Source organism: Stenotrophomonas maltophilia (genome assembly GCF_013464915.1).
In the GTDB taxonomy this organism is placed as follows: domain Bacteria; phylum Pseudomonadota; class Gammaproteobacteria; order Xanthomonadales; family Xanthomonadaceae; genus Stenotrophomonas; species Stenotrophomonas maltophilia_AT.
In genome coordinates, this window is the sequence record NZ_RAVT01000023.1 from 1 (window position 1) to 54649 (window position 54649).

At 66.4% G+C, this 54649-nt stretch carries 58 protein-coding genes and 1 other RNA gene (1 of these 59 cut by a window edge); 36 read left to right on the forward strand and 23 right to left on the reverse strand.

Annotation, left to right across the window (positions count from 1 at the left end; all coding sequences use genetic code 11):
* The first annotated feature begins 247 nt into the window (after positions 1-247).
* The 6 genes from rsmD to D7T59_RS07980 all read left to right on the forward strand — a co-directional run bounded on the left by rsmD (position 248) and on the right by D7T59_RS07980 (position 5059).
* Positions 248-826, forward strand: coding sequence for a 16S rRNA (guanine(966)-N(2))-methyltransferase RsmD (gene rsmD / locus D7T59_RS07955; protein ID WP_180852044.1), 579 nt, complete (start codon positions 248-250; stop codon positions 824-826).
* Positions 827-852: 26 nt separating this feature from the next.
* Positions 853-1362 (forward strand): pantetheine-phosphate adenylyltransferase, encoded by a 510-nt coding sequence (gene coaD, locus D7T59_RS07960; RefSeq protein WP_010484372.1) that lies wholly within the window; start codon positions 853-855, stop codon positions 1360-1362.
* Between the two features lie 60 nt (positions 1363-1422).
* Positions 1423-1914, forward strand: coding sequence for a hypothetical protein (locus tag D7T59_RS07965; protein WP_008267340.1), 492 nt, complete (start codon positions 1423-1425; stop codon positions 1912-1914).
* 132 nt (positions 1915-2046) lie between these two features.
* Positions 2047-2328 (forward strand): YfhL family 4Fe-4S dicluster ferredoxin, encoded by a 282-nt coding sequence (locus tag D7T59_RS07970; protein ID WP_004153175.1) that lies wholly within the window; start codon positions 2047-2049, stop codon positions 2326-2328.
* Positions 2325-4055, forward strand: a complete 1731-nt coding sequence (gene ggt, locus D7T59_RS07975) for a gamma-glutamyltransferase (RefSeq protein ID WP_180852042.1) — start codon at positions 2325-2327, stop codon at positions 4053-4055. The genes D7T59_RS07970 and ggt overlap by 4 nt, the downstream gene beginning before the upstream one ends.
* Positions 4056-4171: 116 nt before the next feature.
* Positions 4172-5059 (forward strand): MBL fold metallo-hydrolase, encoded by an 888-nt coding sequence (locus tag D7T59_RS07980; protein WP_005412984.1) that lies wholly within the window; start codon positions 4172-4174, stop codon positions 5057-5059.
* A gap of 85 nt (positions 5060-5144) precedes the next feature.
* Here the strand turns inward: D7T59_RS07980 and D7T59_RS07985 are convergent, their stop codons facing one another.
* A complete protein-coding gene (locus D7T59_RS07985; protein ID WP_180852040.1) occupies positions 5145-5438 on the reverse strand; it encodes a PsiF family protein in 294 nt (97 codons plus the stop codon).
* A 60-nt stretch (positions 5439-5498) separates the two neighbouring features.
* Here D7T59_RS07985 and D7T59_RS07990 point away from each other — a divergent pair, with 60 nt between their 5' ends.
* Together D7T59_RS07990 and D7T59_RS07995 are read left to right on the forward strand one after the other, a co-directional pair.
* Entirely contained in the window at positions 5499-5924 is a 426-nt protein-coding gene (locus D7T59_RS07990) for an ArsR/SmtB family transcription factor (protein WP_407070876.1), read from the forward strand.
* Complete coding sequence (locus D7T59_RS07995; RefSeq protein WP_180852038.1) at positions 5905-6384, forward strand: SRPBCC family protein; 480 nt, start codon at positions 5905-5907, stop codon at positions 6382-6384. The genes D7T59_RS07990 and D7T59_RS07995 overlap by 20 nt, the downstream gene beginning before the upstream one ends.
* Before the next feature lie 110 nt (positions 6385-6494).
* Here D7T59_RS07995 and upp read toward each other — a convergent pair whose 3' ends face one another.
* Complete coding sequence (gene upp, locus D7T59_RS08000) at positions 6495-7127, reverse strand: uracil phosphoribosyltransferase (protein WP_049457648.1); 633 nt, start codon at positions 7125-7127, stop codon at positions 6495-6497.
* A gap of 215 nt (positions 7128-7342) precedes the next feature.
* On the opposite strand from upp, the gene D7T59_RS08005 reads away from it, so the two are divergent.
* From D7T59_RS08005 to D7T59_RS08025, 5 genes are all read left to right on the forward strand, one after another.
* Positions 7343-9856: a TonB-dependent receptor gene (locus D7T59_RS08005; protein WP_219629855.1), complete on the forward strand. Its 2514-nt coding sequence runs from the start codon at positions 7343-7345 to the stop codon at positions 9854-9856.
* On the forward strand, positions 9856-10971 hold the full coding sequence (locus D7T59_RS08010; RefSeq protein ID WP_180852035.1) for an NHL repeat-containing protein: 1116 nt from the start codon (positions 9856-9858) through the stop codon (positions 10969-10971). Before D7T59_RS08005 ends, D7T59_RS08010 begins: the two co-directional genes overlap by 1 nt.
* Positions 10968-12335, forward strand: a complete 1368-nt coding sequence (locus tag D7T59_RS08015) for a purple acid phosphatase family protein (RefSeq protein WP_180852033.1) — start codon at positions 10968-10970, stop codon at positions 12333-12335. The genes D7T59_RS08010 and D7T59_RS08015 overlap by 4 nt, the downstream gene beginning before the upstream one ends.
* Before the next feature lie 10 nt (positions 12336-12345).
* Positions 12346-12972 carry an inorganic diphosphatase gene (locus D7T59_RS08020; protein ID WP_180852031.1) on the forward strand — a complete coding sequence of 209 codons (627 nt, stop codon included), beginning with the start codon at positions 12346-12348 and terminating at the stop codon, positions 12970-12972.
* A gap of 144 nt (positions 12973-13116) precedes the next feature.
* Complete coding sequence (locus tag D7T59_RS08025) at positions 13117-13485, forward strand: DUF6547 family protein (protein ID WP_180852029.1); 369 nt, start codon at positions 13117-13119, stop codon at positions 13483-13485.
* A gap of 19 nt (positions 13486-13504) precedes the next feature.
* Here D7T59_RS08025 and D7T59_RS08030 read toward each other — a convergent pair whose 3' ends face one another.
* On the reverse strand, positions 13505-14089 hold the full coding sequence (locus D7T59_RS08030; protein WP_180852027.1) for a hypothetical protein: 585 nt from the start codon (positions 14087-14089) through the stop codon (positions 13505-13507).
* 109 nt (positions 14090-14198) lie between these two features.
* Between D7T59_RS08030 and D7T59_RS08035 the strand changes: the two genes are divergently transcribed.
* Both D7T59_RS08035 and D7T59_RS08040 read left to right on the forward strand, forming a co-directional pair.
* Positions 14199-15614 carry an FAD-binding domain-containing protein gene (locus D7T59_RS08035; RefSeq protein WP_180852049.1) on the forward strand — a complete coding sequence of 472 codons (1416 nt, stop codon included), beginning with the start codon at positions 14199-14201 and terminating at the stop codon, positions 15612-15614.
* Positions 15615-15753: 139 nt separating this feature from the next.
* Positions 15754-16449, forward strand: coding sequence for a YiaD family glycine zipper/OmpA-like lipoprotein (locus tag D7T59_RS08040; RefSeq protein WP_164136552.1), 696 nt, complete (start codon positions 15754-15756; stop codon positions 16447-16449).
* A gap of 180 nt (positions 16450-16629) precedes the next feature.
* Here D7T59_RS08040 and D7T59_RS08045 read toward each other — a convergent pair whose 3' ends face one another.
* Entirely contained in the window at positions 16630-17661 is a 1032-nt protein-coding gene (locus D7T59_RS08045; RefSeq protein ID WP_005416157.1) for a LysR family transcriptional regulator, read from the reverse strand.
* A gap of 147 nt (positions 17662-17808) precedes the next feature.
* Between D7T59_RS08045 and D7T59_RS08050 the strand changes: the two genes are divergently transcribed.
* From D7T59_RS08050 to D7T59_RS08075, 6 genes are all read left to right on the forward strand, one after another.
* A complete protein-coding gene (locus D7T59_RS08050) occupies positions 17809-18036 on the forward strand; it encodes a hypothetical protein (protein ID WP_049414419.1) in 228 nt (75 codons plus the stop codon).
* Entirely contained in the window at positions 18033-18803 is a 771-nt protein-coding gene (locus D7T59_RS08055; RefSeq protein ID WP_164136551.1) for an SDR family NAD(P)-dependent oxidoreductase, read from the forward strand. Before D7T59_RS08050 ends, D7T59_RS08055 begins: the two co-directional genes overlap by 4 nt.
* Before the next feature lie 91 nt (positions 18804-18894).
* Positions 18895-20121 (forward strand): efflux RND transporter periplasmic adaptor subunit, encoded by a 1227-nt coding sequence (locus D7T59_RS08060; RefSeq protein ID WP_164136550.1) that lies wholly within the window; start codon positions 18895-18897, stop codon positions 20119-20121.
* 126 nt (positions 20122-20247) lie between these two features.
* Complete coding sequence (locus D7T59_RS08065; RefSeq protein WP_180852025.1) at positions 20248-23418, forward strand: efflux RND transporter permease subunit; 3171 nt, start codon at positions 20248-20250, stop codon at positions 23416-23418.
* A 64-nt stretch (positions 23419-23482) separates the two neighbouring features.
* Positions 23483-24220, forward strand: a complete 738-nt coding sequence (locus D7T59_RS08070) for an SDR family oxidoreductase (protein WP_106549383.1) — start codon at positions 23483-23485, stop codon at positions 24218-24220.
* Positions 24214-25635, forward strand: a complete 1422-nt coding sequence (locus D7T59_RS08075) for an efflux transporter outer membrane subunit (RefSeq protein WP_180852023.1) — start codon at positions 24214-24216, stop codon at positions 25633-25635. Before D7T59_RS08070 ends, D7T59_RS08075 begins: the two co-directional genes overlap by 7 nt.
* Positions 25636-25677: 42 nt before the next feature.
* On the opposite strand, the gene D7T59_RS08080 is transcribed toward D7T59_RS08075, so the two are convergent.
* Entirely contained in the window at positions 25678-26055 is a 378-nt protein-coding gene (locus D7T59_RS08080) for a VOC family protein (protein WP_180852021.1), read from the reverse strand.
* A gap of 139 nt (positions 26056-26194) precedes the next feature.
* Here D7T59_RS08080 and D7T59_RS08085 point away from each other — a divergent pair, with 139 nt between their 5' ends.
* Positions 26195-26458, forward strand: coding sequence for a hypothetical protein (locus tag D7T59_RS08085; RefSeq protein ID WP_180852019.1), 264 nt, complete (start codon positions 26195-26197; stop codon positions 26456-26458).
* Between the two features lie 50 nt (positions 26459-26508).
* Here D7T59_RS08085 and D7T59_RS08090 read toward each other — a convergent pair whose 3' ends face one another.
* The 8 genes from D7T59_RS08090 to D7T59_RS08125 form a co-directional block, all read right to left on the reverse strand.
* Positions 26509-27465 (reverse strand): toll/interleukin-1 receptor domain-containing protein, encoded by a 957-nt coding sequence (locus D7T59_RS08090; RefSeq protein ID WP_180852017.1) that lies wholly within the window; start codon positions 27463-27465, stop codon positions 26509-26511.
* Positions 27466-27500: 35 nt separating this feature from the next.
* Positions 27501-28352, reverse strand: a complete 852-nt coding sequence (locus D7T59_RS08095) for an endonuclease/exonuclease/phosphatase family protein (protein WP_180852015.1) — start codon at positions 28350-28352, stop codon at positions 27501-27503.
* Between the two features lie 138 nt (positions 28353-28490).
* Positions 28491-28736, reverse strand: coding sequence for a hypothetical protein (locus D7T59_RS08100; protein WP_164136543.1), 246 nt, complete (start codon positions 28734-28736; stop codon positions 28491-28493).
* A gap of 25 nt (positions 28737-28761) precedes the next feature.
* Positions 28762-29001, reverse strand: a complete 240-nt coding sequence (locus D7T59_RS08105) for a hypothetical protein (RefSeq protein WP_258013042.1) — start codon at positions 28999-29001, stop codon at positions 28762-28764.
* A gap of 132 nt (positions 29002-29133) precedes the next feature.
* Positions 29134-29367 (reverse strand): hypothetical protein, encoded by a 234-nt coding sequence (locus D7T59_RS08110; RefSeq protein ID WP_180863265.1) that lies wholly within the window; start codon positions 29365-29367, stop codon positions 29134-29136.
* Positions 29368-29454: 87 nt separating this feature from the next.
* A complete protein-coding gene (locus D7T59_RS08115) occupies positions 29455-30159 on the reverse strand; it encodes a PA1136 family autoinducer-binding transcriptional regulator (RefSeq protein WP_180852010.1) in 705 nt (234 codons plus the stop codon).
* Positions 30160-30164: 5 nt separating this feature from the next.
* Positions 30165-31037, reverse strand: coding sequence for a glyoxalase III HchA (gene hchA / locus D7T59_RS08120; protein ID WP_180852008.1), 873 nt, complete (start codon positions 31035-31037; stop codon positions 30165-30167).
* An 84-nt stretch (positions 31038-31121) separates the two neighbouring features.
* Positions 31122-33143, reverse strand: coding sequence for an esterase/lipase family protein (locus D7T59_RS08125; protein ID WP_180852006.1), 2022 nt, complete (start codon positions 33141-33143; stop codon positions 31122-31124).
* 153 nt (positions 33144-33296) lie between these two features.
* Between D7T59_RS08125 and D7T59_RS08130 the strand changes: the two genes are divergently transcribed.
* Positions 33297-33758 carry a methyltransferase family protein gene (locus D7T59_RS08130; protein ID WP_180852005.1) on the forward strand — a complete coding sequence of 154 codons (462 nt, stop codon included), beginning with the start codon at positions 33297-33299 and terminating at the stop codon, positions 33756-33758.
* A gap of 14 nt (positions 33759-33772) precedes the next feature.
* Here D7T59_RS08130 and D7T59_RS08135 read toward each other — a convergent pair whose 3' ends face one another.
* From D7T59_RS08135 to ssrA, 3 genes are all read right to left on the reverse strand, one after another.
* Complete coding sequence (locus tag D7T59_RS08135; protein ID WP_180852003.1) at positions 33773-34255, reverse strand: hypothetical protein; 483 nt, start codon at positions 34253-34255, stop codon at positions 33773-33775.
* Positions 34256-34282: 27 nt separating this feature from the next.
* Positions 34283-34729 (reverse strand): lipoprotein, encoded by a 447-nt coding sequence (locus D7T59_RS08140; protein ID WP_075076051.1) that lies wholly within the window; start codon positions 34727-34729, stop codon positions 34283-34285.
* A 153-nt stretch (positions 34730-34882) separates the two neighbouring features.
* Positions 34883-35236, reverse strand: a transfer-messenger RNA (tmRNA) gene (gene ssrA / locus D7T59_RS08145).
* A 206-nt stretch (positions 35237-35442) separates the two neighbouring features.
* Here ssrA and D7T59_RS08150 point away from each other — a divergent pair.
* On the forward strand, positions 35443-36573 hold the full coding sequence (locus tag D7T59_RS08150; RefSeq protein ID WP_343203086.1) for a hypothetical protein: 1131 nt from the start codon (positions 35443-35445) through the stop codon (positions 36571-36573).
* 168 nt (positions 36574-36741) lie between these two features.
* Positions 36742-37314, forward strand: a complete 573-nt coding sequence (locus D7T59_RS08155; RefSeq protein ID WP_180852001.1) for a hypothetical protein — start codon at positions 36742-36744, stop codon at positions 37312-37314.
* Positions 37315-37437: 123 nt separating this feature from the next.
* Here the strand turns inward: D7T59_RS08155 and smpB are convergent, their stop codons facing one another.
* Entirely contained in the window at positions 37438-37941 is a 504-nt protein-coding gene (smpB, locus tag D7T59_RS08160; RefSeq protein WP_005409231.1) for an SsrA-binding protein SmpB, read from the reverse strand.
* 57 nt (positions 37942-37998) lie between these two features.
* On the opposite strand from smpB, the gene D7T59_RS08165 reads away from it, so the two are divergent.
* A complete protein-coding gene (locus D7T59_RS08165; protein ID WP_005409232.1) occupies positions 37999-38424 on the forward strand; it encodes a type II toxin-antitoxin system RatA family toxin in 426 nt (141 codons plus the stop codon).
* A gap of 3 nt (positions 38425-38427) precedes the next feature.
* Entirely contained in the window at positions 38428-38685 is a 258-nt protein-coding gene (locus D7T59_RS08170) for an RnfH family protein (RefSeq protein ID WP_180851999.1), read from the forward strand.
* A gap of 36 nt (positions 38686-38721) precedes the next feature.
* On the opposite strand, the gene D7T59_RS08175 is transcribed toward D7T59_RS08170, so the two are convergent.
* Entirely contained in the window at positions 38722-39114 is a 393-nt protein-coding gene (locus D7T59_RS08175; protein ID WP_006434042.1) for an outer membrane protein assembly factor BamE, read from the reverse strand.
* A gap of 103 nt (positions 39115-39217) precedes the next feature.
* On the opposite strand from D7T59_RS08175, the gene fur reads away from it, so the two are divergent.
* Complete coding sequence (gene fur, locus D7T59_RS08180) at positions 39218-39625, forward strand: ferric iron uptake transcriptional regulator (RefSeq protein WP_005409235.1); 408 nt, start codon at positions 39218-39220, stop codon at positions 39623-39625.
* A 64-nt stretch (positions 39626-39689) separates the two neighbouring features.
* On the opposite strand, the gene D7T59_RS08185 is transcribed toward fur, so the two are convergent.
* Complete coding sequence (locus tag D7T59_RS08185; protein ID WP_180880453.1) at positions 39690-40955, reverse strand: SGNH/GDSL hydrolase family protein; 1266 nt, start codon at positions 40953-40955, stop codon at positions 39690-39692.
* A gap of 97 nt (positions 40956-41052) precedes the next feature.
* On the opposite strand from D7T59_RS08185, the gene D7T59_RS08190 reads away from it, so the two are divergent.
* The gene (locus tag D7T59_RS08190; RefSeq protein WP_164136523.1) at positions 41053-41970 is read left to right on the forward strand and encodes a LysR family transcriptional regulator; all 918 of its coding nucleotides are present in this window, start codon (positions 41053-41055) and stop codon (positions 41968-41970) included.
* A 110-nt stretch (positions 41971-42080) separates the two neighbouring features.
* Here the strand turns inward: D7T59_RS08190 and recN are convergent, their stop codons facing one another.
* Complete coding sequence (recN, locus tag D7T59_RS08195) at positions 42081-43742, reverse strand: DNA repair protein RecN (RefSeq protein ID WP_180851995.1); 1662 nt, start codon at positions 43740-43742, stop codon at positions 42081-42083.
* Positions 43743-43857: 115 nt separating this feature from the next.
* On the opposite strand from recN, the gene hrcA reads away from it, so the two are divergent.
* The 4 genes from hrcA (at position 43858) to dnaJ (ending at position 48912) form a co-directional block, all read left to right on the forward strand.
* Positions 43858-44922: a heat-inducible transcriptional repressor HrcA gene (hrcA, locus tag D7T59_RS08200; RefSeq protein ID WP_010484463.1), complete on the forward strand. Its 1065-nt coding sequence runs from the start codon at positions 43858-43860 to the stop codon at positions 44920-44922.
* 63 nt (positions 44923-44985) lie between these two features.
* Positions 44986-45501 carry a nucleotide exchange factor GrpE gene (gene grpE / locus D7T59_RS08205; RefSeq protein ID WP_049429553.1) on the forward strand — a complete coding sequence of 172 codons (516 nt, stop codon included), beginning with the start codon at positions 44986-44988 and terminating at the stop codon, positions 45499-45501.
* A 209-nt stretch (positions 45502-45710) separates the two neighbouring features.
* Positions 45711-47633 (forward strand): molecular chaperone DnaK, encoded by a 1923-nt coding sequence (gene dnaK / locus D7T59_RS08210; RefSeq protein WP_180851993.1) that lies wholly within the window; start codon positions 45711-45713, stop codon positions 47631-47633.
* A gap of 154 nt (positions 47634-47787) precedes the next feature.
* On the forward strand, positions 47788-48912 hold the full coding sequence (gene dnaJ, locus D7T59_RS08215) for a molecular chaperone DnaJ (RefSeq protein ID WP_164136520.1): 1125 nt from the start codon (positions 47788-47790) through the stop codon (positions 48910-48912).
* Between the two features lie 107 nt (positions 48913-49019).
* On the opposite strand, the gene D7T59_RS08220 is transcribed toward dnaJ, so the two are convergent.
* Positions 49020-49817 carry an AraC family transcriptional regulator gene (locus tag D7T59_RS08220; RefSeq protein WP_180851991.1) on the reverse strand — a complete coding sequence of 266 codons (798 nt, stop codon included), beginning with the start codon at positions 49815-49817 and terminating at the stop codon, positions 49020-49022.
* Positions 49818-49889: 72 nt separating this feature from the next.
* Between D7T59_RS08220 and D7T59_RS08225 the strand changes: the two genes are divergently transcribed.
* From D7T59_RS08225 to D7T59_RS08235, 3 genes are all read left to right on the forward strand, one after another.
* Positions 49890-51089 (forward strand): MFS transporter, encoded by a 1200-nt coding sequence (locus tag D7T59_RS08225; protein WP_164136518.1) that lies wholly within the window; start codon positions 49890-49892, stop codon positions 51087-51089.
* A 556-nt stretch (positions 51090-51645) separates the two neighbouring features.
* Positions 51646-52554 carry a pyridoxal kinase gene (gene pdxY / locus D7T59_RS08230; protein WP_164138987.1) on the forward strand — a complete coding sequence of 303 codons (909 nt, stop codon included), beginning with the start codon at positions 51646-51648 and terminating at the stop codon, positions 52552-52554.
* Positions 52551-53675, forward strand: coding sequence for a prephenate dehydrogenase (locus tag D7T59_RS08235; RefSeq protein ID WP_180851989.1), 1125 nt, complete (start codon positions 52551-52553; stop codon positions 53673-53675). Before pdxY ends, D7T59_RS08235 begins: the two co-directional genes overlap by 4 nt.
* Before the next feature lie 230 nt (positions 53676-53905).
* Here D7T59_RS08235 and D7T59_RS08240 read toward each other — a convergent pair whose 3' ends face one another.
* Positions 53906-54100, reverse strand: coding sequence for a hypothetical protein (locus D7T59_RS08240; protein ID WP_049428506.1), 195 nt, complete (start codon positions 54098-54100; stop codon positions 53906-53908).
* A gap of 70 nt (positions 54101-54170) precedes the next feature.
* Positions 54171-54649 carry the 3' portion of an ABC transporter transmembrane domain-containing protein gene (locus D7T59_RS08245; RefSeq protein ID WP_180851987.1) on the reverse strand. It continues 1294 nt past the right edge of the window, so only the last 479 of its 1773 coding nucleotides appear in the window; the start codon falls outside the window, past its right edge; it ends in the stop codon at positions 54171-54173.

Genomic DNA, 54649 nt, shown 5'->3' on the forward strand with positions numbered 1-54649 from the left:
AGGAAACTGTCGAAGGCGGGGTGGGTCCGGTTGAGGGGGTGTGAGCGGCATGGATGCCGCGACCAAGCCCCCATGGACGGGTTTACGGCGTCCCCCTCAACCGGACCCACCCCGCCAACCCACGGATAGCCGGCTTTTGCCTTTGCTTCGGCTGTTGCTCCGGCCTCTGCGGGTGCCGGGCGCCGCCCGGCCGAACTACAATCCCGCTCATGCTGAAATTCTCGAACAACCCCCACCGGGAGCGCCGGTGAGCGGCCGCGGTGGCAATGACGGCCAGGTCCGCATCATCGGTGGGCGCTGGCGCAATACCCGCCTGCCGGTGCCGACCCTGCCGGGGCTTCGCCCCAGCAGCGACCGCGTGCGCGAAACACTGTTCAACTGGCTGATGCCCAAGCTGGGCGGGGCGCGGGTGCTGGACCTGTTCGCCGGCAGTGGCGCATTGGGCCTGGAGGCAGTCTCGCGCGGCGCCGCCCACGCTACCCTGGTCGAGCGCGATGCCCAGCTGGGGCGCAATCTGACCGCAGCCGTAGCCAGGCTGCAGGCCAGCGACCAGATCACCGTCGTCCAGGCCGATGCCCTGCGCTGGCTGCAGGGCGCTCCGGCGCAGCAGGCCGATCTGGTCTTCATCGACCCGCCGTTCGCCGATGGTCTGTGGCAGGACGTGCTGTCCCAGCTGCCGCGGCACCTGGCCGCCGATGCCTGGCTGTACCTGGAATCGCCGGCCGGCCACGTGCCGGCGTTGCCGCCGGACTGGCTGCTGCACCGCGAGGGCGGCACCCGCGAGGTGCGCTTTGCCCTGTACCGCCGCGCCACTGCTACACTTTGACCTCATCTGAACATCTGCATCCGCCCATGACCGTGGCCAACCGCCGCATCGCCGTCTACCCCGGCACGTTCGACCCGATCACCAATGGTCATATCGACCTGGTCAGCCGGGCTGCGCCGCTGTTTGAAAAGGTCGTGGTGGGCGTGGCGCAGAGCCCGTCCAAGGGCCCGGCGCTGCCGCTGGAGCAACGGGTGCAGCTGGCGCGTGGCGCCCTGGGCCACCACAGCAACGTCGAGGTCATCGGCTTCGATACCCTGCTGGCCCATTTCGTACGTTCGGTCCAGGGCGGGGTGCTGCTGCGCGGCCTGCGCGCGGTGTCCGACTTCGAGTACGAGTTCCAGATGGCCAGCATGAACCGTCACCTGATCCCCGAGGTCGAGACCCTGTTCCTGACCCCGGCCGAGCAGCACAGCTTCATTTCGTCCTCGCTGGTCCGCGAGATCGCGCGCCTGGGCGGCGACGTGTCCGGCTTCGTGCCGGCCGCGGTGCTCGAAGCCCTGCGCAAGGTCCGCGAAGCGAAGGCGGCACAGTCGTAAGCCCTGCTGTACCCGCACCCCATTACGTACAACACCACGCACCATTCCGGGAGGAAACCCATGAACACCACCATGCGCGCGATGCTGATCGCTTCGTTGGCCCTGGCCTTCACCGCCTGCAAGAAGGAAGAGGCCGCTCCGGTCGACGAGGCCAAGCAGGCCCTGGTCGCCCCGGCCAAGGATGACGATGCAGGCTGGAAGAAGTACCTGCAGGAAGTGGCCATCCAGAACATGGGCAACATCACCAACAGCCCGTTCCTGTACTACCTCTCGCCGGAATCGGACCCGGACTTCCAGGCCAAGTACGAGCGCCAGACCGAGAGCGCGACCCAGGCCGTGGCCCGTGGCGTGCAGCCGGGCAACATGCTGGCCTTCGGTTCGTCGGCCTCGGGCAAGATGGCTGACATGATCCAGGCCGTGTTCAAGGACGTGGGGCCGGATTCGATGAAGGGCGTGCGCGTCGTCTTCATCGGCCAGTCGGCCGACAACGCCCGCGTGCAGGCTGCGATCCAGCCGACCGGTGCCGAGTACATTTTCGTCGAAGCCAAGTAAGACCGAGCCATGGCGGCCATGCTCCGGCATGGCCCGGGCGGCGTCCTGCAAGGGCGCCGCTGATGACCTGACCGGCCCGCGCGCCCGCGTTGGCCGGTCCTTTGTCCCAGGGCGCGGGCGAGGAGTATCGCCGTGTCGCTGAAAATCAACGAGCTCTGCGTCAACTGCGACGTATGCGAGCCGGCCTGCCCGAACCAGGCCATTGCGATGGGTGAAACCATCTACGTGATCGACCCTGCGCGCTGCACCGAATGCGTGGGCCATTTCGACGAGCCACAGTGCGTGGTCGTCTGCCCGGTCGAGTGCATCGATCCGGACCCGGAGATCGTGGAAACGGAAGACCAGCTGCTGGCCAAGCTGCGCCAGCTGCAGCACGATCACCCCGAACTCTACGCGGAGCCCCCATCCGAATGAAGACGCTGATCGCCCGCCCCCTGCTGCTGCTCGGCCTGCTGCTGAGCCCGATGGCCTGGGCCGACAGCCCAGCCCGTGCCGAGCGCCCCGAGGGCGCCGCCATTGCCAGTGGACATGCGCTGGCCACGCAGGCCGGCATCGACATCCTGGCGCAGGGCGGCAACGCCTTCGACGCGGCGGTGGCGGTGTCGTCCACGCTGGCGGTGGTCGAGCCGATCAGCTCCGGCCTGGGCGGCGGCGGCTTCTTCCTGCTGCATGACGCGGCTACCGGCAAGGACGTGATGCTGGACGCGCGCGAGACCGCTCCGGCGGCGGCCACGCCGCAGGCTTTCCTCGACAAGCAGGGCAACCTGGACCGTGATCGCTCGGTCAACGGTGCTTGGTCGGCCGGTATTCCGGGCCTGCCTGCGGCGCTGGTCGAACTGTCCGCCAAGCACGGCAGGCTGCCGCTGTCTGCATCGCTGCAGCCGGCGATCCGCATCGCGCGCGAAGGCTTCCCGGTCTACGACCGCATGGCCAAGGGCTATGCCTCGCGCCGCGAAGTGATGGAGCGCTACCCCGGCACCCGTGAGGTCTACCTGCGCAACGGCAAGCCGATCGCCAGCGGTGACCTGTTCAAGCAGCCGGAACTGGCGCAGACGCTGGAGCGCCTGGCGGCCGGTGGCTTCGACGGCTTCTACAAGGGCCAGACCGGAAAGCTGTTGCTGGCCGGCGTGAAGCAGGCCGGCGGCAAGTGGACCGCTGAAGAGCTGGCCGGCTACCGCGTGAAGCAGCGCGAGCCGATCGTGTTCAACTACAACGGCTGGAAGATCACCACCGCGCCGCCGCCGTCGTCCGGTGGCATCGCGCTGGCCAGCATGCTGCAGATCCTGGAAGGCTGGGACATCAGCAAGATGGACCCGGCGCACCGCACCCACCTGGTGGTTGAGTCGATGCGCCGTGCCTACCGCGACCGCACTTTCTTCCTTGGCGATCCGGACTTCGTGCAGATCCCGCAGAAGGTGCTGACCAGCAAGGATTACGCACAGGGCCTGCGCGCCACCATCCATCCGGAGAAGGCCACGCCCAGCGACCTGCTGTCGGGCAACCCGACCCCGCTGGAAGACGACGAGACCACGCACTTCTCGATCATCGACCGTGACGGCAACCGTGTCGGCGCCACCCAGACCGTCAACCTGCTGTACGGCTCGGGGCTGATTCCGAAGGGCACCGGCGTGCTGCTGAACAACGAGATGGACGACTTCGCGCTGAAGCCGGGTACGCCCAACGCGTTCGGCGTGATGGGCTATGAAGCCAATGCGCCAAAGGCGGGCAAGCGCATGCTCAGCTCGATGACGCCGACCTTCATGGAGAACGCCGACAAGGTGGTGGTGCTGGGTACCCCGGGTGGCAGCCGCATCATCACCATGGTGCTGCTGGGCATCCTCGGCTACGACGCTGGCCTGGATGCGCAGCAGGTTGCCGCGCTGCCGCGCTACCACCACCAATGGCTGCCTGACCTGATCGAAGCCGAGGACGATGCGTTCGACGCGGCGACGGTGAAGCAGCTGCAGGCGATGGGCCACAAGATCGATCTGCCGGGCAATGTTGCCGCGGGCGGCCGCGGTTCCAGCCACGTGTGGGGCAACCTGCAGACCGTGGAATGGGACCGTAAGGCGAACAAGCTGTTCGGCGGCAGCGACCCACGCAATCCGGTCGGCAGCGCCCAGGTCGTGCCGGCACGTTGACCCGGTAGTGCCGGCCGCTGGCCGGCAATCTGGCTCAATACCGAAACCCCGCCACGGCGGGGTTTTCTGTTTTCTTCCTAGCGATTATTTAACGGGCCGGCGCCGATAATCGGAGAATGAAACTCTGGTCTATTCGTGGAAACTCGCAACGCCTCGATGGCGGTGCGATGTTCGGCAACGCGCCGCGTGCGTTGTGGGAAAAATGGGCGGCACCGGACGAGCTCAATCGCATCGAGCTGGCCTGCCGTGCGCTGCTTGCCAGCCCGCTGGAAGGCAAGACAGTGCTGTTCGAAACCGGTATCGGCGCGTTCTTCGATCCTCGCATGCGCGAGCGCTACGGCGTTCAGGAAAGCCAACACGTACTGATCGATTCGCTGCGCGAAGCCGGTTTCGAGCACGAGGATATCGATGTCGTGGTGCTCAGCCACCTGCACTTCGATCATGCCGGTGGCCTGCTGGCGGCATGGAGTGAAGGGCGTGAGCCGGAACTGCTGTTCCCCAATGCGACCTATGTGGTCGGTGCGCAGCATTGGCAGCGCGCCATGCAGCCGCATCCGCGCGACCGGGCCAGCTTCATTCCGGAGCTGCCGGGCCTGCTGCAGGCCAGCGGCCGCCTGGAAGTGGTGGACGGCGAGTATTCGAAGGTACTGGGTCGCAGCGTTCGCTTCAGCTACAGCGACGGCCACACGCCGGGGTTGATGCTGGCCGAGATCGTCGGCCACGCGCACGCCGGCGAGGATGCGCACGGCGGGGTGGTGTTCTGTGCCGACCTGATTCCCGGCCGCTCATGGGTGCATGTACCGATCACCATGGGCTACGACCGCAACGCCGAACTGCTGATCGACGAGAAGCGGCAGTTTCTTGAGGACAAACTGGCGCGCAACGTGCATCTGTTTTTCACCCACGATCCGCAGGTGGCACTGGCGCAGCTGGGGCGCGATGACAAGGGGCGTTTCGTGACCCTGCACGAGCAGGGGGAACTGAAGGCGCGCGCGCTGGGGTAATGAAATGGCCGGGCATTGCCCGGCCTTTCACAGACGGCGGTAGATCCACGCCATGCGTGGATGGCGTTTTATCCGAATGCAACCGTTACGACGCCTTCAGGCAGCTGCTCATGAAGGTCTTGCGCGCGTCACCGGCCAGCTTCTTGGCGCCGGCGTCGGCGTTGCACCTGCGCATGCGTTCCTGCTGCGCATTGGCCGGCTTGGCGTCGGCAGCGTGGCCACTGAGGCAGGAACTCTGCGCGGTCTTGTAGGCATCACCCTTCAAGCCCTTGTTCTTGGCCGAGCAGTCGGCCATGCGCTGCTGCTGGGGCGTGGTGGCATTGGCGGCCAGGGGCAGGCTGACCAGCAGGACAGCAGCCAGCAGGAAAGAAGCTTTCATCGAGGACACTCCAAGCGGTGGCGTGTGCGCGGAGCATTGGCCTGCGGGTAGCAAGGCCACGTGAAGAATCGTGCCGCGGCAGCGACTGCTTGCAGCGGCATTCAGATCGGCGTATTACTTAGCCATATGGGTAAGTATGACCGCGCCATTCAAGACGTGTTCCAGGCATTGGCCGACCCGACCCGTTGCGCGATCGTGGCCGCGCTGGGGCAGGGGCCGCGCACGGTGTCGGTGCTGGCCGAGCCTTTCCAGATGGCCTTGCCCTCGCTGATGAAACATCTGGCCGTGCTGGAGCGCAGTGGCGTGGTGCGCAGCCGCAAGCAGGGACGTGTACGCACCTGCGAACTGGTGCCGGAACGGTTGGGCCAGGCCGAGCAATGGCTGGCCGCGCAGCGCGCCGTGTGGGAGGCGCGCGCCGACCGCATGGTCGAGTTTGTCGAAACCCTTCACCGACAGGAGCAGGCCCATGGCCGTAGACGCAGGTGACAACCCCGAGACCGATCTGGTCATCAGCCGCGTACTGAACGTACCGCGCGCCGCCCTGTGGCGGGCGTGGACCGACCCGGCGCTGCTGCGCCAGTGGTGGTGCCCGAAGCCATGGAGCACCGAGGTGCGTGCCTTCGACCTGCGCCCCGGCGGGGCCTTCCACACCTTCATGCAGGGCCCCGACGGTGGCAGCAGTGACAATCCGGGCAGTTTCCTGGAGATCGTGCCGCAGCAGCGCCTGGTGTTCACCTCGATGCTCGGCCCGGGCTGGCGGCCGCAGTCACCGTGGCTGGGCTTCACCGCCATCATCACGATGGAGGACGAGGGCCAGGGCTGCCGTTACACCGCGCGGGTGATGCACCCGGACAAGGCCCTGCGTGACCAGCATGAGCAGTTGGGCTTCTTCGACGGCTGGAACACCGTCATCGGCCAGCTGGAAGCGTTCGCGGCCGGTCTTTAGTACAGCGTTTGGGGTCAGAGCCCTCTCCCGTGGAGAGGGATCCGACCCCCCGCAGCTGTTGGGGTCAGATCCCTTTCGCTGCGAAAGGGCTCTGACCCTGGTCCGCCGGTTCAACCGACACGGGTACCGAAGATGCGGTCGCCCGCGTCACCCAGGCCCGGCAGGATGTAACCCTTGTCGTTGAGCTGGGCATCGATGGCCGCGGTGTAGATTTCCACGTCCGGGTGCACGGCCTTGACCGCGTCGATGCCTTCCGGCGCGGCCACCAGGAAGATGCCCTTGATGCGGCGGGCACCGGCACGCTTGAGCATGTCGATGGTGGCGATCAGAGTGCCGCCGGTGGCCAGCATCGGGTCCAGGATCAGCGCGTCGCGCTCTTCCAGGCGGCCGGTCAGGCGCTCGAAGTAGGGCACCGGCTGCAGGGTTTCCTCATCGCGCTGCAGGCCGACCACGCTGACGCGCGCGGCCGGGATCAGCGACAGCACGCCGCTGAGCATGCCCAGGCCGGCACGCAGGATCGGCACCACGGTGATCTTGGCGCCGGCGATGCGCTGCACGGTGACCGGGCCGGCCCAGCCGGGCAGGGTGTGCGGTTCGGTGTCCAGGTCGGCGGTGGCCTCGTAGGCCAGCAGCGTGCCCAGTTCATTGGCCAGCTCGCGGAAATCCTTGGTGCTGAGCGCGGCATTGCGCATCAGGCCGATCTTGTGCTGCACCAGCGGGTGGCGCACTTCGACGATCTTCATGGTCGGGAAGGGGAAAAGGAGAGAGGACGCCATTTTGCCGGATTGGACGCCCAACCCCAAACCGGGGCCGGAGGCGGCCTGCATGAAATGTGCAGATCCATGTCACGGCCATGCAACCTTGCGGACATACCGTGCAGACCCATTCTTAACAGGAATGGGGATTCCCAGTGCATATCAAGACTCCGTTGGCCGTTGCCATCACCCTGACCCTGGCGATGGGGGCTGCGGCACCACTGCAGGCGGCCGGGCAGCAGGCGGTCGCCGCCACCGGTTCGGTGGCCGCCGATGCGGTCGACCTGGACCGCATTGAAGTGCGCGCCCAGCTTGAATCGCAGATCCGCGCGGTGGACCTCAAGCGCAGCAGCGACGCGATCGAAGATGCGGTGTCCTCCGATGCGCTGGGCCAGTACCCGGACAAGAACGTGGCCGAATCGCTGCAGCGGCTGCCGGGCATCAGCGTCACCCGCGACCAGGGCGAGGGCCGCTTCGTGGTCATTCGTGGCCTGGATGCCAATCTCAACAGCGTCAGCGTGGATGGCATCGCCGTGGGCACGCCGGAGGATTCCAGTCGCGCCGCCCCGCTGGATGTGATCCCGTCCGATTCCACCGAGCGCCTGCGCGTGGTCAAGTCGCCCACCCCGGACATGCCCGGCGACGCCATCGGCGGCGCGGTGCTGGTCGAGTCGGCCTCGGCCTTCGACCGTGACGGTCGCAGCCTGCGCGGCAAGATCGAGGGCAGCCACCAGCAGCTGTCCGGCGAGACCAGTCCAAAGGCGGCCTTCAACTACAGCGAGGTGTTCAACGACACCTTCGGCGTGGCGCTGGGCGTGAACTACCAGAAGCGGAAGTTCGAGTCGGACAACACCGAAGTGGAGTACGGCGGCGAGGATGACGCCGCCCCCGGTGACGTGACCGCGATCAACCTGCAGCACCGCAAGTACGAGATCGAGCGCAAGCGCATCGGTGCCAACCTCAACCTCGACTGGCGCCCGAACGAAGACAGCAGGTACTACCTGCGCACGCTGTACAGCCAGTTCGACGATGCCGAAACCCGCCAGCGCGTGATCTTCAACTTCGACGACGCCAGGATGGTCAAGACCGGCACCGACCAGTACCGCCTGGACGGCATGCCGAAGGATTCCATCGACAAGCGCATGCGCTATCGCACCAAGAAGGAAAACACCTTCGCGGCCAGCCTCGGTGGCGAGAACAAGCTGACCAACGCCGTGGTCGACTACAAGGTTGGCTACACCCGTACCGAAGAGCGGGTGAATGACGAGATGGAAGCGCGCTTCAAGCTCAACGGCAAGGCCTTCAATGGCACGCTTGACCAGAGCAGCCGCCTGCCCAGCTACAGCTTCGACAATCCGCAGTGGCTGGACAACAGCAACTACGCTTTCGACCGCTTCGTGCTCTCGCCCAAACAGGTGAATGACAAGGAACACAGCGCGCAGGTCAACGTGCGTTTCGACGGCGACAGCGGCAGCATCAAGATCGGCCTGCTGGGCCGCTGGCGCGACCGCGACGTCAATGTCGACGAGAACGAACTGCGGGTCGGCCCGAAGGTCGCGCTGTCGAGCTGGAGCACCTCCTCGCCCGAACACCGCCACGGCAACCTGGGCGACGGCATGGACTCGGCTGCGATGCGCGCGTTCTGGGCGGCCAATGGCAGCCAGTACAGCGCGCGCCCGCAGGACATTGGCGGCAATGCGATGACCTCGCTGGAAGAGGACTACGTGGCCAGCGAGGACATCTTCGCCAGCTATGCGATGGGTACCTGGGACATCGGGGCGCTGCGCATCATCGGCGGCGTGCGCGTGGAGAACACCCAGTTCAAGGCAACCGGCAACCAGGTGGACGTGGCAGCCAACGGCCGCAGCTTCACCGTCACCCCGCGCGTGGCCAACAGCAGCTACACCAACGTGCTGCCGGGCCTGCACCTGCGCTACGACGCCGCAGACGACTGGGTGCTGCGTGCCTCGGCCAACAAGACCGTATCGCGTCCCTCGTTCGGTGACATTTCACCGCGCGTGGGCTACAGCCGGGGTGACGAGGAGGTGCGCCTGGGCAATCCGGAACTGGACCCGTACGAATCGAAGAACATCGACCTGTCGGTGGAGAAGTACATCGGCAGCAGCGGCATTGTCTCGCTGGGCCTGTTCCACAAGTCGATCGACGGCTACATCGTGGAAACCGTGCGTACCAATGATCCGGCCTACGGCGGTTTCGACGTGACCCAGCCGATCAACGGCCGCAAGGCCACCGTGCGTGGTGCCGAGTTCAACTGGCAGCAGCAGCTGGCCTTCCTGCCTTCCGGCCTGGATGGACTGCTGGTCGGTGCCAGCGGCACCTGGCTGGACACCACGTTCGATGCCGGCATCAAGGACCGCCCAGGCGAGGACTTCACCCTGCCGCGCGCCTCCAAGCACGTCTACAGTGCCCACATCGGCTATGAGAAGTACGGTCTGAGTACGCGGCTGGCAGCGGTGTACCGCAGCGAGTACCTGGACAGCATCGGCAAGGGCCGTGCCTTCGATATCTACGTTGCGCCGAACACCCAGCTCGACTTCTCGCTGGACTACAAGTTCACACCGCGCGTGAGCATGTACCTCGAAGCGCAGAACCTGCTGGACAAGCCGCTTGAGCTGTACCAGGGCACGCGCTCGCGCACGCTGCAGATGGAAGAATATGGCCGTACCTACGCGCTGGGCCTGAAGGTGGCACTGTGATGGCGCCTCGCATCACCCTGCTGGCCGCCGTGCTGGCCGCAACGTTGATGGCGGGCTGCACGCCGGCCACCGGCAACGATCCGTCCGTGGCCAGGCCCGGGGCGAAGGCCACGGCCGAGCGTGCGGTGACCACCATCGCCGAGGCATTCCTTTCGCCGATGACGCCGGCCGACAACATCGATTCGCCCGCCGCCTGGCGTGCACCTGACGGAAAGCTGTGGTTGATCGCCACTGCCAAGGCCACCGACAAGCTGGTGGTCTACGACGGCAGCAGCGGCCAGCACCTGCGCGACGTAGGCAGCAGTGGCACCGCGCCAGGGCAGTTCGACCGCCCAAACGGCATCGCGGTGACCGACGATCTGCTGTGGATCGTGGAGCGCGACAATCACCGCGTACAGGTGCTGAGCCTGCCGGACTTCACCCCGCTGGCGACCTTCGCTGCGGACGACCTGCGCAAGCCGTACGGGCTGTGGGTCGACCGCCGTGCCGATGGCTACAGCGTCTACGTCACCGACTCCTGGGACAACGGCGAGGATGCACAGGGCCGTGACATCCTGCCGCCGCTGGCCGAGCTGGACAAGCGCGTGCGCCAGTACCAGGTGACCCGCGACGGTGCGAAGGTCGAAGCGAAACGTGTGGCCAGTATTGGTGACACCACTGAAGCGGGTGCCCTGCGCGTGGTCGAATCGATCTGGGGCGACCCCGAGAACGATCGCCTGCTGATCGCCGAAGAGGACGAGAGCTACGCCAGCGAGTTCAAGGTCTACACGCTGGCCGGGCGTTTCACCGGCACCACCTTCGGCCGTGATGTGTTCAAGGCGCAGGCCGAAGGCGTGACCCTGCGTACCTGCGGCAAGGACGGCTGGTGGATCACCACCGAACAGGGCAAGCAGCGCAGCGTGTTCCATCTGTTCGACCGCCACACCCTGAAGCCGGTCGGCGCGTTCCAGGGCAATACCGTGGCCAACACCGATGGCATCTGGATGATGCAGCAGCCCAGTGTGCGCTTCCCGCACGGTGCGCTGTATGCGGTGCACGACGACCAGGGCGTGGTGGCGTTCGACTGGGAGAGCATCGCCAAGCAGTTGGCGCTGCCGCTGGAGTGTGGCGCATGAGCGGTCGTTGCCTGATGCGTACGCTGGTGCTGGGCCTGCTGCTGGCGGTGCCGTCGGTGTCGTTCGCGGCGGCTGAACCGAACACCCAGGTGCCGGCGGGCAGCCGGCACTACGCAGCGACGACGGTGCCGGACCGCATTGTCGCTTCGCCGGCGGTCGATCCCAGCCATGGGTTCGCCGTGGCCTGGCGTACCGACGGTAGTGTGCAGGCGCCGCTGCTGGAGATTGCCCTCGCTGGCGATTCACCGGCCATCGAGGGCATCCGCCAGGTACGCGCCACGACACACGCGCTGCAGACCGAGAACGGGCTGTCGCACCACCACCGCGCCGATGTCAGCGGCCTGCAGCCCGATACCCTGTACGTCTACCGCGTGCAGGGCAATGGCAGCTGGAGCGCCTGGAACCAGCTGCGCACGCTGGCTGCGCCCAACCAGCCACTGACCCTGCTGTACTTCGGCGACACCCAGAACAAGAACGTCAGCCATGTCAGCCGCGTGGTGCGCGCCGCGCAGAAGGCTGCACCCGGGGCACGCCTGAGCCTGTTCGCTGGCGATCTGGTCAGCGGGGGTGACGGTGCCGATGACAGTGAGTGGGGCGAATGGTTTGCCGCCACCGGTTGGCTGGCCCAGGAAACGCTGGTGGCGCCGGCGATCGGCAACCACGAGTATTTCGAGGAATTCGAGGACACCCCGCAGGAACGCCGCGTGCTGGGCAGGCATTGGCCGGTGACGTTTGCGCTGCCGGGCAATGGTGCTGCCGCCGCGCAGCAGACCAGCTACTGGTTCGATGCGCAGGGCGTGCGCGTGGCGGTGGTCGATGGCACGTCGGCACTCGACCTCGGCACGGCCAAGGCGCAGGCGCAGTGGCTGGACAAGGTGCTGACCGGCAATCCGCAGCCGTGGACCCTCGTACTGCTGCACCAGCCGTTCTACTCGCCGCGCGAAGGCCGTGAGAACGCCGCGCTGCGCGAGGTGCTGCTGCCGGTGGTACGCCGCCACAACGTCGATCTGGTGCTGCAGGGCCACGACCACACCTACGGTCGCCGTGGCGAAGGGCAGGCCGCGACGCCGCAGTACGTGGTGACCGTGGCGGGGCCGAAGCAGTATCGCCTTTCCGACGAAGCGCGCAGGACGATGGACCCGGTGGCCGAGGACACCCAGCTGTTCCAGGTGTTGCACATCGACCCGCAGCACCTGCGCTATGAAGCACGCACCGTGACCGGCCGGCTCTACGATGCCTTCGAACTGCGCCGCGATGCCAACGGTGGCAAGCAGCGCACGGAGCTGGCCGAAGGCCGCATCACGCCGCGTGACTGCCCGCGCGCGCAGACGGCCAAGGGTCGTGCCGATCGTTGCTGGGAATGAGGAGACGCCGATGACCACGTCCCACCGCACCCTTCCGCTCGCCGCCATCGGCGCCGCTCTTCTGTTGCTGGCCAGTGCGGTGACCGCTGCCGATACCGTATTGCATCCGTTCCTGGTAGCGCAGCCGAAGCAGGCGCCGCAGGAGGTGAATCTGGCCGTGGAGATTCCGGCCGGCAGCTTCACCAAGTACGAGATCAAGGAAGACGGCCTGGTCCATGTGGACCGCTTCCAGTCGATGCCGGTCGCCTATCCGGCGAACTATGGTTCGATGCCGCGCACCCTGGCCGGTGACAACGATCCGCTGGATGCGCTGGTGCTGACCCGCGAACCGCTGCATCCGGGCGTGATCGTGCGCTTCCGGCCGATCGGCTACCTGAAGATGATCGATGGCGGCGAGCACGACGAGAAGATCATCGGCGTGCCGACCGACAAGGTCGACCCGACCTACGCCAATATTCGCGATCTGAAGGATCTACCTGAGATCGAACGGCAGCGCATCGAGGCGTTCTTCCGGGTCTACAAGGACCTGCCGGCCGGCCGTAATCCGGTGCAGCTCAATGGCTGGGGTAATGCCGCCGAAGCCCGCGCGCTGATCAGTGAAGCGATGGAGCGCTTCGAGGCTGTCCCCGCGCGTTGATCGTGCGGGGTTTCAGGCGAACTGCCAGCGCCCAGATCCGGCAGTTCCTCTCCTTCTCGCTGGATCTGCAACGTGTGTGATGGACCTGAGGCAAAGGATGGTTCCATCATTCGGGTCGGTTGATCGAAGGATGGACACCGCCCTATGACCTCCAGAACATCCGCTGAGGCTTACAAGACGATCATTGACGATCTGGTCCGTTGCAGCGAAGGCTGTGTTTCGGCCCAGCGATTGGAGAAGACTCCGCCTCTCGTGGGTGAGCAGACCGTCGCTGCGCTCTCGTACAGCCTGACCGATGATCAGCGCAAGCGGGTGGCTGAAGCGCTCCGCTCTGAACGTAGCGCAGCCATCCACGATGCCCTGGTGATCCTTGCGGAATGGATCGACTGTCGAGGCCTCACCCTGCATCTTGACGGTGAGGTCATGCCGGTAGACCTGAGCGGCATGGGGCTTCACGGCGATTTTGTCGGTCGTGCGACCGGCTGGGAGTGGCCGAAGAGCGATGGTCAGTAGATCCACGCCATGCGTGGATTCACCCCTGCAGTGTCTCGATGAACGACTCGGCCTGCAGGCGGTCGCCCAGCACCTGGGCCACCGCCTGCACGGCCGCTTCCTGGTGCTCGGCGCGGATGCCGCCATCGTCGTCATCGTTGTAGAGATCGTCGCCTGCATCGAAGTAGACCGTGCCTGCGGCGGCCAGCGCTGCCATCAGGGTGGGCAGGTCGTCGGCGAACGTATCGGCCTCCCAGCGTCCGCCGCCATGCCGTGCAAACAGCACGCTGCCATCGTCCATGTCGAGGATGAAGGGATCGGCACCGAAGTCGGCCACGACCAGCCAGTGGCCGGGCCAGTCCGCGATCGGCTTGCCGTCAACGCCATTCCAGCGGTAGCCCGCCTGGTAGCTCCACAGGCGCTGCAGCGGCGGTACCCACACATCCAGGCCGGGAATGGCGATGCCGGCATGGCCGACCTTGGTGTTGATCTCGCGCCCCAGTGGCCCGACCTGCGCGTAGAAGTGTGCCAGCACGGGCGGCAGCGGGAACGGGCCCTGCCAGTCACGTTCGTCCTGGGCCTGCAACGGGCCGAAACGGGCGAAGGCAGCGTGCAGGTCATTCATGGCGTCGTTGTTCCGATAACGGGCCCGGCAGACTAGCAGACGGCCCCGCGTGCAATGCCTTCACCGCCGCTGGCTATCATGTCCGCCTTCAACAACGAAGGCGGTGTCTGTGTCGGTAGCGTTGGTATGGTTCCGTCGTGATCTGCGGCTGCAGGACAATCCGGCCCTGCAGGCCGCGCTGGATGCAGGTCACGACGTGGTGCCGGTCTACATCCATGCGCCGCACGAAGAAGGTGAGTGGGCGCCGGGTGCCGCCTCCGATGCATGGCGCCACCGTTCATTGGCCGCGTTGGATGCGGATCTGCGCGCGCGGGGTTCCTCACTGGTGCTGCGCAGCGGTGACAGCATGCCCACGCTGCAGGCACTGATCGAACAGACCGGCGCCGAGGCGGTGTTCTGGAACCGCAAGTACGAACCTGCGACCCAGCCACGCGATGCCACCATCAAGCGCACGCTGCGTGATCAGGGCATCGACGCGCAGAGCTGCAATGGCAGCCTGCTGTTCGAGCCCTGGGATATCGCCACCCAGCAGGGGCAGCCGTACAAGGTATTCACCCCGTACTGGCGCAACGTACTCAGTCATTGGCGGCTGCCCGCGCTGCAGGCCGCGCCGAAGGCGCTGGCGGCACATACGGTCCACAGTCTCACGCTGGACGCGCTGCGGCTGGCGCCCACGCTGGGCTGGGATACCGGTTTCTGGGAGCACTGGCAGCCGGGTGAAGCCGGTGCGCTGGAAGCACTGTCCGTCTTTGAAGACGGTGCCCTGCGCGGGTACCGCGAGCAGCGCGACCTGCCGGACCGGGTCGGCACCTCGCGGCTGTCGCCGCACCTGCATTTCGGCGAAATCGCACCCTGGCGGATCGCCCATGCGCTGGAAGGGCTGCGCAGCGCCGGCACCGACGCCGACATCGATGGCTACCTGCGCCAGCTGGGCTGGCGTGACTTCGCCTACCACCTGCTGCATCACTTCCCGAAGACGCCCACCGGGAATCTCAATCCGCGCTTTGATCGCTTCCCATGGGCAACGCCCAGTGGCGCGCAGCTGCACGACTGGCAACGCGGCAACACCGGCGTGCCGATCGTCGATGCGGGCCTGCGCGAGCTGTGGCACACCGGCTACATGCACAACCGGGTGCGGATGATCGTTGCCAGCTATCTGTGCAAGCACCTGCGCGCGCACTGGCTGCATGGCGCGCGCTGGTTCTGGGACACCCTGGTCGATGCCGACCTGGCCAACAACACGATGGGCTGGCAGTGGGTGGCGGGGACCGGTGCCGACGCCGCACCGTACTTCCGTGTGTTCAACCCTGTGACCCAGGCCGAGAAATTCGATCCGCAGGCTCGGTACATCAGCCGCTGGGTGCCCGAACTGGCCGCGCTGCCGGCGAAGGCACGATTCGCGCCCTGGCAGCATCCGTTGCTGCTGGCGGCACACGCGCCGGACTATCCGCGCTCGCCGCTGGTGGATCTGGCCGCAGGTCGCGACGCCGCGTTGGCGGCTTACCGCCAGTCGGGGGCGGGGTAAAGGGCGACCTGAGCGATCCGGTCAGTTAGCTGAACGCGGCCCTGTCGGCGTGCCCGATCATCATTCCGGCATCGCATCGGGCTGTTTATTCTCTTTGCGCCCGCAGGCCGCCGGCCGACCGGAAACCAAGGAGAACCTCATGATCCGCAACACCACCCGCAACGTCGCACTGGCCCTGATGAGCGCGGCCGTCCTGTCGGCCTGCGCCACCGGCGGCTCCTATGTACAGAGTGACCAGTACGGCAACCCGACCGAGCAGCAGAACCGCACCGGCCGCAACGCCCTGATCGGCACCGCCATCGGCGTGGCAGCCGGCCTGCTGACCGGCGACAGCGCCACCGAGCGTCGCCAGCATGCCCTGATCGGTGCAGGTATCGGCGCGCTCAGCGGCGCCGCCGTCGGCCAGTACCAGGATCGCCAGGAACGCGCACTGCGCGAGCGCACTGCCAACACCGGCATTGATGTGCAGCGCCAGGGCGACAACATCATGCTGAACCTGCCGGACGGCATCACCTTCGACTTCGGCAAGTCGACCCTGAAGCCGCAGTTCTACGGTTCGCTCAATGGCGTGGCGGGCACCCTGCGTGACTACAACCAGACCATGATCGAAGTGGTCGGCCATACCGACAGCATCGGCAGCGACGCGGTCAACAACCGCCTGTCGAAGGAACGTGCCGACTCGGTCGCGCAGTACCTGGTCGGGCAGGGCGTGCAGAGCGTGCGTATCGAAACGCTGGGCGCCGGCAAGTCCTATCCGATTGCCGACAACAGCACCGATGCCGGCCGCGCCAAGAACCGCCGCGTCGAGATCCGCGTGATTCCGCTCAAGCAGTAACGCGCAGCGTTACTGCTGTTCCGGCGCAGCCGGAACGAAAATGCCGCCCTTGCAGGCGGCATTTTCTGTAGGTGCCGAGCTTGCTCGGCACGCCGACAGCGTTCCCGGTCACGAGCTTTGCGAACGGCGCCGACCAAGGTCGGCATCTACCAGGAAACTGGCGCGCGGCATCGTTGTGGATTACGCCGCCGACGCCGCCACCTTTTCCAGAATCCGCTTGCCGCTGCTTTCCAGCGCCGCGTCTTCCTGCGCCTTCTGCTGCTGCGCCAGCTTCGCGCCTGGGCACTGCGCCAGCATGTAATTGGCGTCGAAGTTGAGCTTCTCGACCAGGAAGTCCACGAACGCCCGCACCTTCGGCGAGACCAGTCGGCCGCCGGCGAACACAGCGTTGAAGTCCACTTCCGGACCGGTCCAGCCAGCCAGCACGCGGCGCACCATGCCCGATTCGACGAACGGCTTGGCCATCACGTCGCCGGTCAGCAGCAGGCCTTCGCCACACACCAGCGCCCCATTCAACGCAGACATGTCGTTGGCGGTCATCAGCGGGGTAACCGGGAAGTCACGCAGCTCGCCGCCGTTCTCGCCCAGCTGCCAGGTGAAGCGCGGCGAATTGCCGGTGTGGTATGGCTTGCGCATGGCCAGGATGCGATGGAACTGCAGTTCTTCCGGATGCAGCGGTTCACCATAGCGCTCGATGTAGGCCGGGCTGGCGAACACCTGCGTACGCAGGCTGCCCAGCTTGCGCGCCACCAGGTTGGAATCGGGCAGGGCACCCACACGCAGTGCAAGATCCGCTTCACCTGCAATCAGGTCCAGCTTCTCGTTGCCCATGTGCATGTCCAGGCGGATCTCCGGGTACTGCGCATGGAACTGGCCCAGCAGCGGGGCGATCCAGGTGATGCCGATCGAATAGGGCACGGTGAAGCGCAGCCAGCCGCGCGGGCCGGACTGCAGCTGGCTCACCGCGCTCTCGGCTTCTTCCAGTTCGCGCGCGATGCGCTGGCAATGTTCGTGGTAGATCGAACCGGCTTCGGTCAGGCCGAGGCGGCGCGTGGTCCGGTGCAGCAGGCGCGCGCCCAGGCGCGTTTCCAGCTCCTGCACTTTGCGGCTGACCGTGGTCTTGGGCAGGCCGAGCGATTTGGCAGCGGCAATGAAGCTGCCTTGCTCGACCACTTTGACGAAGATCAGCGTCTCGTTGAGATCGTGGGACATGGTCGGGGATCCAGGACGTCGGGGATGGGGCAATCGTGACAGAACGATTGGACCGGGAGCGGGATGATTATTCCCCTTAATCAGGACTAATCAAGTAAAGGTTTGAGGTCTATCGTGGCGCCATTCGTTAATTGGAGCCCGTCCGCCATGAGCCTGCGCAACATTCTTGCCCGACTCCGGAACGCCGGCCAGAACACCCTGGACCTGGCGATGACCGTCGAAGCCCGTCCGAGTTCCTTGGTACACAAGGACTTTCGTGAGTTTACCGCGCCCATGCGTCAGCAGCGTGGCGGCGCCATCCGCCTGGTCCCTCACAAGGGTGACCGACTGCGCCGAATCGGGACTATCCCGGATTTGGGAGGAAATGTCCCGTGAATGGGATGCTGACGCCCGAAGTCCTGGTCCTGGGCGGCACCGGTGCCGTCGGCCAGGGCGTGGTTGGCGCGCTGCTGGAGGCCGGCAGCCCGGTACTGGTTGTCGGCCGCGATCCGGGCCGGTTGGCGGCGCTGCACGATCAGTTCGCCGATGAGCCGGGCCTGGAGACGCTGCTGGGTTCGCTCAGCGACGACGGTTCGGCGCGCGCGCTGGCCGAACGCATCGCGCAGCGCCCGCGCCCGTTGGCGGCAGTGATCGCCGCAATGGGCGGCCCGTACCGGCGCGGTCGCGTGGTCGACCGCAACGGTGACGAACTGATGGGCGCGATGCAGGCCGATCTGATGCCGCACGTGCACGCGGTGCGTCACCTGCTGCCGCTGCTGCAGGACAACGTGCATGCGCGACGCTACGTGATGATCGGCAGCCCGGCCAACGCCAAACCGTGGGCGGGCTACGGCGAGACCTCGATCACCACCGCCGCGCTGCGCATGTACGCGCAGGTCGTGCACCAGGAAGCGCAGGCGCTGGGCGTGCGCGCGCAGATGCTGGAAGTCTGCAGCCCCGTCTGTACCCCGGCCAACGCGGCCAATGCCTGCATCGAGTGGCCCAGCTCGCTGCTGGTCGGCCGGCGCGTGGTCTCGCTGCTGGATGGTTGCCGCGACAACCGCGCCATCGTCCGCTGTGACAGCAGCGATGCCGAGCTGCCGCGCGGCCTGCTGCACCTGGAAGTTCCTCCGCTTTGGCGCGATACCGCAGGCGTCGCTTGACCTCGACCATGGTTGAGGTCGCAGTATGCGCCGCCGATTTTCGCAACACGTTCTCATATAGCTGTACCACCCCTCCGTACGGATGCATGCCATGACTTCCCCCAATACCACCCCACATCGTTTCGGCCATCGCATCGCGATGGTCGGCGTGTCGATTCTCGCCGCGGCCGTGCTGGCGGCCTGCAGCGGCGGCCATGCCGAAGAAGCCGGTGCACCGCCTCCGCCGCAGGTCAGCGCCGCGCCGGTGCTGGTCAAGCAGGTCAGCCAGTGGGACGAATTCAGCGGCCGCGTCGAAGCGGTACAGAGCGTTGAACTGCGTCCGCGCGTGTCCGGCTACATCGACAAGGTCAACTATGTCGAAGGCCAGGAAGTGAAGAAGGGCGAAGTGCTCTTCACCATCGACGCGCGCAGCTACCAGGCCGAGTACGATCGCGCTGCCGCCGAACTGGCCCGTGCACGTACCCAGGCCACGCTGGCCCGCAGCGAGTCCGAGCGCGCCAAGCGGCTGTCCGAGCAGCAGGCAATCTCCACCGAGACCGCCGAACAGCGTCGTGCGGCGGCCGACCAGTCCGGTGCCGCCGTGCAGGCCGCGCAGGCGGCGCTGGACGCAGCCCGGCTCAACCTGGAGTTCACCAAGGTGCGTGCACCGATCGACGGCCGTGCCGGCCGCGCGATGGTCACCGCCGGCAACCTGGTCACCGCCGGCGACAGCGCCAGCGTGCTGACCACGCTGGTCTCGCTGGATACGGTGTTCGTCTACTTCGATGCCGACGAAAGCACCTTCCTGCGCTACGCCCAGATGGCACGCAAGGGCGAGCGCCCGAGCGAGCGTGACAGCGAGCTGCCGGTGAAGGTCGGCCTGTCCGGTGAGGAGGGTTACCCGCACGCGGGCAAGGTCGACTTCCTCGACAACCAGGTCGCCCGCAGCACCGGCACCATCCGCGTCCGCGCACTGCTGGACAACGCCGACCGCCAGTTCACCCCGGGCCTGTTCGCCCGCGTGCAGCTGCTCGGCAGCGGTCAGTTCCAGGCCCTGCTGATCGACGACAAGGCCGTGCTGACTGACCAGGACCGCAAGTACGTCTACGTGGTCGACAAGGATGGCAAGGCCCAGCGCCGCGACATCCAGCTCGGTCGCACCGCCGACGGCCTGCGCATTGTCGAACACGGCCTGGCCGCCGGTGACAAGGTGATCATCGACGGCGTGCAGAAGGTCTTCATGCCGGGCATGCCGGTGCAGGCCAAGGCGGTGGCGATGCAGCCCCAGGCTGCGAAGCCGGCACCGGGCCGCGATGCCACCGCCGCGCTGAACCACTGATCCCCGTTTCCTGATCCGCGTCCCCGCTTAGCTGCCGGCGCCAGCGGCAGCCTTCCCTGCCTTCGTCATATCGGCGAGGGGCGGGGAGGCTGTTGCCCGCCGAATGCCTTTCCCAGGAATTCCTCCATGGACTTTTCCCGTTTCTTCATCGACAGGCCGATCTTCGCGGCGGTGCTGTCGATCGTGATCTTCGCCGCCGGCCTGATCACGATTCCAATTCTGCCGATCAGCGAGTACCCGGAAGTGGTGCCGCCGTCGGTGGTCGTGCGCACGGTCTATCCGGGCGCCAACCCCAAGGTCATTGCCGAGACCGTCGCCACGCCGCTTGAAGAAGCCATCAACGGCGTCGAAGGCATGATGTACCTGAAGTCGGTCGCCGGTTCCGACGGCGTGCTGCAGATGACCGTCACCTTCCGCCCGGGCACCGACCCGGACGCGGCGGCGGTGAAGGTGCAGAACCGCGTGGCGCAGGCGCAGGCGCGCCTGCCAGAAGACGTGCGCCGGCAGGGCGTGACCACGCAGAAGCAGTCGCCGACCTTCCTGATGGTGGTGCACCTGACCTCGCCGCAAGGCAAGTACGACACCCTGTACCTGCGCAACTACGCACGCCTGCACGTCAAGGATGCGCTGGCGCGTATTCCGGGCGTGGGTGACGCGCAGATCTTCGGTGGTGGCGACTACGCCATGCGCGCCTGGCTGGATCCTGACAAGGTGGCTTCGCGCGGCCTGACCGCCAGCGACGTGGTGCGCGCCATGCGCGAGCAGAACGTGCAGGTGTCGGCCGGCCAGCTCGGTGCAGAACCGCTGCCGAACAGCCAGTTCCTGACCCTGATCAATGCCCAGGGCCGCCTGAAGACCGAAAAGGAATTCGGCGACATCGTGCTCAAGAGCGGCACCGATGGCGAGATCGTGCGCCTGGCCGACGTGGCCCGCCTGGAGCTGGGTGCGGGTGACTACACGCTGCGCTCGCAGCTGGACGGCAAGAACGCGGTCGGTATCGGTATCTTCCAGTCGCCGGGTGCCAACGCGCTGGAAATCCGCGACCAGGTCATCTCGACGATGGACGAGATGCAGAAGACCATGCCGGCCGACGTGAAGTACGAAGCGGTGTATGACACCACCATCTTCGTGCGCGACTCGATCAAGGCCGTGGTCTCCACGCTGCTGGAGGCCATCGCGCTGGTGGTGCTGGTGGTGATCCTGTTCCTGCAGACCTGGCGCGCTTCGATCATCCCGCTCATCGCGGTGCCGGTGTCGGTGGTAGGTACTTTCGCCGCGCTGTACCTGCTGGGCTTCTCGATCAACACGCTGAGCCTGTTCGGCCTGGTGCTGGCAATCGGCATCGTGGTCGACGACGCGATCGTGGTGGTGGAGAACGTCGAGCGCAACATCGAGGAAGGCCTGTCGCCCACCGCAGCGGCCCACCAGGCCATGCGCGAGGTGTCCGGCCCGATCGTGGCGATCGCGCTGGTGCTGTGTGCCGTGTTCGTGCCCATGGCCTTCCTGTCCGGTGTCACCGGCCAGTTCTACAAGCAGTTCGCGGTCACCATCGCCATCTCCACGGTGATCTCGGCGATCAACTCGCTGACCCTGTCGCCGGCCCTGGCCGCGCGCCTGCTGAAGGCCCATGGCGCGCCGAAGGATGGCCCGAGCCGTCTGATCGACCGCCTGTTCGGCTGGGTGTTCCGTCCGTTCAACCGCTTCTTCAAGTCCAGCTCGGAGAAGTACGAACGTGGCGTGGCCCGCATCCTCGGCCGTCGTGGCGCGGTGTTCGTGGTCTACGCGGTCCTGCTGGTCGGTACCGGTGTGATCTTCAAGCTGGTGCCGCCGGGCTTCATCCCGACCCAGGACAAGCTGTACCTGATCGCCGGCGTGAAGCTGCCGGAAGGTTCGTCGATCGCGCGTACCGATGAAATGCTGCGCAAGGTTGCCAAGATCGCCCAGGAAACCGATGGCGTGGCCCACACCATCTCGTTCCCGGGCCTGAACGCACTGCAGTTCACCAACACGCCGAACACCGGTGTGGCGTTCATTCCGCTCAAGCCGTTCGCCGAGCGCCATGGCCGTACCGCCGCGCAGATCAATGCCGAGATCAACCAGAAGATCGCCGGCCTGCAGGAAGGCTTCGCGTTCGCGATGATGCCGCCGCCGATTCTGGGCCTGGGCAACGGCAACGGCTACCAGATGTTCATCGAGGACCGTGGCAACCTGGGTTACGGCGCGCTGCAGAATGCCGTGCAGGCGATGCAGGGCACCGTTGCGCAGACGCCGGGCATGGCGTTCCCGATCAGCAGCTACCAGGCCAACGTGCCGCAGCTGGATGCCGAAGTCGACCGCGTCAAGGCCAAGGCACAGGGCGTGCAGCTCACCGAGCTGTTCGACACGCTGCAGACGTACCTGGGTTCGGCCTACGTCAACGACTTCAACCAGTTCGGCCGTACCTGGCAGGTGATCGCACAGGCAGACGGTCCGTTCCGCGAGACGGTCGAGGACATCGGCAAGCTGCGTACCCGCAACGATCGTGGCGAGATGGTGCCGATCGGTTCGATGGTCACCATCAAGCAGACCTTCGGCCCGGACCCGGTGCTGCGCTTCAATGGCTACCCGGCAGCGGACCTGGCCGGTGAAGCCGACCCGCGCGTGCTGTCCTCGGCCGAGGCGATGAACAAGCTGACCGAGATCGCCGGCAAGGTGTTGCCGGTGGGCATGACCACCGAATGGACCGACCTGAGCTACCAGCAGGCAACCCAGGGCAAGGCCGCCTTCATCGTGTTCCCGGTGGCGATCATGCTGGCCTTCCTGGTGCTGGCCGCGCTGTACGAGAGCTGGTCGCTGCCGCTGGCGGTGATCCTGATCGTGCCGATGACCCTGCTGTCGGCGCTGTTCGGCGTCTGGCTGACCGGCGGTGACAACAACGTGTTCGTGCAGGTCGGCCTGGTGGTGCTGATGGGCCTGGCGTGCAAGAACGCGATCCTGATCGTCGAATTCGCCAGAGAGCTGGAGATGGGCGGCAAGGGTATCGTTGAAGCTGCGCTGGAAGCGTGCCGCCTGCGCCTGCGCCCGATCGTGATGACCTCCATCGCGTTCATCGCCGGCACCGTGCCGCTGGTGCTGTCGCACGGTGCAGGCGCCGAGGTGCGCTCGGTGACTGGTATCACCGTGTTCGCCGGCATGCTGGGCGTGACCCTGTTCGGCCTGTTCCTCACCCCGGTGTTCTACGTGGCCCTGCGCAAGTTCGTCACCCGCAACGGCGGTGGCCAGCTGGTGCAGCACGGCGAGCCGACCATCCACCACTGACATGGAACCCCGTCGCCGCCGGTCACTGGCCGGCGGCGGCTTTCCCCTCACAAGGCATGAATCCATGAACACCCATCAGAACAAGATCGCGCTGGTCACCGGCGCCACCCGTGGCATCGGCGCCGAGACCGTGCGCCAGCTGGCCCAGGCCGGCGTGCACACGCTGCTGGCCGGCCGCAAGCGCGAGACCGCCGTGGAGCAGGCGCTGAAGCTGCAGGCCGAGGGCCTGCCGGTGGAAGCCATCCAGCTGGACGTGACCGATGCCGCCAGCATCGCCGAAGCGGTCGAGCAGGTGCGCCAGCGCCACGGCCGCCTCGACATCCTGGTCAACAACGCCGGCATCATGATCGAGAACCCGGCGCAGGCGCCGTCGGAGCAGTCGCTCGATACCTGGAAGCGCACCTTCGACACCAACGTGTATGCGCTGGTGGCGGTCACCCAGGCCTTCCTGCCGCTGGTCAAGCAGGCCAAGTCCGGTCGCATCGTCAACGTGTCCAGCATGCTCGGCTCGCAGACCCTGCACGCCGACCCGGCGTCGGGCATCTACGATTTCAAGGTGCCGGCCTACAACGCGTCCAAGGCAGCGGTGAACAGCTGGACCCTTAGCCTGGCCTACGAACTGCGCAACACGCCGATCAAGGTCAACACCGTGCATCCGGGTTATGTGAAGACCGACATGAACGGCGGCAACGGCGAAATCGAAATCAGCGAAGGCGCACGTTCCAGCGTGGAAATGGCGCTGATCGGCGAGTCTGGCGCCAGTGGCAGCTTCACCTACCTGGGCGAGGTGCTGCCATGGTGATCCGCACGTTGGCGATGGCCGTCTCCAGCCTGGTGCTGGCAGGCTGTGTCAGCGTCGGTCCCAACTACAAGGCACCGGTGCAGGAACCGGTGGTGCTGCAGGGCGCACAGCAGCAGGTGTTCAGCACTACCTCGCCGGTCGCGAGCTGGTGGGCGCAGTTCGACGATCCGGTGCTGGAGGAACTGGTGCACGGTGCACTGTCGGACAACCTGGACCTGCGCGTGGCCGTGGCCCGCGTCAGCCAGGCCCGTGCGGTGTTCGTCGAAAGCCGCTTCGACCAGGCCCCGCACATCACCGCAGGCGGCAGCTACGACCGCCGCAAGCAACCCGATCCGCAGCTGGGTGGGCAGCGGGTGTTCAGTGAAAGCTACCAGCTCGGCTTCGACGCCGGCTGGGAGCTGGATCTGTTCGGCCGCAAGCGCCGTGCTGCAGAAGCCGCGCGTGCCGACCTGGACGCCGAGCAGGCCAACCTGGCCGATGCCCAGGTACTGGTTGCCGCCGAAGTGGCGCGCAACTACTTCGAGCTGCGTGGTACGCAGAAGCGCATCGCCGTGGCCCAGCACACCCTGGTCAACCTGCGCGACACGCAGAAGCTGACCGAGGCGCGCTGGGAACTGGGCGCCGGCAGCGAGCTGGATGTGCAGAGCAGCCGTGCGCGCCTGAAGGCGATCGAGGCCGACATTCCGCTTCTGGAAGTATCCGAGACGCAGTCGCGCAACCGGCTGGCGGTGCTGCTGGGCCAGCGTCCGGAAATGCTGACCGCGATGCTGGCACCGCATGAAGTGCCGGCGTTCGCCAAGGCGTTGCCGCTGGGTGATACCCGCGAACTGCTGCGCCAGCGCGCCGACGTGCGTGTGGCCGAGCGTCGCCTGGCGGCGGCGACCGCACGCGTGGGCGTGGCTACTGCGGACCTGTTCCCGCGGCTGTCGTTGTCCGGTTTCGTCGGCTTCCTCGGCGGCGACGCCAGTGGCCTGGTCAATGGCAACAACAAGGCCTGGTCGTTGACCCCGTCGCTCAGCTGGGCCGCGTTCGATTTCGGCACCGTGCGCGCACGGCTGCGTGCCAGCAAGGCTGAAGCCGAGGGCGTGGCTGCGCAGTATGAGCAGGCCGTGCTGCTGGCCCTGGAAGACACCGAGAACGCGCTGACCCGCTATTCCAAGCAGCAGGCGCGGTTGGCGATCGTGGTCGAGCAGGCGCAGGCGGCACGACGTGCCGAGTCGCTCGCGCAGATCCGCTATCGCGAGGGCTCGGAGGACTTCCTGACCCTGCTGGATGCGCAGCGCACGCAGCTGGCGGCGGATGATGCACTGGCGGCGGCCGAGGCCGAAGTCAACGTCAGTGTGGTTGGCGTGTACAAGGCGCTGGGCGGCTGGGGGCAATCGCCGCAGCAACCCAGCGTGGCGCAGCTGCAGTAGGCGCAAGGGGACGGACGCCGCGGCTTCCGTCCCTTTCTGCTTTCAGGGCCAGTGATTGGCCGCTATCGCGCGTTCGCGCATGCGCACGATGCAGAAGCGATGGCCGGTGGGCGCTTCCATCACCCACCAGCGTTTGACGAAGCCGATCCGTCGCGCGCCGAGTTTTTCCAGTCGATCTGCCTCGGCATCGATGTCGTCGCTCTCGATGTCCAGGTGCACCCGCGAAGGGTGATCGACGCGCTGCACTTCCACGTTCAGGCCCGCGGGCGCGCCCTGCAGGTCGGCGTACTCGGCGCCGTCTTCGGCATGGGCGGGCTGCGCCTGCAGGCCGAGCGCGGCCGCCCAGAAACGTGCGCCTTCGTCGGCGGGAATGCCCTCGCAATCGATGATGAAACCGGCCAGGCGACTCTGATGTGCCATGCCCTTCTCCACAGTTCGGGAAAGGGGGCAGCGTAGCGCGGCGTGTGCTGTGGACGTTGTCACAGTCATGACGTTTCTGACTCTGCCGGAACCGGGCCCTGCGGTGTAACTAGTGGGGCAGATTCCAGGAGGGCAGGCGATGAGCGATGACAAACACAACACCCAGCGCATGCTGTTTGGTGATCCGGGACCGCCTGGCGCAGGGCTGTCGGTAGCGGTCGTAGTGCTGATGGTGTTGGCGACAATGGCGGCTGCGATCGGCTTCGTGCGGCTGCCGGACCAGATGCTCGGGCTGGGCCTGATCGGCATCTCCGTGTTTCTGGCGGTCGGTGCCCGCATCTTCCAGGCACGCAACCAGCATCAGGCGCTGTACCGGTTGATGTCGCGACAGCCACGGCATTGAGATTGCGCCGCAGTGTGATCCTGAACGGAGCAACAGCCAAGCTTCCAGGATTACACCTGGCCTGCAGGTGGGAATAAACGCGACATCACGCGGTAGCCCTCGGAACTGTTCAGTAACGTTCCAATGATCTCTTCTCCATCAACATGAAATGGTTCATGGGACTTGACGTAGCGGAACACTTTTTCAGCAAGAACGGAGCCGGCTGAATTGAATGCTCCATGCAACTCCGGTTTCAGACGGTCAAGGAACAGCACCGAAGCAACGGCAGTTCCCAGGGCCCGAATCGCGCGGGAAGGACCGCCATGGTCCCAGAACCAGCGACCCTTTGTCGGACAGAAGTCCTCGTTGTCATCGTGAATCATGTAGTTCCAGTCGGGGCTCTCGTACATCCAGCCTGGCGGCGTAAGCAGCCTGCCGTTGCAGAAGACTTCATGAGTTCCTGCCAGTCCGGTAAATTCCACTGCGTGGTCCTGAAGCCAGCAAAGTGCTCGTTTGCGCAGTGCGTGATACTCGAGACGTTGCTGTACATCATGTGTGATCTGGGCCTGCGTGGATCCATCGGTTGCGGCGAGCAGGAATTCACCCAATGGAATGCTCTCCGAATGCAGCTCGGTGAGATCCAGGTATGCACGCCCTTGTAGAACAGGAGGGAGGGCTGCGCGGGCATCAGCGTCGAGGATGACTGGGACGATCCGCACGTCGGACTGATCGACGTGCTTCTCCAGCATGGTCAGTTCGCGATTCAATCCTGAGCCGGGTCTCGACATGGCCGAGAGAAAATCGCTGTCACACAGGCAGAAAACAATCAGTGGGCGCTCCGCCAACGCGCATTCGATCAGCTTGTCGATGTTCTGACCGAAACCGACGCTGTCCCTGTCCCAGAAGACGCGATACTTCCAATCCAGGTTGCGGACAATGTCGCTACGGATCCATTCCTTTGCATGAAACTGCCCACCCCAAGCGTAGGAAATGAAGACGGATGCATCTTCGCGCCAGGGTGTGTCCATTCAGTCTGCATGATTGTTTTGGATTCGATCGGATTCTACTCAGGCCAATCCAGCTCGACCACCAGCGGGAAATGATCCGACGGCAACACGCCGTCGATGCGACGGTCATCGGTGACGAAGCTGCGTGCATGGAAGCCACGCACCAGCACCCAGTCCAGCTGCACGGTGGCCTTGCCGGTGAAATCGTGGAAGGTCAGGCGTGGCCCCTGCGGAGCCTTCACCTGCGTGCGGGTGTCCTGCAGCAGGCGGGTAAATGCCTTGTAGGTGTCACCACCCGGCTCGCTGTTGAAGTCACCCGTCAGGACCACCGGCAGGTCGGTCGGCAGGGTTGCCAGATGCTTGCCGATCAGTTCGGCACCCTTCACCCGGCGCGGCTCGTCCTCGTCGCGGTAGGGCAGGTGGGTATCCATGAAGTAGAAACGACGGCCATCATCCAGGCGCCGGAACAGGGCCCAGGTGACCATGCGCGGGTACAGGTTGCCCCAGGTGATGCTGCCGGGCACCTCCGGTGTATCGGACAACCAGAAGTTGCCGGAGTCCTCGACGGCCAGCACCTTGCTGTCGTAGAACACGCCCATGTGTTCGTCACCGCTTCCACCGCGGCGGCCTTCGCCGAACCAGCGGTAGCCCGGCAGGTGCCCGGACAGGTAGTCGGCCTGCTCCTTCACCAGCTCCTGGGTGCCGATCACGGCCGGGTGTGCATCGAGGATGACCTTGACCATGGCATCGCGACGGTCCGGCCAGCGCTTGCCGGGTTCGGCATCAGCCGGGGTGCGGACGTTGAACGACATCACCTTCAGTGGCGCCGGCGCAGCGGCCCAGGCAACGGCAGGCAGAGCAAGCGCCAACAGTGCGCACAGCGCAGGGCGATGGAAACGCGACAACATCGTGGAATCCCTCCATTCCATGAAAACGGTTTCATGGAGCATGCCATGGAAGGCGAGGGCAGTGGTATGCCGGGATGGGCGGATGGCAGGTGCCGGGCGGGCGGTGAGAGCGCCGCCCGGCGGATCGCGTGAGCGCGATCAGGGGTCGTACATCATCCCGTTTTCGTCACGGTTGTAATGCCCGGTCACTTCGCGTGAGCCATCGTCGTAGACCACGTACGTCGTGCAGCGTTGGTGGAACACGTTTCCAGCGACGCGGAAGGGCACGCATTCTTCCTGGACCTCGACGACTTCGGCGGCCGTCGTGGTGGCGACCGGGGCCAGCATCGACACGGCAAGCACGGCGGCAAACGAACATGCCGACAAACCTTTCTGCAGTCTCATCCTTACGCTCCTTGATGATGGGGGCTTACATCAGGTACGGATTGCCGTACTCGTCGATCCAGTACTCGGTGAGGAAGATATCGCCGTCGGCATCGGGCATGATCACGATGCAGTGCTGGTGGATGCGGTAACGCTCCACTTCAAACGGTTCGCAGCGGGTCACGCTGCCGGGCGGGGAGGTAACCCCCGCGCGTGCGGTACCTGCAGACATCATTCCAGCGACTGCCACAACCAATGCGGCCATTGCGGCCAGGTGCAGTTTCATGGGCATCATCCTTGTGTCTGAAATCGCGCGTTCGCGCCGTGTCGTGCAGCCGCCGCGCCCGCAGTTCCGTTACGCGAGGGCTGCTGCATGCGCGCCGGCCCGGCTGGCGGCCCGACGCGGTCCCCACCCGGCTCAGTCGCGCAGGTAAGGGTTGCCGTACTCGTCGATCCAGTACTCGGCGGTGTAGACGTTGCCGAATTCATCGGTGTAGGTTTCGGTGCAGTGGTGGTGGACACGGTTGCGGTCCACATTCACTGGCACACAGGAAACATTCTCTCTCGGGACCCTTGTGTTGGCGTCCGCCAGCGGAGCCAGGGTTGCAGTTGCCACCACCAACGCGGCCATCGCGGCCAGTTGCAGTTTCATAAGCATCATCCTTGCTTTCTGCAATCGCGCACATGCGCATGACGTGTGTAACACGCGAACCAGACCGCCGGAAGTGCCTTGCCGCGATCAGTCTTCGATCTCGCCGCGGCGGCTGGCAGCACGCACTGCCTGCGCGGTGGTTGCCACACCCAGGCGTTGGCGCGCGTGGCGCAGATGGTTCTCCACCGTGCGCGTGGAAAGCCCAAGCGTGGCCGCGATCTCAGCCTGCCGGCGGCCGGCGGCAACCCAGCGCAGCACTTCGCGCTCGCGGTTGCTCAGCGCGCTTCCCGAGAGCTCGGCAGGCGATTCGGCCAGATGGCGTGCGGTCCGGAATGCTGCGGTTGCAGCAGCCTCCAGCTGCAGGCGCGCGCTGGCCGACGCGTCGATCGACGTACCGGCAACGCTGATCGCGCCCTCCAGGCCGGTGGTGCCGAACACCGGCACCTGCAGACCATGCAGGCCTTCGCCGCGTGGCTGCTTCACTATCTGGTAGCGTTCGCCGCGAACGCCTTGGCGCTTGCTCCAGAAGAACGGCGCGTCGCTGTCCAGCACGTGGCGATTGACCGGGCAGGCGTGGAGGTAGCGCGCAAGCTCGGTAGCGCTGCCATCACCGAACCAGTCGCCTTCGATCCAGTACACGCGTTGTGTACCCCGCTCCAGCCCGGTGCCGGTGGCGAACACCAGCACGCGGTCATAGCCGAGTGGTGCCGCGATGCCGCGCAGGACCGCACCCACCGCGCTCAGCGAGCGGGCGCGTTCCAGTTCCAGCAACGCCTGCACCAGCGCGGTCATCCGGCTCAGCGCCCAGCCAGGGTGTCGAGCAGGGTGCGTGCAGCCAGCTTGCCCAGCGCATTGCCGGCCAACGGGCTGTCACCGGTCAACAGCAGGCGGTCCTGCAGCACGCTGCCATCGATGCCGGCGTTGACGATCTGCACGCCCTGCTGCGCCAGGCGCTCACCGAAGAACCACGGCAACTGCCCGGGCATGTAGCCGATCTCCGGCGTCTGCCGGTCCATCGCATCGGGGAAGGCGCAGATGCGGTAGCCGCGGAACAGCGAACCGCCATCGGCCTCGTCCACGCCTGCAGCCAGCAGTGCGGCCGGACCGTGGCACAGGGTGATGATGTGGCGCTGCTGGGCCATCGCCCAGTGCAGTACGGCCTTCACCGCGCGGCTCTGCGGCAGTCCGATCAGGGCGCCATGGCCGCCGGGGATGAACACCGCGGCATAGTCCGAATCCGCATCAAGTCCGGCGACCACCTCGTCCAGCGGCAGCGGCTGGCGGAAGCGCGACGCGTAACGCTCGTACAGTCCGCCGATTTCCTTGTCCTCGCGCGGGAACGCCCACCACTCGAATTTGGCGGCGTTGCCCGACAGCGTGGCCACATCGATGTCGAAGCCGGCCTTGTCGAGGTGGTACATCGGCAGCAGGGTCTCCACCGGATGGTTGCCGGTGGAGAACAGGTGGCCATTGGCGGTGGGCAGGTAGCGCTCGTCGGCGGCGATCATCAGCACCTTCCAGCGACCGTCGCGGCGTGCGTCCGGATAGTCGGCGCCGGACAGGTTGCTCTTGGGCGAGGTGAACTGCGACAGCGAGTAGGGCGACGGGAAGAAGGCATCGCGCTCGGCCGGGTCAGGCCTGGGCTGGCGGCTGGGCTCTTGCGTGTTCATGCGGACCTCCTGCGGGGAATGTGGGGCCAGCATAGGAGGGTGGGTGCGCACGCGCGATGAGGGATTTCCCTCAGTCGCCCAAGGCTATCTGGCTGCCGCCTCATGCTGTTGCATGTCCTCGTGCAGGATCCGCCGCAGCTCGACGATGGCCGGCGTGGCTTCCTGCACGCTGTGACCGGACACGATCACCTTCTCCGAGTCCGCGTGCGGCAGGTGCGAGCTCCAGTAGGGCACCAGCCCGTCGTCGGTCTTTTCCAGCGGACCATCGGCCTTGGCGCGCGCGATGATCGAGTGGTAGTGCACCTTCGGCGACATCGGCAGGTCGGCCACCGCGCGGACGAAGGGATCATCCTTGTCCAGGTTCTGGATGCTGTTCATCTGGTAGCCGTGCTTGCCGTCATTGCGGTCGATCTGACCGTCGTTGGCAATGGTGGCCACATCTTCCAGTACGGTCAGCGGCAATCGCACCAGGCGTCCGATCCAGCGGCCCAGGCGGGTGCCGGCCACATCGGTGCCGCGGTGTGGCGTGGCGATGAACACCACGCGCGACACTTCCGGTTCCGGCAGGAAGGTCAGCACCGGTGCGCCCCTGGTGCGCAGAAGTTCCTGCTGTGCAGGTGTCATCTGCGCGGTTGCCAGCAGCGTATCCACCAGATGATCGCCGGAAGAGGAGATCATCAGCCGCGCGATCACGCCGCCCATGCTGTGCCCGACCAGCACCATGTCATGCGACGCCTGCGCCTTGCCGCCGGGATCGAAATGCTTGAACACTTCGGCCAGCGTATGACGCATTGCATCGTGGCTCATCGCGATGGGCATGTTGGTCGGGTAATAGAACTGCCAGATCTGGAAATCCTGGCGGATCTCGTCGTCACGCATCAGCTCGTTGGCAACGTTGACCCAGGCTTCCGGGCTGCTGGCCAGGCCATGGATCATCAGCAGCACGCGGCGATTGGGATCGTAAGGCTGCATCATGTACAGGTGCGGCGTGTCGATACCGCCCTTGCCGCCGAACAACGAGCGCAGCGACTGGTGGCTGAAGTTGGAACGGGCCAGCCACAGCGCGTAGCCAGCGGTGAAGTTCGCGGCCAGCGGCACCTGCTGGCCATGCAGGGTGACTTCGGTGACCTGGTAGGGATCGTGGATCTCCAGCTCCGGCTCGTCGTCGTGCAGCACTTCCCACAGGTTCTTTCCCGAGAAGCGCAGCAGCACCGTCATCGACGGCGACGGCATCTCGCTCCAGCTCTGCGTGGCCGAAGTGCTGGCCTGCGTCGCAGGCGTCGCTGCCGGCGGCGTGGTGGTCGTGGCGGCTGCAGGATCGTCCATCACCGCCACCAGCTCGGCACCGAAGCCATCGCGGCGATGCACGCTGCGCAGCGTGCCGGTGAACGACAGCGATGCGGCGGGCACCAGTTCGCTGGGGGTGCGCGTACCCAGGGGCGAGGGTTCGCCGGACGGGGCCAGCACAAAGGTCCATCGGCCCAGCTGGAAGTGGCTGGCTTCGCTGTGCACGCGGCCGGTGGCGTAGGCGTTGTACAGCTGTACCGACGCCTCCTGCACGGCCAGGTTGTAGTAGTCGCGCACCTGGGTCTGGCGGTCTTCAAAGCCGCGCTGGTTGGCGGTGCGCTCGGTGAAGAACAGATAGGCGTAGGCCTGGCGCGCGACCTGCATCCACGCGTCCAGGCGCGGCTGGAAATCGGCATCCAGCTCGGTGATCGCGCTCTTGGCACGGCCGGAAGTGGAGTACTCACGCTTCGGCGCGGGCAGGGTCATCGCATACTGCAGCCACAACTCAGCCAGGCTCGAACGCTTGTCCTCCTCGCGCACCACGATGCTGCCTTCCATCGCTTCGATGCAGGGCAGGCCCGGCTTGGCGCAGACGCCTTCATCCAGGCCGGCCACGCGCAGCGTTTCCATCGTTGCCGAGCTGAGCTTGCCGGTGGTGAGGATGTCGCCGCGCTTGAGCGCGATGTACTGGCCGGGCGTGACCGAAGCCACCTGCACCGAAGGGCCGAACTGGCGCAATGTCGCGCAGCCGCCCAGGGTGAGCAGCACGGTGATGATGAGGGTCGTGCGGCCGATGAAGCCCAAGCCCGTGGTAGCCATACGATCCTCCTGCGCGGTCGCGCCACTCTAGCGGTCGGCCTGTCAAAGCGGAAGATACCGGGCGGTCGGTTTGGCCCCCTGGGCCGCTGTCGTGCAGGCGATTCAGGCAGGTTCGTGTGACACTGGGGTGAATGGAGCGATGCAGGGACTGCGATGACGTGGTTTGAGACCCGGATCCCGCCGCCGCTGGTGATGCTGCTGTGCGCGGGAATCGGCTGGCTGGGTAGCCGGCTGTGGCCGGATGCGGTGGTGCCCCTGCCGATGCCGGCGCTGATGACAGGCGGGGTGACGGCGATCGGTGTGGCGCTGAACCTGCTGCCGAAGCTCGCGTTCCAGAGGGCGCGCACCACGGTCAATCCGCTGCGCCCTTCGGCATCGAGCGCGCTGGTCACGCACGGCGTGTACCGCTACACGCGCAATCCGATGTATCTGGGCCAGGCAACGATCCTGACCGGTGCGATGTTGTACCTGCAGAACATGATCGCGTTGCTGGTTGTGCCGTTGTTCGTGCTGTACATCACCTGGCTGCAGATCATGCCGGAAGAGCGGGCGTTGCTGGCCCGCTTCCCCGAGGTGTATCCGTTGTTCCGCCAACGTGTGCGGCGTTGGTTGTAGCGCAGGTGATGCCGTTACCGGGTGATCTGGCACTTCACGGCAGCGGAATAGCCTTCGTAGTCGTCGCCTGCGATCACGTGCAGGGTGTGGCGCTTGTCGATGGCCTTCACGTATGAAGGCTCCTCCGTGTTGGCGTGCTCGTTGACCGTGGTCACTGACCACGCCTTGGCCAGACGCTTGGAGTCAACGCCGTTCAAGTAGACGAACAGGCTCTTCTCGCCCTCGGCCACGTTCACGTCGGCACTGGTGACGGTGCCGCCGAACAGGGCGACTGGCTTGTCCTCCGGCTCGAAGGTGCCGCCTGGCTTCTTGGCCAGGCCGGCCGCCTGCAGTGCATCGATGGCGTCGGCCTCGCTGAAGTTCGAGCCGGCCCTGCAGGCCAGCAGCGCTTCCAGCGTGGCGGTGCCGGGCGGTGCGATGGCCGGTGCCGCCGCATGCGTGGCCGGAGTTGCGGCGAATGCGGCGAAGAGCAGGGACATCGTGAGGGCAGCTTTCATGGCAGATCCTTCTGACGGGAGCAGGAATCAGAACGCCGGTTCGATCACCGGGAACTCTTCAGCGGAGGAGTAGAGGCGATAGGCCTGCGTGGCGCCGGCGCGGACGTTGATTTCGGTCGAGCGCCGGCGGGAATTATTGGTTTTCTCCGACTGCAGCACGCCGCAGAGGCCCCGCCCTTGGACAGGCGTGGCGGTCAGCACGTGGCGCCCCTCGGCCAGGACAAGGGACAGGCGCTCGGCGGGGTCGAGATGTGCGGCCATCTTCCCATCGACCATGACGCCCATGTAGCAGCCGCTGCCCACGAATCCAACGTCGCGGGTGACCGTGATGGTGCCCGTGGGTTCACCCTGGGCGTCGATCGGGAAAATGCGTGCGGCCGGAGCGTCCTTGATCTGCTCGGGGGATGCCTGCTTGGTAGGCATGCAGCCGGACAGTGCGGCAATCAGCAGGGCAGGGACGAGCAGCTTCTTCATCACATCTTCCTTGGAGGAGATCGGGGTCTTGATGGCCGGAATGATGCAATGAAAAGGCTTTGGAGTTACAGCCTTCCAGACGAGCAGGCACAAAAAAGCCGGAACTCCGTTGCGGGAGATCCGGCTTCTTGCGGCCTCGACAGGCCATACAGATGGTGGAGGTGGGCGGAATTGAACCGCCGTCCGAAGGCACTCCATCCCCAGCACTACATGCTTAGCTCGCCGTTGAATCTCGTCCCCGAACAGCACGGCGTGCAAAGCGCATCCGGGAACCAGCCTGTTGTGTTCTAGTGCCGGACTGACAGGCAGCCACCCAGCGCGATTCCATGATAGTGACTCTACACCGCGAGCATGGACACAAGCGGTTTCGAGGCTTAGGCCTTAAGCGGCCAGAGCGTAGTTGTCGTCGTTGGCAACTAGAGTTTTGCAGCTGGATTTACGAGGAAAGCTACCCCCTCGGCATGCGCCAGGCGACTTCACAACCCCCGTCGAAACCAATGCACCCCCGGTTTCTACAGTGCTGCAAGGTACAGGGCCGATTCCGTGTCGCCACGGGCAGGGCCTGCCCAACGCCGCGAATGTTACGGCAATACGGCTGAACAGTCACGCACGGGAGCCGTAGCCGGGCAATGCGCGATGGAGCCGACGGACCGGCCATCCCCCATCGCCGGCTCCGCCCATGCCGCCCGGCACGTTGTGGTCACAGCAGCGGCGTGCTCGAATCGGCCAACGCCCTTCCGCGGACGGCCCCGGCCATGCCCTCCAGCTCCCGCATTCTGCGATTCCGTGGTGCTGCCGCTGTACTCGCCGTCCTGATGGCGATGCCTTTCTGCACGCTCCAGGCGGCGGAGCCGCCCTATTCGGTGGAGGTCCGCTACAGCCGGGCGCTGGATCTGTTCAATCTGCTGGACAACCTGCCGGACTGGCTGCCTGGATACACCTCGCCGGTGTATCGGGAAGCGTGGCAACGCCGCTTTGGCCTGACCGATCAGGACCGGGCGCTGTTGGCCGACTACGCGGCTTTCCGGCAGCGCACCTCACCGCTTGCGCGGAGCGGTTCGGAGCCGTCGGCGCCGGCTGATCGCCTGTTCGCGGGCGCTGACACCCGCACCGGCGATCCTTACGCGAGGCATTTCCTTGCCGCACCCTCCTTCCCCGCGGCTGTTGAAGCCGCTATCGAAGGGCAGGGCAGGGAGGATCAGCTGCTGCTGCGCCGCTACTACGCGCACTTCGCGCCACGTGCCGAACAGCTGCTGGCGACCCAGGCGCCGTTTGTTGCGCAGCAGGCGTCGCTTGCCCGGCAATTGGCCGCGCCTGCGGTGCTGGCGCTGGCCCAGCAGATGAAGGCGTTCTTCAACGTGGAAGATTCGCCCGTCTTCCAGGTCCGCTTCGTATGGTGGCCCGAGGCGGAACGAACCCAGGCCAAGCTGCGCGGTGGCTACATCCTGCTGTTCTCGACGTTCGAGAGCGACGACGACTGGGCGCCGATCGTGATGCACGAGTTCAGTCACTTCCTTTCGGCGGGACAGCCAGTGCCGCAGCGGCGGATCCTGGCCGAGTCCTTCGCCGCGTTGTGCCCGGAGGCCCTGGCGCTGCCCAACCCGCTCAATGCACTGGAAGAGCCGCTGGCGATCTACTGGGGCCAGTACCGCTTCGAGCAGCAGGTGCGCGGCCAGGCGCTGTCAGCGGAGAGCGCCTGGTACGTGCAGCCGCAGGCCGACCGTGCGGCGAAGGCGCTTGCAACGGCCTTTCCGGCCGGCGGCCCTGCGCCACGCCTGGAGGTGGGCCCCTTGCTGCGCGCTGCGGCGTCTGCCTGCAGCGTTGCAGAAGATGGGCAGCGTTGATCGGCATGCCGGGGTATCCGGTCCGCAGGGTTGGCGCCTGCCAGTCCATTCTGGCAATCCGCAAGAAGTTGTAGAGCCACCGTCATAGCGGATTGGTAACTTCATTGGCACGAATTTGCGACACACTGGCGACGACCATCCAAGCCAGGACAGACACGGAGACGGTGGGTGACCGATGCAAGCCAACAACGCAGCCTGCGACAGCTGATCGGGCCGGTCGGTGCCGACTACCAGCGGCGCGCGTTGCCGCCGGGCTGGGTCTGGGCGGTGCTGGCGGTGCTGCTGGCGGCCACCTGGCTGACCGAGCTGCCGGCCACGGCTGCGGCCGCGCTGATCGCCAGCGCGGTGGTGGTGCACTGGTCACAGCGCGGTCGCATCCATTGGCTCGGCTGGCGCCTGCCGGGACTGGCCGTACTGGCGGCCCTGCTGTGGGGGCCGGAAGTGCTGTCGCAGTGGTTCGAGCACGGGCTGGCCGTGGTCCTGATGTCGTTGGCCAGTCTCAGCATTGGCGTGCACGTGTGGCAGTCGCGGCAGCTGGCGCGCCAGCTGCAGGGCGCGGCCGATGCGCTGGATGATGCCCAGCTGCTGTCGTTGCTGCCCGATGATGCCGCGCAGCTGGCCCAGCAGTGGCGGGAGGGGGATGATCGCTACGCGCCGGAACTGGCGGTGGTGATGCACCTGGCGGTGATGCACGCGGCGCTGGCGCCGCGCATGCGCGGGCAGGGCGTACTGGCGGGGTGACCCGCCTTTTGCAGGGTCGAGCGATGCTCGACTGCTTCTTTGCCGAAGCCGAGCCAGGACAGCCGAGCATGGCTCGGCGCTACAGAAAACCAAGGCCGCCGGGCATGGCCCGGCATTGCAGCCTTACGCGTCGCGGTTGCCGCGACGCATCACGCGCTGCTTCTCGATCGCCCAGTCGCGGTCCTTGGCGGCATCGCGCTTGTCGTGGGTCTGCTTGCCCTTGGCCAGCGCGACTTCGAGCTTGATCTTGTTCTTGCTCCAGTACATCGCGGTGGGCACGATCGTGTAGCCATCGCGCTCGACCTTGCCGACCAGCTTGTCGATCTCGCTCCGGTGCAGCAGCAGCTTGCGCTCGCGCCGGTCGTTGGCCACCACGTGGGTGGAGGCCTGGATCAACGGGGTGATCTGGGCGCCGATCAGGAAGATCTCACCGTGCTTCACGTAGGCGTAGGCATCGATGATGTTGCCGCGGCCAGCGCGGATCGACTTCACCTCCCAGCCCTGCAGGGCCAGGCCGGCCTCGAAGCGCTCTTCGATGTGGTACTCGTGGCGGGCACGCTTGTTCAACGCGATGGTCTTGTTGGCCGTCGCGCTCTTTGCTTTATCCTTGCCGCTGTTCTTGCTCATTTCCGTATTGTCTCCGATTCGGGCCCGCCCGGTCGATTGCCGAAACGTCCTGTATTCATGCCTACTATCCGCCGCAGCGCCCTGGTCGAGCATTCGTCCGCGCGCATGTTCGACCTGGTCAACGATGTCCAGGCCTATCCGCGCCGCTTCCGCTGGTGCTCGGCTGCCCAGATCCTGGAGCAGGGCGAGGACCGGCTGGTGGCGCGCCTGGACCTGGGCCTGGGTTCGTTCAGCACCTGGTTCCAGACCGAAAACACCCTGCAGCGCCCGCACAGCATCGACATGCAGCTGCGCGATGGCCCGTTCAAGCAGTTGCACGGCCGCTGGGAATTCCATGCGCTGGCCGAGGACGCCTGCAAGGTCACCCTGACCCTGGAATTCGAACCCAGCTCGCGCCTGCTGGGACCGGCCCTGGCGATCGGCTTCCAGGGTCTGGCCGATCGGATGGTCAATGATTTCGTCCGCGTCGCCGACGAGGCCTGAGCGATGATCGAGGTCGAGGTGGTGCTGGCCTGGCCGCAGCAGGTGCTGTCGCGCCGGCTGCAGCTGGACGAGGGCGCGACCGTGGCCGATGCCATTGCCGCCGCCGCACTGGAAGGCAGTGACCGATGCCCGGCTGTGGCCGTGCATGGCGTACTGGCGCGCCCGCAGCAGGTGTTGCTGGAGGGTGACCGCATCGAGCTGCTACGCCCGTTGCAGGCCGACCCCAAGGACAACCGCCGGCGACGCGCGCTCGGCGGTTGATGCCCGCAACCCGTCCGTGGGGACGGGCAGGGGGCCTCAGCGGCCCTTCTTCTTCTTGTCCTTCGGCAGGTTGCGGCCGAACTGGCGCACGGTCTGCTGGGCCAGGGCCTTGTCGTTGCCCGGGAAGTAGTCGCCTTCCCAACGGGTCACGGTGTCATTATCGAAGAACACCACGAAGTTCTTCACTTCGGTACGGCCCAGGCGGTTCACGCGCTGGCTGGAGGTGTAGTCCCAGCGCTGGGCGTGGAACGGATCGGGAATGGACGGGGTGCCCAGCAGCGCGGTGACCTGCTGCTTGCTCTGCCCGACCTGCAGCTTGGCCACGGCATCTTCCCGGATCAGGTTGCCCTGATAGATGGGTTGCTTGTAGATGATGCCGCACCCGGTGGTGGACAGGGCGACGGCGGCGACCAACAGGAGATTGCGCATCGGGACTGGCGGTTGGGGAAATCAAACCGATGATACACTCCCGGCGTGCCACCGCGACCCAATCCGAGGCAGCTGGCGCTAAATCGCCAATGAACGGAGACCTATGGAAACCCACGACCTGCGAAAAGTCGGCCTGAAGGTGACCCATCCACGGATGCGGATCCTGGCGCTGCTCGAACAGCGCAATGCCCAGCACCACATGACCGCCGAAGACATCTACCGCCAGCTGCTGGAGCATGGCGATGAGATCGGCCTGGCTACGGTCTACCGGGTGCTGACCCAGTTCGAGGCCGCCGGCCTCGTGCTCAAGCACAATTTCGAAGGCGGCCAGGCCGTCTACGAGCTGGACCGTGGCGGCCACCACGACCATATGGTCGACGTGGACAGCGGCAAGATCATCGAGTTCGAAAGCCACGAGATCGAGGAGCTGCAGCGCAAGATCGCAGCCGACCACGGCTACGAGCTGGAAGAGCACTCGCTGGTGCTGTACGTGCGCAAGAAGCGCAAGTAAGCCGATCCGGCCAGCCATATGCGACGAAACCCCGGGCTTGCCCGGGGTTTTTCGTTGGGCGGGGTCAGATCCCTTTCCCAGGGGAAAGGGATCTGACCCCAGGGGCTTCGGGTGCGCCCATCAACACCTCCAGATCCACCGCCTCGGCCATCGCCCGGTTACCCGCATCGCCCGGATGCAGGTGGTCGCCGGAGTCGTAGGCAGCGGCCATCCGTGATGGATCGGCGGGGTCGCGCAGCGCCGCGTCCAGGTCGATCACCGCGTCGAACGGGCTGTCGGTGCGCAGCCAGGCATTGAGCTGGCGGCGCAGGGCGTCCTTTTCCGGCTGGTAGTAGTCGTCCAGCGGCGTGCCGGGCAGGGCGCCGGCGAACGGTGTCAGCGTGACGCCCACGATCCGAACGCCACGGCGATGGGCCTGTTCGGCCAGGGCGCGATACCCTGCCTGCAGTTCGGCCAGCGTGGGCCGGGTCTGGTCACGGGCGAACGCTGTGCCGGGCCAGCTGATGTCATTGATGCCGATCAGCACGATCACGCCGGACACCCCAGGCTGGTCCAGTGCATCGCGTTGGAAGCGGGCCAGCGCGGATTCCCCCATGCCATCGCGCAGCAGCCGGCCGCCGGAGATGCCGGCGTTGACCACCGCCACGCCACGCGGTGCCAGACGTGCGGCCAGGTGGTCGGTCCAGCGCTGGTCCTGGTCGAGGCTGGCGGTGGCGCCATCGGTGATCGAATCGCCGATCACCACCACGCTGCGTGCGCTGGCCGGTGCCTCGACCTCGATGCCGGTCAGGAACAGGCGGGCCGTGGTGGCGCTGGCCTCGCTCAGGTCGTGTGCCTGGCTCTGGTCGCCGGGGGCGATCCAGCTGGTCTGGCGGCCGTCCCAATGAAAGGTCTGCAGCGGCGTCGGCCCCGGCACAAAGACGCTGACCTGCAGCGCCTGCCCATCCTGTACAGCCAGCGACAGCGGGTCGCTCAGCCGTTCCTGGCCAGGGTCGATCAGCACCTCGGGCCGGCCATCGAAGCGGAGCGGCTGCGGCATTGAACCTGGCTGCGATGCCACGCTGGCACCGCCGATCCGCAGCGGCTGGGTGCCACAGGCGTTGCTCAACCGCACCCGCAGGCGCGCGCCGCCCAGGCTGATGCGCGCGGTCTGGCGGAAGGTCTGGTCGTGCAGCGACGCCGGTATCAGTGACGGGAACAGGAAGTCCGCTCCCCAGACCGGTTGCGGGCTGGCCTGCCAGCTGGCCACCCAGTGCGGGGTGGGGGCGGCGCTGGCCGCGCTGGACAGGCCGATCAATGCGGTGGCGGCAAGCTGGCTGAAGCGGTTCATCGGGCAATCCCGGGTGGAGGGGAGGCCATGGTGATTCCGCGCTCATCTGTGAACTAGACTGCGCATGGATAATCATCTGTGAACTTGATTCATTGCCATGGCGCGACCCGACATCAACCGATCCGGCGAACTGGAAGTGTTCGTGCGGGTGATCGAGACCGGTGGTTTCTCCGCCGCCGCCCGCACGCTGGACATGACGCCGTCGGCGGTGAGCAAGCTGGTGGCGCGGCTGGAGCAACGGTTGGGTACGCGCCTGCTGCAACGCTCCACCCGCCAGCTGCAGCTGACTCCGGAGGGCTGTGCGTTCTACGAGCGTGGCCTGCGCGTGCTGGCCGACCTTGACGAGGCCGAGCGCTGTGCCAGTGCTCACGCCGAGCCGCGTGGACGCCTGCGGGTCAATTCCAATGTGCCGTTCGGCCAGCATTTCCTGTTGCCGCTGCTGCCGGCGTTCCTCGAGCGCAACCCGCAGGTGGGCGTGGACCTGACCCTCAACGACGAGGTGATCGATCTGCTGGAGCAGCGCACCGACGTGGCGGTCAGGGCCGGCCCGCTGAAGAGCTCCAGCCTGGTGGCACGGCGGCTGGGCGCCACGCGGATGATGATCGTGGCCGCACCGGCCTACGCGCAGCGGCATGGACTGCCGCACAACGCCGAGGAGCTGCTGTCGCACAACCGTCTGGATATCGGCCATGCGCGCGCGATGCAGGGCTGGCCGCTGCTGCAGGACGGACGCGAGCGGATGCTGCTGCCCAGCGGCAACGCCCGTGCCAGCAACGGCGATGCACTGCGCCAGCTGGTGCTGGGGGGGCTGGGCATGGCACGGCTGGCTGCGTTCCAGGTGCAGGCCGACATCGCTGCCGGGCGCCTGCTGCCGGTGCTGGAGGAAGCCAATCCCGGTGACCTGGAAGAGGTGCACGCGGTGTTCCTGGGGCAGGGCGGCTACCTGCCTCTGCGGGTGCGCGCGTTCCTGGATTACCTGGTGGAGAACGTCGACCTGACGCAGCCACGGGGGTAGTGCCGGCCGCTGGCCGGCAGCCTCATGATCTTCGCCGACCCGCATCGGGTTGCCGGCCAGCGGCCGGCACTACCGCGCGGAAGCCGGGCCCATGCCCGGCTCGGCCGGCGTTACGCCTGCAGCAGCTTGCGCGCGGCGGCGCGCGCTTCCTTGCTCACTTCCACGCCACCGAGCATGCGTGCCAGCTCTTCCTCGCGCGCCTTGCTGTCCAGCTTTTCCACTGCGCTCTGGGTCATGCCCTCCACCGGCGCCTTGCTGACCCGGTAATGCGCGTGGCCCTTGGAGGCGACCTGCGGCAGGTGGGTCACGCACAGTACCTGGCGCTTCTCGCCGAGCGCGCGCAGCTTCTGGCCGACGATGTCGGCCACCGCGCCGCCGATGCCGGAGTCGACCTCGTCGAACACCATGGTCGGCACCGCATCCAGGTCCAGCGCGGCTACTTCGATGGCCAGCGAGATACGCGACAGTTCACCGCCCGAAGCGACCTTGCGCAGCGCACGCGGTGGCTGGCCAGCGTTGGCCGCGACCAGGAACTCCACGCGTTCGGCACCCTGCGGATCGGGCTTGCCGGCATCCTGCGGCTCCAGTTCGATCAGGAACTGGCCACCGCCCATGCCGAGCTCGGCGATGATGCCGGTGGTGGTAGCCGACAGCTCGGCGGCGGCATTGCGACGGCTGGCGGTCAGCACCTCGGCCTGCACGCGCCAGGCCGCAGCGGCCTTGTCGATCTCGCCGGCCAGGCGCTGCAGGCGCTCGTCGGCACCGCGCAGCTGCTCCACTTCGGCGTGCATGCGCTCGCGCTGCGCACCCAGCTCGTCCATCGGTACGCGATGCTTGCGGGCCAGGTCGTGCAGGCGGCCGAGGCGGCGCTCGTTCTCTTCGAACTGCTCCGGGTCGGCATCGAGGTCGTCGTGTACCCGGTCCAGCAGCGACAGGGCTTCATGCAGCTGGATCGAGGCGTTCTCGATCAGCCCGTCCACCTCGCCCAGGCGCGGGTCGTGTTCGATCAGGCGTGACAGCTCGTGGCGCACCTGCTGCAGCAGGTCCAGTGCGGAACTGCCGTCGTCGCCGTTGAGCTGGTTGCTGGCCGCCTGGCAGGCGCTCAGCAGGGCGCTGGCGTGGGCCTGGCGGCGGTGGCTGGCGCCGAGTGCGGCAATCGACTCCGGCTCCAGGTCTTCACGGTCGAGCTCGCGCAGCTGGTGCTCCAGGAAGCCGATCCGGTCACTGACGTCGCCCTGTTGCGACAGCGCCAGCGATTCATCGACCAGTGCCTGCCAGGCCGCGGCGGCGCGGCGCACCTGGCGGCGTTCGTTCTCGTTGCGTGCATAGGCGTCGAGCAGGGCCAGCTGCGACGGGCGCGTCAGCAGGGCCTGCTGTTCGTGCTGGCCGTGGATCTCCACCAGCAGCGAGGCCAGGTCGCCCAGCTGTGCCAGGGTCACCGGGCGGCCGTTGATCCAGGCCCGCGAGCCACCGTCGGCGCGGATCACCCGGCGCAGCTGGCACTGTTCCTCATCGTCCAGCTCGTTGTCGGCCAGCCACTGGCGCGCGGCCTGCAGCTGGTCCAGCGCGAACTCGGCCGAAAGCTCGGCGCGGGCGGCGCCATGGCGGACCACGCCGCTGTCGGCGCGCAGGCCGGACAGGAAGCCCAGCGCGTCGACCATCAGCGATTTGCCGGCGCCGGTCTCGCCTGAAACCACGGTCATGCCTGGCCCGAACTCCAGTTCGGTGGCGCGGACGACGGCGAAATCCTTGATCGAAAGATGTCTGAGCATGGGTAAGGGGGTATCAGCAGCCGCGCAACGCTAGCACGCGGGCGAGGGAGGTCCAATGACTTGCCAAGGTGATGCGCCGCCATTATCTAGTGTCCGTGTCTCACAGGTTGATTCCATGCACGGTTCTCCCGACCAGCTTGCCCCGCGTGCGCGCCATCTGCTGCGCACGCTGATCGCGCGTTACATCCAGGACGGTGAGCCGGTCGGCTCGCAGACGCTGGCGCGCGTGGCCGGCCTGGAGGTCAGCCCGGCCACCATCCGCAACATCCTCGGCGACCTGGAAGACCTGGGGCTGCTGGCCTCGCCGCATACCTCGGCCGGGCGCGTCCCGACCGCGCATGGCTACCGGGTGTTCGTCGACAGCCTGCTGCAGATGCAGCCGCCGGGCGAGGGCGAGCTGGCCCGGTTGCGCCAGGAGCTGGCCGGCGGCGGCAGCACCCAGGCCCTGCTCGGCAGTGCCTCGGAGCTGCTGTCGGCGATGAGCCATTTCGTCGGCGTGGTCAGCGCGCCGCGTCGCGAGCAGTTCGCCTTCCGCCAGATCGATTTCGTGGCGCTGGACGGGCGCCGGGTGCTGGCGATCCTGGTGTTCGCCGACAACGAGGTGCAGAACCGGGTCATCGAGACCCGCCAGGAGTTCGCGCCGGGGCAGCTGGAGCAGGTCGCCAACTACCTCAATGCCCATTTCGCCGGCCTGCCGATGGCCGAGATCCGCACCCGCCTGCTGCTGGAGCTGCGCGACGCCCGTTCCGAGCTGGAGCAGCTGCTGGCGCACAGCATCGAGCTGGCCGAGCAGGCCCTGCAGCCGGCGGCAGACGACATGCTGGTGGCCGGCCAGACCCGTCTGATGGGGGTGCAGGACCTGTCAGACCTGGAGCGCCTGCGCGAGCTGTTCGAGCTGTTCTCCAGCAAGCGCGAGATCCTGCAGCTGCTGGAACGGACCATCCAGGCCCCCGGCGTGCGCATCTTCATCGGCGAGGAGACCGGGATGATGCCGCTGCAGGGCGTCTCGCTGGTCACCGCCCCGTACACCGCCAACGGCCAGGTGCTGGGCGTGCTGGGGGTGATCGGACCCAAGCGGATGGCCTACGACCGCATGATCCCGCTGGTCCAGGCCACCGCCGACGTGCTTGGCGCGGCCTTTTCGCCGGCCGGCCGCACGCCGGGAACATCCGACGCTTGAAACGCAGCATCCCGCCCACACTAGGGTGGGTGGAGGCGGAGATTGACCGCCAGGGACCCAGACATGAACCACGAACATCCAGATATCGAATCCCAGCAGAGTGCCGCTGATGCGGCTGCCGCCGCCGGCGTCAACGACGAAGTGGAGCGCCTGCGCGCCGAAGTCGAGCAGATCAAGGCCGATGCGCTGCGTGAGCGCGCCGACCTGGAGAACCAGCGCAAGCGCGTGGCCCGTGACATCGAGCAGGCCCGCAAGTTCGCCAACGAGAAGCTGCTGGGCGAGCTGCTGCCGGTGTTCGACAGCCTGGATGCCGGCCTGAAGGCCGCCGGCGACGACCCGCACCCGCTGCGCGAAGGCCTGGAGCTGACCTACAAGCAGTTGCTGAAGGTGGCCGCCGACAACGGCCTGGTCCTGCTGGACCCGATCGGCCAGCCGTTCAACCCGGAGCACCACCAGGCCATCAGCCAGGTGCCGACTCCGGGCGCTGCCCCGGGCAGCGTGGTCACCGTGTTCCAGAAGGGCTACCTGCTCAACGAGCGCCTGCTGCGGCCGGCGCTGGTGGTGGTGGCCGCCGACTGACTGCCGCGTGGGGCAAGGCCGCCGGGCATGGCCCGGCGCTACCTGGCCCCGATCGGCATCGTCGGGCCATGCCCGGCGAAGGTTTTCCAGGCGCTGAACACAGCGTTCGGGAGATGGCTTGAATGTTCCACGAGCCTCCCCCACATCGTATTCATCCACCGGCCGAACGGCCGGACTGACCCCAACAAGCATCCTCAGGAGTCTCCCCCATGGGCAAGATCATTGGTATCGACCTCGGCACCACCAACTCGTGCGTGGCGATCATGGACGGCGGCAAGGCCCGCGTCATCGAGAATTCGGAAGGCGATCGCACCACCCCGTCGATCGTCGCCTACACCAAGGACGGCGAAGTCCTGGTCGGCGCCTCGGCCAAGCGCCAGGCCGTGACCAACCCGAAGAACACCTTCTACGCGGTGAAGCGCCTGATCGGCCGCAAGTTCACCGACGCCGAAGTGCAGAAGGACATCGCCCACGTCCCGTACAGCATCCTGGCCCATGACAATGGCGACGCCTGGGTGGCCACCAGCGATGGCAAGAAGATGGCCCCGCAGGAAATCTCGGCCAAGGTGCTGGAGAAGATGAAGAAGACCGCCGAGGACTTCCTCGGTGAGAAGGTTACCGAAGCGGTCATCACCGTGCCGGCCTACTTCAACGACAGCCAGCGCCAGGCGACCAAGGACGCCGGCCGCATCGCCGGCCTGGACGTCAAGCGCATCATCAACGAGCCGACCGCGGCTGCGCTGGCCTATGGCCTGGACAAGGGCGACAACAAGGATCGCAAGATCGTGGTGTACGACCTGGGCGGCGGCACCTTCGACGTCTCGGTGATCGAGATCGCCAACGTCGACGGCGAGAAGCAGTTCGAAGTGCTGGCCACCAACGGCGACACCTTCCTGGGCGGCGAAGACTTCGACAACCGCGTCATCGAGTACCTGGTTGAAGAGTTCAACAAGGACCAGGGCATCGACCTGCGCAAGGATCCGCTGGCCCTGCAGCGCCTGAAGGACGCGGCCGAGCGCGCCAAGATCGAGCTGTCCAGCGCCCAGCAGACCGAAGTGAACCTGCCGTACGTCACCGCTGACGCCTCGGGTCCGAAGCACCTGAACATCAAGCTGACCCGCGCCAAGCTGGAAGCGCTGGTGGAAGACCTGATCAAGAAGTCGATCGAGCCGTGCCGCGTTGCCCTGAACGATGCCGGCCTGCGTTCGAGCGACATCAGCGAAGTGATCCTGGTCGGTGGCCAGACCCGCATGCCGAAGGTGCAGCAGGCGGTGACCGAGTTCTTCGGCAAGGAACCGCGCAAGGACGTCAACCCGGACGAAGCCGTGGCACTGGGTGCTGCGATCCAGGGCGGCGTGCTGGGCGGCGACGTCAAGGACGTGCTGCTGCTGGACGTGACCCCGCTGTCGCTGGGCATCGAGACCATGGGCGGCGTGTTCACCAAGATCATCGAGAAGAACACCACCATCCCGACCAAGGCCTCGCAGGTGTTCTCCACCGCCGAGGACAACCAGTCGGCGGTGACCGTGCACGTGCTGCAGGGTGAGCGCGAACAGGCCCGCTTCAACAAGTCGCTGGCCAAGTTCGACCTGTCCGGCATCGAGCCGGCCCCGCGTGGCCTGCCGCAGGTGGAAGTGTCCTTCGACATCGACGCCAACGGCATCCTGCACGTGTCGGCCAAGGACAAGAAGACCAACAAGGAACAGAAGGTCGAGATCAAGGCCGGTTCGGGCCTGTCCGAGGAAGAGATCGCGCGCATGGTCGCCGACGCGGAAGCCAACCGCGAAGAAGACAAGAAGTTCCAGGAGCTGGTGCAGGCCCGCAACCAGGCCGACGCCTTGATCCACGGCACCCGCAGCGCCATCACCGAGCACGGCAGCAAGGTCGGCGGCGAAGTGATCGGCAAGGTCGAAGCGGCGCTGGCTGATCTGGAAACCGCGATGAAGGGCGACGACAAGGCACAGATCGAAGCCAAGTCGAAGGCACTGGAAGAAGCTGGCCAGTCGCTGTTCGCTGCCGCTTCGGCCGACCAGGGCGCTGCCCCGGGTGCCGACGCCGGCAATGCCGACAAGGCGCAGGACGACGTGGTCGACGCCGAGTTCACCGAAGTCAAGGACGACAAGAAGTCCTGATCCGGACCGACACGGGACGCTGGCCATCAGCGTCCCGTCGTCGCATCAGGGTCCTGACCGCCCACCGGCGTGTCGGGGCGCCCGACGCAAGAGCGGACCTGGTTCCGCTCTTCCGCTTTGACGAATCCCGACTTTCCGGAACCCGATCCACGATATGAGCAAGCGCGATTACTACGAAGTGCTGGGCGTTGCCCGCACCGCCACCGACGACGAGCTGAAGAAGGCGTACCGTCGCTGTGCGATGAAGTTCCACCCGGACCGCAACCCGGGTGATGCGGCGGCCGAAGCCTCCTTCAAGGAGTGCAAGGAAGCCTACGAAGTGCTGTCCGACGGCAACAAGCGCCGCATGTACGACAGCCACGGCCACGCTGCGTTCGAGCACGGCATGGGCGGCGGTGGTCCGGGCGGCCCGGACATGAACGATATCTTCGGCGATATCTTCGGCAACATCTTTGGCGGTGGCGGCGGTGGTCCGCGCCAGGCCCGTCGCGGCGCCGACATCGGCTACGTGATGGAGCTGGACCTGGAAGAAGCCGTACGCGGCGTCGAGCGCCGCATCGAGATTCCGAGCCTGGCCGAATGCGGCGACTGCGATGGCAGTGGCTCGGAAGACGGCAAGGTTGAAACCTGCAACGTGTGCCATGGCCGCGGCCAGGTGCGCATCCAGCGCGGCATCTTCGCCATGCAGCAGGCCTGCCACAACTGCGGTGGCCGTGGCCAGATCATCGCCAAGCCCTGCAAGACCTGCCACGGCAACGGCCGTGTCGAGGAAGACAAGGTGCTGTCGGTGAAGGTGCCGGCCGGCGTCGATACCGGCGACCGGATCCGCCTGCAGGGCGAGGGCGAAGCCGGCCCGGCCGGTACGCCGCCGGGTGACCTGTACGTGGAAGTGCGCGTGCGCGAGCATGCGATCTTCCAGCGCGATGGCGACGACCTGCACTGCGAAGTGCCGATCCGCATCTCGCAGGCGGCACTGGGCGACACGGTGCGCGTGGCCACCCTGGGCGGCGAAGCGGAAATCCGCATCCCGGCCGAGACCCAGACCGGCAAGCTGTTCCGCCTGCGCGGCAAGGGCGTGCGTTCGGTGCGCAGCCGCAGCGAAGGCGACCTGTACTGCCGCGTGGTGGTGGAGACCCCGGTCAACCTCACCACCGAACAGCGCAAGCTGCTGGAACAGTTCGAAGCCACCTTCGTCGGCGAGGAAGCGCGCAAGCACTCGCCGAAGTCGGCCACCTTCATGGATGGCGTGAAGGGCTTCTGGGACCGCATGACGTCCTGAGTTTTCAACGCAAGCGTTGAACGGTAGCGCCGGGCCATGCCCGGCGTTTTCGCATGCGGGCGCCGGCTGCATTGCGCCGGGCATCGCCCGGCGCTACCGGGGAACGCTCACCGGAAAAACGCCGCCGGCGTCTGCCCCAGCTGGCGCTTGAACATGCTGGTGAACGCACTCGGGCTGTCATATCCCATCGCCAGCGCCACATCGATCACCTTCTCGCCGACTGCCAGCCGTTCCAGCGCAGCCAGCAGGCGCGCCTGTTGCCGCCACTGGCCGAAGGTCATGCCCAGTTCGCCGCCGAAGTGGCGCTGGATGGTTTTCACGTCCACCTCCAGCGCCTGCGCCCAGTCCTGCAGCGTGGCGTCATCGCCGGGGTGCTTCTGCAGGTGCTGGCAGATCCGCTGCAGGCGTGGATCGGTGGGGGCGGGCAGGTGCAGCGGCAATACGTCCATGCGGTGCAGTTCGTCCAGCAGCAGGCGCACCACGCGGCCATCGCGGCTGTCTTCGATGTGATCGCCCTTGATCAGGGTGGCTGCCTGCAGCAGTTCGCGCAGCAGCGGTGCCACCTGTACCGCGAACGGTTCGGCCGGCAACTGCGAGGCGAATGACGGGTCGATGTACAGGCTGCGCATGTGCACGGCGGCGATGCAGTCCACCGCGTGCACCATGCCCGCCGGCATCCAGATCGCACGGGTGGAGGGTACGACCCAGCGACCGACTTCCGAGCGCACCACCATCAGCCCGGAGATGGCATAGACCAGCTGGTGGCGCTGGTGCTTGTGCCCTGCGATATGGGTGCCGGCCGGGTACTGGGTAACCCGGTAGGTGACCGGGCGATGCAGTGGCACATCGCGCCACGGCGCAGCCGGGTCGACGTCGCCGGTAATGTCCTTTTTGCGATAGGCCATGACCCGAACGCGGCAGAAGGGAGGGGAGGGCAACCGTAGCATGCGTGGCTCGCCCCCAACCTGACTGCGCCCATGTCTGCCTTGGCTTCTCCCGCAACGACCTCACGTCCGGTGGCTCCCGGTGTGCTGGCTGCCATTTCCACCTCGCATGTCGTCAACGACATGATGCAGTCGCTGATCCTGGCCATCTATCCAGTGATCAAGGGCGGCTTCAACCTGAGCTTTACCCAGATCGGCCTGATCACGCTGACCTACCAGCTCACCGCTTCCATCTTCCAGCCACTGATTGGCGCAGCCACCGACCGTCGCCCGGCGCCGTACTCGCTGCCGATCGGCATGGCCTCGACCCTGTGCGGCATGTTGCTGCTCGGCTTCGCACCCAACTATGCGGTGGTGCTGATGGCTGCTGCGATGGTCGGCATTGGTTCGGCCATCTTCCACCCGGAAGCCTCGCGCATCGCGCGGCTGGCCTCGGGCGGCCGCCATGGCTTCGCGCAGTCGGTGTTCCAGGTGGGCGGCAACTTCGGTACCGCGCTCGGCCCGCTGATTGCTGCAGCGGTGATCGTGCCGTATGGCCAGCACGCGGCATCGTGGTTTGCCGGCGCCGCGCTGATTGGCATTGCGCTGCTGACCTATGTCGGCCGCTGGTACGCGCTGCACCTGGGCGCCCCGCGCCCGGCCAGCACCGTCTCGATGGCTCCGCGCCATCCGCCGCGCACCGTGGCCAAGGTGCTGGCGATCCTGCTGGTGCTGATCTTCAGCAAGTACTTCTACATGGCCAGCATCGGCAGCTACTTCACCTTCTACCTGATCCACCACTTCGGCATTCCGGTGGCACAGGCGCAGCTGCACCTGTTCGCGTTCCTGGTGGCGTCGGCCGCCGGTGGCTTCCTCGGCGGCCCGCTGGGTGACCGCATCGGCCGCAAGCCGATCATCTGGACCTCGATCCTGGGCGTGGCGCCGTTCGCGCTGATGCTGCCGCATGCCGATCTGTTCTGGACGACGGTGCTGGCCGTGCTGATCGGCTTCGTGCTGTCCTCGGCGTTTTCGGCGATCGTGGTGTATGCGCAGGAAATGATGCCGCACCGCATCGGCATGGTCTCCGGCCTGTTCTTCGGCTTCGCGTTCGGCATGGGCGGACTGGGTGCCGCGGTGCTGGGCCTGCTGGCGGACAAGACCAGCATCGAATACGTGTACCAGCTGACCGCGTTCCTGCCGTTGCTGGGTATCGTGGCGGCGTGGCTGCCGCCGTCGCGGCCTGCTGTTCACTGAGGGGGTGTGGGTTTGCAGGGCTTGCAGCCCTGCACCTGCCGAAGCAACGTCAACGTCAACAGCAGAAGCTGGCTATCCGTGGGTTGGCGGGGTGGGTCCGGTTGAGGGGGACGCTGCAAGTACGTCCCTGTAAGCTCGGTCGCCGCATCCATGCGGCTCACGCCCCCTCAACCGGACCCACCCCGCCTTCGACAGTTGGCCGCGATCTGTCGGACAGCTCGCGGGGTCAGATCCGTTTTCCGAAGKAAAACGGATCTGACCCCATTTTCGTGTATCGATATCTGACAGATTTCATCCACGCATGGCGTGGATCTACCAACCGTCATTGGAAGTCTGTCAGGGGTGGGGCGGTGTGGGATGGCAGGACCGTTGGCGCCATGGATGGCGCCATCGAGCCCCCATGGATGGGTTTACGGCGTGTCCTGCCATCCCACACCGCTCCGCCAAGCACACAGACAACCCAGAGCCGGCTGTTGCCTTTGACGTTGATCTGGCCTGCAAGCAGGTGCAGGGCTGCAAGCCCTGCCGAAAACCCCCTTGGGCGTAGAATGCGGTCATGAGCGAATCCCTTGATAACCACCTGGTCCACGGCCGCCGCCAGCGGCCGGATGGCCCGTCGCCGATCGATGTCATCTCGGTCCAGTCGCAGCTTGTGTACGGCCACGCCGGCAACAGCGCCGCCGTGCCGCCGATGCGCGCCCTCGGCGTGCGCGTAGCCGAAATCCCGACCGTGCTGCTCAGCAATGCGCCGTTCTACGACACCACCCGCGGCCGCGTACTGCCCGCTGACTGGTTCGCCGACCTGCTGCTGGGCACCCGCGAACGTGGCCTGCCGCAGCGGGCGAAGATGCTCGTCTCCGGGTACTTCGGCAGTACCGCCAACGGTGCCGCCTTCGCCGACTGGCTGGACGGGATCCTGCCGGCCTGCCCGCAGCTTCGCTACTGCCTGGACCCCGTCATCGGCGACACCCACACCGGCCCCTATGTGGAGCCGGGCCTGGAAGCGATCTTCGCCGAGCGCCTGCTGCCGCATGCGTGGCTGGTCACGCCGAACGCCTTCGAACTCAATCGCCTCACCGGCATGCCGGCGCTCGCCGAGGCCGATGCCATCGCGGCCGCACGCACGCTGCTGGACCGGGGGCCGCACTGGGTGATCGCGCACAGCGTGGGCGGCAACCCGGGCGAACTGGTGACCCTGGCCGTCGGCCGCGAAGAAGCCTGGCGATGGACCTCGCCGCTGCTGCCGGTGGACGTGGCCGGCACTGGCGATGTGCTGATGTCGCTGGTGGTGTCGTTCCTGCTGCGAGGTGAATCGATGCAGCAGGCGATCTCGCGTGCGATCGCCGGCACTCATGCGGCGTTGGAAGCAACCCTGGCCAATGGCTTCGAAGAGTTCGACGTGATCGCTGCCGCGCCTGCTGCGCTGGCCGAAGGCACGCGCTTCCGCGCCGAACGCGTGGCATGAGCGGCCTGCTCGAACGCACGCCGCGCACGGTCGGCATCGTCGGAAGTGCAGGCGCCTACGGGCGCTGGCTGACCGGCTTCTTCCAACAGCACATGCAGCTGCAGGTGATCGGCCATGACCCGGCGGATCCGCAATCGCATACGCCGGAGCAGCTGTTGGCGCAGGCCGACGTGCTGGTGTTCTCGGCACCGATCCGGCATACGCCCGCGTTGATCGCCGAGTACGTGCGGCGGTCCGCAGGCCGCGAGCGCGATCGCCTGTGGCTGGACGTGACCTCGGTGAAGGAGGCGCCGGTGCAGGCGATGCTGGCCTCGCAGGCCGAGGTGGTCGGGCTGCACCCGATGACCGCGCCGCCCAAGGCGCCCACCCTGAAGGGCCGGGTGATGGTGGTCTGCCAAGCACGGCTGCAGCACTGGCAACCCTGGGTCGATGCGTTGTGCGCGACGCTGCAGGCCGAGTGCGTGCGCGCAACCCCGCAGCACCACGACCAGATGATGGCGCTGGTGCAGGCGATGGTGCATGCCACCCATCTGGCCCAGGCCGGCGTGCTGCGCCAGTATCAGCCGCAGCTGGGCGACCTGGCCGCGATGATGCCGTACCGTTCGGCGTCCTTCGAACTGGATACCGCGATCATCTCGCGCATCCTGTCGTTGAACCCGGCGATCTACGAGGACATCCAGTTCGGCAACCCGTACGTGGCGCCGATGCTGGAGCACTTGGTCGCCCAGCTTCAGGCCCTGCAGGCCCAGGTCGGGCAGGGCGACGACATCGCACGCAGTGCATTCCGTGAGCAGCTGCTGTCGGCCAATCGCAGTGCGTTCGGCGAGCACGCGCTGGCCGAGGGCAACTACACCTTTGAACGCGTGGGCTATCTGCTGGCAGACCTGACCGAGCGCAACGCGCTGTCGGTGCACCTGCCGGAAGACCGGCCGGGTTCGCTGCGCGAACTGCTGAACGTGTTCGAGCAGCATCGCATCAGCCTGGCCTCGATCCACTCCTCGCGCACGCCGGGCGGCGAAGTCCATTTCCGCATCGGTTTCGTTGCGGGCAGCGACCCTGCAGCGATCAGCCTGGCGGCGGCCGAAGTGGATGCCAGCGGCATCGGGCGCGTGCTCGGCTGAGCACATTCATCCACAGGCGGTGTGGATGGTTTCTGAGCAAACGTGTGGATAACCGCGTGCAGCCCTTGGCAGCCAAGGCTGTCAAGATGGTTGATCAAAAATTGATCACGCCTTTTGTACAGTCGAGCGATGCTCGACTGCCCTTGGCAAAAGGCGTGTCGACCAAGGTCGACACCTGCCAGAGCGGGGCGATGCGAAATCCGGTAGCGCCGGGCCATGCCCGGCGAACCTCAGATCGTCAGCCTCAGCTCTCCACCGCTGGTGGTGAATTCGCGCCCATTGCGCACCAGCAGGCGACCGTCGTCAAGCTCGTAGCGGGGCGTGGCTTCGGAGTGGTGCCCGCTGCCATTCGCCTCGGGCTTGAACTCGATGATGATGTGGCTTTCACCGTGGCTGTCGACGGCGGGAAACTGACGGAACGACATCGTGCACCTCCTTCAGCGGATGCTGTTGATGCGGTGTCAGCTTCACTCCGCCGATGTTAGCCGGCCGTCATCAATCGATGAACTGCAGTCGTGCCAGTTCAGCGTACAGACCGCCTTCGGCCAGCAGCTGTGCGTGCGTCCCTTCCGCCACGATGCGGCCCTGGTCCATCACCACGATGCGGTCGGCCTTGAGCACGGTGGCCAGGCGGTGCGCGATCACCAGCGTGGTACGGCCCGCCATCAAGCGCTCCAGGGCCTGCTGCACGCCATGTTCGCTCTGTGCGTCCAGCGCGCTGGTGGCTTCGTCCAGCAACAGGATCGGTGCGTCCTTCAGCAGTGCGCGTGCAATCGCCACACGCTGCTGCTGGCCACCGGACAGGCGGGCGCCGCGCTCGCCCAGCTCACTGTCATAGCCCTGCGGCAACGCGCGCAGGAAACCGTCTGCCTCTGCGGCGCGTGCGGCAGCCTCGACCTCGGCATCGCTGGCCTCCAGGCGGCCATAGCGGATGTTGTCGCGCGCACTGGCGGCAAACAGCGTCGGCTGCTGCG

Bases quoted from the DNA above. Each gene is read 5' to 3' on its own strand.
- ggt (WP_180852042.1), top strand. From the start codon at position 2,325: ATGAAGACGCTGATCGCCCGCCCCCTGCTGCTGCTCGGCCTGCTGCTG.
- D7T59_RS08165 (WP_005409232.1), top strand. From the start codon at position 37,999: ATGCCTACTATCCGCCGCAGCGCCCTGGTCGAGCATTCGTCCGCGCGC.
- D7T59_RS08040 (WP_164136552.1), top strand. From the start codon at position 15,754: ATGATCCGCAACACCACCCGCAACGTCGCACTGGCCCTGATGAGCGCG.
- D7T59_RS08235 (WP_180851989.1), top strand. From the start codon at position 52,551: ATGAGCGGCCTGCTCGAACGCACGCCGCGCACGGTCGGCATCGTCGGA.
- D7T59_RS08030 (WP_180852027.1), bottom strand. From the start codon at position 14,089: ATGAATGACCTGCACGCTGCCTTCGCCCGTTTCGGCCCGTTGCAGGCC.
- D7T59_RS08005 (WP_219629855.1), top strand. From the start codon at position 7,343: ATGGGGGCTGCGGCACCACTGCAGGCGGCCGGGCAGCAGGCGGTCGCC.
- coaD (WP_010484372.1), top strand. From the start codon at position 853: ATGACCGTGGCCAACCGCCGCATCGCCGTCTACCCCGGCACGTTCGAC.
- D7T59_RS08110 (WP_180863265.1), bottom strand. From the start codon at position 29,367: ATGAAACTGCAACTGGCCGCGATGGCCGCGTTGGTGGTGGCAACTGCA.
- D7T59_RS08105 (WP_258013042.1), bottom strand. From the start codon at position 29,001: ATGAAACTGCACCTGGCCGCAATGGCCGCATTGGTTGTGGCAGTCGCT.
- D7T59_RS08010 (WP_180852035.1), top strand. From the start codon at position 9,856: ATGGCGCCTCGCATCACCCTGCTGGCCGCCGTGCTGGCCGCAACGTTG.
- D7T59_RS07985 (WP_180852040.1), bottom strand. From the start codon at position 5,438: ATGAAAGCTTCTTTCCTGCTGGCTGCTGTCCTGCTGGTCAGCCTGCCC.
- D7T59_RS08025 (WP_180852029.1), top strand. From the start codon at position 13,117: ATGACCTCCAGAACATCCGCTGAGGCTTACAAGACGATCATTGACGAT.
- D7T59_RS07965 (WP_008267340.1), top strand. From the start codon at position 1,423: ATGAACACCACCATGCGCGCGATGCTGATCGCTTCGTTGGCCCTGGCC.
- D7T59_RS08115 (WP_180852010.1), bottom strand. From the start codon at position 30,159: ATGACCGCGCTGGTGCAGGCGTTGCTGGAACTGGAACGCGCCCGCTCG.
- D7T59_RS08140 (WP_075076051.1), bottom strand. From the start codon at position 34,729: ATGAAGAAGCTGCTCGTCCCTGCCCTGCTGATTGCCGCACTGTCCGGC.
- D7T59_RS08130 (WP_180852005.1), top strand. From the start codon at position 33,297: ATGACGTGGTTTGAGACCCGGATCCCGCCGCCGCTGGTGATGCTGCTG.
- D7T59_RS08060 (WP_164136550.1), top strand. From the start codon at position 18,895: ATGACTTCCCCCAATACCACCCCACATCGTTTCGGCCATCGCATCGCG.
- hchA (WP_180852008.1), bottom strand. From the start codon at position 31,037: ATGAACACGCAAGAGCCCAGCCGCCAGCCCAGGCCTGACCCGGCCGAG.
- D7T59_RS07980 (WP_005412984.1), top strand. From the start codon at position 4,172: ATGAAACTCTGGTCTATTCGTGGAAACTCGCAACGCCTCGATGGCGGT.
- D7T59_RS08045 (WP_005416157.1), bottom strand. From the start codon at position 17,661: ATGTCCCACGATCTCAACGAGACGCTGATCTTCGTCAAAGTGGTCGAG.
- D7T59_RS08080 (WP_180852021.1), bottom strand. From the start codon at position 26,055: ATGGCACATCAGAGTCGCCTGGCCGGTTTCATCATCGATTGCGAGGGC.
- D7T59_RS08170 (WP_180851999.1), top strand. From the start codon at position 38,428: ATGATCGAGGTCGAGGTGGTGCTGGCCTGGCCGCAGCAGGTGCTGTCG.
- D7T59_RS08185 (WP_180880453.1), bottom strand. From the start codon at position 40,955: ATGAACCGCTTCAGCCAGCTTGCCGCCACCGCATTGATCGGCCTGTCC.
- D7T59_RS08135 (WP_180852003.1), bottom strand. From the start codon at position 34,255: ATGAAAGCTGCCCTCACGATGTCCCTGCTCTTCGCCGCATTCGCCGCA.
- smpB (WP_005409231.1), bottom strand. From the start codon at position 37,941: ATGAGCAAGAACAGCGGCAAGGATAAAGCAAAGAGCGCGACGGCCAAC.
- dnaJ (WP_164136520.1), top strand. From the start codon at position 47,788: ATGAGCAAGCGCGATTACTACGAAGTGCTGGGCGTTGCCCGCACCGCC.
- D7T59_RS07995 (WP_180852038.1), top strand. From the start codon at position 5,905: ATGGCCGTAGACGCAGGTGACAACCCCGAGACCGATCTGGTCATCAGC.
- D7T59_RS08065 (WP_180852025.1), top strand. From the start codon at position 20,248: ATGGACTTTTCCCGTTTCTTCATCGACAGGCCGATCTTCGCGGCGGTG.
- grpE (WP_049429553.1), top strand. From the start codon at position 44,986: ATGAACCACGAACATCCAGATATCGAATCCCAGCAGAGTGCCGCTGAT.
- D7T59_RS08190 (WP_164136523.1), top strand. From the start codon at position 41,053: ATGGCGCGACCCGACATCAACCGATCCGGCGAACTGGAAGTGTTCGTG.
- D7T59_RS08075 (WP_180852023.1), top strand. From the start codon at position 24,214: ATGGTGATCCGCACGTTGGCGATGGCCGTCTCCAGCCTGGTGCTGGCA.
- recN (WP_180851995.1), bottom strand. From the start codon at position 43,742: ATGCTCAGACATCTTTCGATCAAGGATTTCGCCGTCGTCCGCGCCACC.
- dnaK (WP_180851993.1), top strand. From the start codon at position 45,711: ATGGGCAAGATCATTGGTATCGACCTCGGCACCACCAACTCGTGCGTG.
- pdxY (WP_164138987.1), top strand. From the start codon at position 51,646: ATGAGCGAATCCCTTGATAACCACCTGGTCCACGGCCGCCGCCAGCGG.
- D7T59_RS08095 (WP_180852015.1), bottom strand. From the start codon at position 28,352: ATGTTGTCGCGTTTCCATCGCCCTGCGCTGTGCGCACTGTTGGCGCTT.
- D7T59_RS08085 (WP_180852019.1), top strand. From the start codon at position 26,195: ATGAGCGATGACAAACACAACACCCAGCGCATGCTGTTTGGTGATCCG.
- D7T59_RS08090 (WP_180852017.1), bottom strand. From the start codon at position 27,465: ATGGACACACCCTGGCGCGAAGATGCATCCGTCTTCATTTCCTACGCT.
- D7T59_RS08020 (WP_180852031.1), top strand. From the start codon at position 12,346: ATGACCACGTCCCACCGCACCCTTCCGCTCGCCGCCATCGGCGCCGCT.
- D7T59_RS08220 (WP_180851991.1), bottom strand. From the start codon at position 49,817: ATGGCCTATCGCAAAAAGGACATTACCGGCGACGTCGACCCGGCTGCG.
- D7T59_RS08240 (WP_049428506.1), bottom strand. From the start codon at position 54,100: ATGTCGTTCCGTCAGTTTCCCGCCGTCGACAGCCACGGTGAAAGCCAC.
- D7T59_RS08100 (WP_164136543.1), bottom strand. From the start codon at position 28,736: ATGAGACTGCAGAAAGGTTTGTCGGCATGTTCGTTTGCCGCCGTGCTT.
- upp (WP_049457648.1), bottom strand. From the start codon at position 7,127: ATGAAGATCGTCGAAGTGCGCCACCCGCTGGTGCAGCACAAGATCGGC.
- D7T59_RS08225 (WP_164136518.1), top strand. From the start codon at position 49,890: ATGTCTGCCTTGGCTTCTCCCGCAACGACCTCACGTCCGGTGGCTCCC.
- D7T59_RS08125 (WP_180852006.1), bottom strand. From the start codon at position 33,143: ATGGCTACCACGGGCTTGGGCTTCATCGGCCGCACGACCCTCATCATC.
- D7T59_RS08175 (WP_006434042.1), bottom strand. From the start codon at position 39,114: ATGCGCAATCTCCTGTTGGTCGCCGCCGTCGCCCTGTCCACCACCGGG.
- D7T59_RS08050 (WP_049414419.1), top strand. From the start codon at position 17,809: ATGAGCCTGCGCAACATTCTTGCCCGACTCCGGAACGCCGGCCAGAAC.
- hrcA (WP_010484463.1), top strand. From the start codon at position 43,858: ATGCACGGTTCTCCCGACCAGCTTGCCCCGCGTGCGCGCCATCTGCTG.
- D7T59_RS08015 (WP_180852033.1), top strand. From the start codon at position 10,968: ATGAGCGGTCGTTGCCTGATGCGTACGCTGGTGCTGGGCCTGCTGCTG.
- fur (WP_005409235.1), top strand. From the start codon at position 39,218: ATGGAAACCCACGACCTGCGAAAAGTCGGCCTGAAGGTGACCCATCCA.
- D7T59_RS08070 (WP_106549383.1), top strand. From the start codon at position 23,483: ATGAACACCCATCAGAACAAGATCGCGCTGGTCACCGGCGCCACCCGT.